The following is a 57671-nucleotide window of genomic DNA, read 5'->3' on the forward strand; positions in this document are numbered from 1 at the left end:
GCCCGCTCCACATGGCGGATGTCGGACTTGGCGACCACGCAGACGACCGGGGTCTCGGCGTCGAGCAGCGCCTGCACCTGCGCGTCCTCGGCGACGTCGACGCCGGCCTTGCGGGTGGCGCCGAAGGCGACCAGGACGGCGTGCTTGAGGTCCAGCTCGGTCTTCGCGCGCCGGAAGAACTCCGTGTCCTTGGGCATGGCGCCCGGCCAGCCGCCCTCGATGAAGCCGACCCCGAACTCGTCCAGCAGCCGCGCCACGGCGAGCTTGTCGACGACCGAGTAGCTGATGCCCTCGCGCTGCCCACCGTCGCGCAGCGTCGTGTCGAACACCTGGTAGGTCATGGGGAGTTCCTTTCGGCGAGACCTGACGACCCAACAAAAAGACCCCCCGCGGATGCGGGAGGTCTGCGCGTCGGCGTAGGGAGGGCCGGCGCGCTAGGTGCCAATAATGAGCACGGATCGGGTCACGTAGGAGAGCATGCCACTCACCGTGCGTCCGTGGGACAGAAGTCCAGACTCCGGGACAGGTGTCCCCGTGTCGGGTGGCGCACACGGGGTACTCCCCGCCCATGAGCTATCCGCAGAACGATCCGGACCGGGCCGGTGGCCTCATCTCCGACGCGCAGGGCGAGTTCGTCGAGGAGGAGTCCGGCGGCGCCTTCGACCCCCGGGCGTTCCAGAAGAAGGAACCACCCAGCGACGACGATCACATGGTCGGGCCCGGTGAGGAGATCGAGAAAGCCCACTAGGTTGGAGGCGTGCACCCCCGAAATCTGACCTTCTCGTCCAGCTACAACTTCCGTGACGTCGGCGGGTACGCGGGCCTCGACGGCCGGACGGTCCGCTGGCGGCGCCTGTTCCGGTCGGACTCGCTGCACCGCCTCAAGGGCGACGACCTGGTGACCTTCGGCGAGCTCGGCGTCCGCACCGTCATCGACCTGCGCCGGCTGTTCGAGGTCGAGGAGCACGGCCGGGTCCCGGAGGCGGAGGGGCTGGCCTACCACAACATCGTGTTGCAGCACGTCGACTGGGAGACGGTGCCGGAGCCGGAGGGCACGTCGCACGAGCGCTGGCTGGCCGACCGCTACGTGAACTTCATCGAGGACGGCCAGGAGGGGCTCGCCGCGGCGCTCAGCCTCATCGCCGACCCCGACGCGGCGCCGGTGGTCGTGCACTGCATGGCCGGCAAGGACCGTACGGGTGTGGTCTGCGCCCTCACCCTGTCGCTGCTGGGCGTCTCGGAGGCCGACATCGCCGAGGACTACGCGCTGACCGAGGCCGCCATGGCGTCGCTGACGGAGTATCTGACGCGGACGAAGCCCGAAATGGTCCAGGACAAGTACCACATGTTCGACTGCCCCCGTGAGGCCATGCTGATGTTCCTGCACGACCTGCGGGACAGGTACGGCTCGGTGGAGAAGTACGTGCGCGAGATCGGCATCAGCGCCGAGCAGGTGGCCGCGCTGCGCGGTCACCTGCTCGAACCCGCCCCCTAGAGAACCCGGTGGACCCAGCCGAACGGGTCCTCGGCACGGCCCCGCTGGATGTCCGACAGCTCCTGCCGCAGCCCCATGGTGACCTCACCCGGGCCGCCGTCGGCGACCGTGAACTCACCCTCCGGCGACCGGATCGTGCCGATCGGCGTGATCACCGCCGCGGTGCCACAGGCGAAGGCCTCGCGGATCCGCCCGGACGCCGCGCCCTCACGCCACTCCTGCAGGCTCACCGGGCGTTCCTCCACCCGGCGCCCGGCCCGCTGTGCCAGCTTCAGGATCGAGTCGCGGGTGATGCCCGGCAGGATCGTGCCGCTCAGCGGCGGCGTCACCAGTGAACCGTCGTCCATCACGAAGATGACGTTCATGCCGCCGAGCTCGTCGACGTACTTACGCTCCACGGCGTCCAGGTACACGACCTGGTCGCAGCCGTGCTCGATGGCCTCGGCCTGCGCGGACAGCCCGGCCGCGTAGTTACCGCCGCACTTCGCCGCGCCGGTGCCACCGGGAGCCGCCCGGGTGTAGTCGGGAGTCACCCACACCGTCACGGGCTTGACGCCGCCGCTGAAGTAGGCGCCGACCGGCGAGGCGATCACCAGGTACAGATATTCCATCGCCGGGCGCACACCCAGGAAGACCTCACTGGCGTAGGCGAACGGGCGCAGATACAGGCTGCCCTCGTCGCTCTGCGGGATCCACTGCCGGTCGATCGCAATGATCTGCCGCAAGGACTCGAGGAACGTCGCCTGCGGCAGCACCGGCATCGCCATCCGCTGCGCCGACTGGGCGAACCGCGCCGCGTTGGCGTCCGGGCGGAACATCGCCACCCCGCCGTCGGGCGTGGTGTACGCCTTCAGCCCCTCGAAGATCTCCTGCGCGTAGTGCAGCACAGCCGCCGCGGGATCCATCGGGATCGGCGCGCGGGCCTCGACGCGGGGCTCGTACCAGCCTTTGCCCTCCGCGTACCGCACGGTGACCATGTGGTCGGTGAAGATGCGCCCGAAGCCCGGATTGGCCAGCAACGTCGCACGGTCCGCGTCGCTTACCGGCGCCGGGTTCGGACGGATCTCGAAGTCGAGGTTGTCACCACCACTCATGGGAGCTGACCTGCTTTCTCTCGCGAGGAAAAAGGATGTGAGCATGAGGGAGCACCCGCAGCGCTCCATGAACTTACCCCGAACGGTCGTTAAAAGCCGACCACCAGGTGGGGGACCGGCACGCGGGCACGGTCCGTGTTTTCACCGGTACGCCGAGAGCCGGGCACGCGGGTTCGCGGGCTGGTGTGCGGCGCCGCGTGCGCAGCCGGGATCAGAGCCGGCGGCTGGTTCCCGAGCGCTTCGTCGCCCGGCTGCTTCGGCCCCGCCGGCGGCGTGGTCCGGCTCCTTGGTTGCGCCGGTGGCGTCGTGGTCCGGCTTCTTCGTTCCGCCGGCGGCGTCGTGGTCCGGCTGGAACGGTGGTGCTGGCGCTGGGCGCTCAGGAGACCGCGGCGGCGACCCGGTCCCCGACCTCGGCGGTGCGCAGCGAGGCCCCCGGCGTGCGGGAGGCGACCTCGGCCGCGACCGCCTCGGATACTCGCCGGGCCTCGTCCGGGTGCCCGAGGTGCTCGAGCAGGAGGGCGGCGGACAGGATGGCGGCAGCCGGGTCGGCGATGCCCTGGCCGGCGATGTCCGGCGCGGATCCGTGCACCGGCTCGAACGTCGACGGGTACGTGCGCTCCGGGTTGACGGAGCCGCTGGCGGCCATGCCGATGCCACCGGTCACGGCAGCGGCGATGTCGGTGAGGATGTCACCGAACAGGTTGTCGGTCACGATGACGTCGTACCGCTGCGGGTTGCTGACCATGAACATGCTCGCGGCGTCGACGTGCTGATATTCGGTGGTGACGTCGGGGAACTCCGCCGCCACAGCCTTGAAGGTGCGCGCCCACAGCCCACCGGCGTGGGTGAGCACGTTGGTCTTGTGCACCAGGGTCAGGTGACGGCGCTCCCGGCGCTGCGCCCGCGCGAAGGCGTCCCGCACGACCCGCTCGACACCGTGGCGCGTGTTGAGGCTCTCCTCGGTGGCGATCTCGGCGGGGGTGTCCCTGTGCAGGACCCCGCCGGCGCCGACGTACAGGCCCTCGGTGCCCTCCCGGACGACGACCATGTCGATCTCGCCGGGCTTGAGGCCGGCCAGCGGGCTGGTGGTGCCCGGCCACAGCCGTGAGGGGCGGAGGTTGACGTACTGGTCGAAGTCGAAGCGGAGCTTGAGCAGCAGACCCCGCTCGAGAACGCCGGGCGGGACGCTGGGGTCGCCGATGGCGCCGAGCAGGATGGCGTCGTGGCCGGCGAGCTCGTCCTCGACCGACTGCGGCAGCACTTCGCCGGTGCGGTTGTAGAGGCGGGCGCCCAGGTCGTACTCCTGGTACTCGGCGCCGGGGAGGACGGCCTCGATCACCTTGCGGGCCTGCGCGGTCACCTCGGTCCCGATGCCGTCGCCGGCCACCACCGCGATCCGCGCCACCGTCACGTCCACTCCCTCGATCGGTCCGACCTGGACGAGCCTAACGGGGCGTCCCGGTGTCCGGTACGCCGGTCCCAGAGTGTGGGTGAGTAATCGTTCAGGAAGGGCGGAACGCGAACAACCCCCGGATCGCGGCAACGATCGCGGGGGTTGTCACGACGAAAACGCGTGGCTCGCGCCGCCGGGGTGCACAACCGCGCGGAACGGCCGCGAGAGATGTCACCCGAAGACACGCCCGCAGCGCCCGCGCGGCAGGGACCAACGCTAGCGATGCGGACTAATGTCGCGCAAGACGCATCCCCCGCGTGTCGGCGCGAGATCGGGATCGAACGCCCGCCGGTATGGCACCATGCGCCGGTGAGTTTCGACCTCGTGGTGTGGGCCATGGACAACGCGGACATGCCGGACGACGTGCGTGCCGCCAACGAGCGGTGTGCGCGCGGCGAGCACCCGCACCGCCCCGCCGACCCCCGCGTCGTCGCCTTCTATGACGCCCTGACCAGCACGTACCCCGACCGCGGCCCGCGCGCCACGCTGGACGGATCCCCCTGGGCGAGCGCCCCGCTGCACGCCGCCGCGGACCACATCCAGATGCGCCTCGACGAGGGCTGCCCCGACGAGGTCCTCGAGACCATCGAACGCCTCGCCGGCGAGCTGAACCTCGACCTGCTCGACCTGCAGGACGGCACGGTCTACCCGCCGCCGGTGAAGGCCCGCTGACCCGCACCCGGCCGCCGGCCCGCCACGCCCGATAGCCCGGCCCGCCGCCTCAGTCCTCGTCGCGCAGGTCGGCGATGCTGCCCCGGGTCGAGCCGATCGCCTCGGCCACCGTGGACAGCAGCTCGGCGTCCACCGACGAGTCCACGGTCAGCGCCATCAGCGCCTCGCCGCCGGCCTCCCGGCGGGCCACCTGCATGGCCGCGATGTTGACGCCGGCCTCGCCGAGGATCGACCCGATGGCGCCGACGATGCCCGGCCGGTCGGCGTAGCGGAAGAACAACAGCACCCCGCCGGCGTCCAGTTCCAGGTCGAACTCGTCGATCTGGGTCAGCTTCCGCGACTCCCGGCCACCGGTCGTGTGCACCGTACCCGTGACGGTCACGCGGCGGCCGTCGGGCAGCGCGCCGCGTACGGTGACGAGGTTGTGATGGTCCGACGCCTCGTCGAAGACCGCCAGCTCGACCTCGACCCCGCGATCGGCCGCGAGCTGCGGGGCGTTGACGTAGGTGACCTGCTCCTCGACGACCGACGTGAACAGCCCCTTGGTCGCGGCGAGCTTGAGCACCGTGACGTCGTGGGAGGCGATCTCGCCGCGCACCTCGACCGTCACGCTCGCCGCGATGCCGCCGGCCACCGCCGTGAAGACCTTGCCGAGCCGCTCCGCGAGCGCCAGCAGGGGCCGCACCTCCTCGTCCACGACGCCGCCGGCCTGCACGTTGACCGCGTCGGGCACGAACTCGCCCTGCAGCGCGAGCTTGACGCTGCGCGCCACCGACAGACCTGCCTTGTCCTGGGCCTCCACCGTGGACGCGCCCAGATGCGGCGTCACCACGACGTTGTCGAACGCGAACAGCGGTGACGAGGTGATCGGCTCGGTGGCGTACACGTCCAGCCCGGCGCCCGCCACGCGGCCTTCGGCCAGCGCGTCCGCCAGCGCGCGTTCGTCGACCAGACCGCCGCGGGCGGCATTGATGATGCGGACGCCCGGCTTGACGGTGGCCAGCTCCTTCTCACCGATCAGGCCCAGGGTCTCAGGGGTACGCGGTAGGTGCACCGAGATGAAGTCGCTGTCCCGCAGAAGCTCCTCGAGGCCGACCAGCCGCACGCCCAGCTGCGCGGCCCGGGCCGGCTGCACGTACGGGTCGTAGGCGATCAGCCGGGTGCCGAAGGCGGCCATGCGCTGCGCGAACAGCACGCCGATGCGCCCGAGCCCGACCACGCCGACCGTCTTGCCCTGCAGCTCGACGCCGGTGTACGCAGCGCGCTTCCACTCCCCGCGCTTCAGCGCCGTGCTGGCACTGGCGGTGTTGCGCGCCACGGCCAGCAGGAGCGCGATGGCCTGCTCCGCCGCCGAGACGATGTTGGAGGTCGGCGCGTTGACCACCATGACCCCACGGGCGGTGGCGGCCGGCACGTCGACGTTGTCCAGCCCCACCCCGGCCCGCGCGACGACCTTGAGCCGGGGCGCGGCGGCGACGGCCTCGGCGTCGACCTGGGTGGCACTGCGCACGATGACGGCGTCGGCATCGGCCAGCTCGGCGAGCAGCGCGGCGCGGTCGGTGCCGTCGACGTGGCGGACGTCGAAGTCGTGGGCCAGCACGTCGAGAGCGGCGGGGGCGAGTTCCTCAGCGATCAGTACGACGGGAGTCATGCGTCTCCATCTCGCAGGCTGCCGCGATCGTAGGCAGAGGTAAGGCCCACCCGTCCATGTCAAATCAGCGTGACCGGTCTCACATATCGAAGGCCTTGAAATCCGCCGTCCCCAGGGGTTCCCCAAGTGGCGGACCCGTCCGCCGCACGCGGCCGCCCAGCATGCCCCCACCGAACAGATCCGCACCGCCGCTCCCCCGCCCGCACCGCCCTCGGCACCAGCACCCCCACCAGGACCGGCCCCGACCGCTCTCGAAAGCGCGCCGCCACCCCCATCCTGACCCCACCCGAGCCGACCTCCACCGCCCCGAACGCGAGCCGCCGCCGCGCATCCTGACCCACCCGGCCCGGCCCCGACCGCCTCCGGAAGCACGCCGCCGCCCACACCCCGCACGCATCCCGACGTCGCCGACGTCGACCGCCCCGCCGCAGCGCGGCTCACGGGATACTTCCCGGATGATCGACTTCCGTTTCCGGCTGTGCCCGTTGGACGAGGTGTCGCCGTGGGGCGGCGACCAACCGAGCCTGTCCTGGTTCGGGCTCACCGAGGGCTGGTACTGGATCGAGGTCGGCGGCCACGAGCTGCTGCGCCGCACGCGCCTCGACGATCCGTTCCCCTACGTCGACTACTACCTGGCCCGGTTCTCAGAAGACGTCAATCTCCTCGCCCCCGACGTCCTCGAGCCGGTGCCCGCCGAGCTGCAGCCGTTCATCGCTTCGGATCCCGACGAGTGGGCGTGCAACTGGCTCGAGTTCATCGGTGACGGAGACAAGGACCCGAACGCGCCCGACCATCCGGTGGTCACGGCCGTGCTCTGGCACGACGCGCACGCCATGGACTTCGGTTACCTGCGCAATCCTCCGCACCTGCGCCTCTGGCGGACCGTCCGCGGCGACCGCGACGAGATCACGCTGGACTGGCGGCACGAGGACGACGGCGAGATCGGGTTCACGGCCGGCCCCGTCGTCCGGGTCGGTGTCCCGACCGCCGACTATCTCGAGGCCGTTCACACGCTCGATCGGAAGCTGATGACGGCGATGCGGCAGCGGGTCGAGGAGCTGGAACGCCGCGGCGGGCGGCCCGGCGTGGAGATCGACCTCCCCGGGCTGCGGCGCGAACACGAGGACCGGACGCAGTGGCTCGCCCGGAACCTCGCACGCTCACCGAAGACGGACTGGGACGTCATCGCCGAGGGCGCGCGCCCGCTGCTCGGTGACGCTCACCGGGCCGGCCCTCCGACGACCTGACCGGGCGCCGATCAGATCCGGGCGCGCGTGATCGTCTCGCGGTCGATCGGCGGGGACGGCGGCAGCCCCACGGACGCGCCTCCGTCGAACTGGCGGAACGTCTGCGCCTCAGCGTCCAGCCCGTCGTACAGCAGCTCGAAGTCCAGGCTGCCCACCGGCGGGTAGACCCGCTCGCGGGGCGGCTCCTGACCCACCTCCAGCGCACCCTGCGACACCATGAAGTCGACGATCGCCTGGCGGACCGACGGGAGCGTCACCGGGGAGTGGTAGACCACGTTCAGGGCCTGCATGCGCATGCCCTGCACATGGTCCTCGCCCTTGTTGTCGTGGAAGTGCGGGTTCCGCGTCTCGATCTGCAGCACCGGCACCGAGCCGGCCATCACGTCCGGGTCGTTGCTCTCGAGGACGCCGCCGAACTGTTCGAACAGGTCCATGTACTCGTACGGTTCGACGGCGAAGCCTCCCGCGAGGCGCAGCTTCAGGCCGAGGTCGAGGCTCATGGCGTGCTCGCCCGCATTGCCGGTGGCGATGACCTCGGTGCCGAAGCCGGAGTACTCGGCGAGGAAGCGGTTGAGCCATTCGTTGGTGATCTGCGAGCTGCGGCCCTTGCGGCTGAAGAAGAGCCGCCCGTCGCGGAGCTTCGGCTTGGAGTGCCAGGAGATGCGGACCATCGAGTACGGGCTGTCGGCGAGGTGCAGGCCCGCCGCGTACGCCTTGCAGTATTCGTGGACCGCACCGGGGACGTAGTTGTCGGCGTCGACGTAGCCGAGGTAGCGGCGGCCGGTCATCGCCGCGAGGGCCATGCCGATGAGCATCGCCTCACCCTTGCCGTTGCGCACGAGGCCGTCGTCGCCGATGAGGTCGGCCATGCCCGCCGCTTTGAAGGCCGCGGCGACACCCGGGTCCTTCTGGTGCACGGCGATCGCGGGGCGGCCGGCGAGGCGGCAGAACTGTTCGAGGGTCTGCGCCTCGATCTCGTACCGGTCGACCGGAAGCTTGTCGCTGTTGGAGACCAGGACAATGAGAGCGTCGTGCGGAATTCCGGAGAGCACGCCCTCGATGACGCTTCGTGTCTCATTCATGCAGGGGATGACGATTACCATTTGCGACTCGACAGCGCGCAATGCCTCCGGCGGCACGACGCGGCTGCCCGCCGAAAGCGCCGGCCGGCCGGTGTCGTGCACGGCGCCGGAGTCGAGCTCGATCACCCTCTGCAGCTCATGAATCCGGACCGCGCCGAAGCGCTCACTCCGGAAAGAATCAGCCAGTCGCATGCGGCGAGGCTACCTGTTGTACACCAGCCCCAAGCACCTGAACCGTGCACAATTCGATGAAGACGCCGAGTAGGTAAGCGGGACGTAACACGCACGTTTCCAGTAGTCGAATGATCACACAGAACGGTGAATTCGCAGGTCCCTCAGCATGCCGAAAAGCCGCTGCCGGCCGGTGGTCACCGGCCGGCAGCAGACGAGGAAAACCCGTGGGTGCCACAAAGGGCAGAAATATCAGGCAGTTTCCGTGATCGGCCGGTCCACCCAGCTCATCATGTCGCGCAGCTTCTTGCCGGTGACCTCGATCGGGTGCTCGGCGCCCTCCTTGCGCAGCTGCTGGAGGCGCTGGCCACCCGCCTCGTCGTCGGCGATCAGGGCCTTCGTGAACTCGCCCGACTGGATCTCGGAGAGGATCTTCTTCATCTCCTCCTTGACCGAGGCGTTGATCACGCGCGGCCCGCTGACGTAGTCACCGAACTCCGCGGTGTCCGACACGCTGTACCGCATCCGCGAGATGCCGCCCTCGTACATGAGGTCGACGATCAGCTTGAGCTCGTGCAGGCACTCGAAGTACGCGATCTCCGGCGCGTACCCGGCCTCGGTGAGCACCTCGAAGCCGGCCTGGACCAGCGCGGCCGTGCCACCGCAGAGCACCGCCTGCTCGCCGAAGAGGTCGGTCTCGGTCTCCTCCTTGAACGTCGTCTTGATGACGCCGGCGCGGGTGCCGCCGATCGCCTTCGCGTACGACAGGGCGAGCGCCTGGGCGCCACCGGTGGCGTCCTGCTCCACGGCGATCAGGGCGGGCACGCCCTTGCCGTCCACGTACTGACGGCGGACCAGGTGGCCCGGGCCCTTCGGCGCGACCATGGCCACGTCCACGTTCGCCGGGGGCTTGATGAGCTCGAAGCGGATGTTGAGGCCGTGACCGAAGAAGAGCGCCTTGCCCTCGGTGAGGTGCGGCTCGATCGACTCGGCGTAGATCTTGCGCTGGGCGGTGTCCGGGGCGAGCAGCATGATCACGTCGGCCCACTCGGACGCCTCGGCCGGGGTGAGCACCCGCAGCCCCTGCTCCTCGGCCTTGGCGCGGCTCTTGGAGCCCTCCTTGAGGCCGACCACCACGTCGACCCCCGAGTCGCGCAGCGACAGCGAGTGCGCGTGGCCCTGGCTGCCGTACCCGATGACGGCGACCTTGCGCCCCTGGATGATGGACAGATCAGCGTCGTCGTCGTAGAAGGTTTCGACGGTCATGACTTGGCATTCCCTTTCATGGTGGAGCCTTTAGACAGCTTGTGGGCGGCGGCGGGGAGGTTGGACGGGGTCAGGCCGCGCGCAGCGCGGGGCCGGTGGTGATGGAACGGGAGCCGCGGCCGATGGCCACGAGGCCGGACTGCACCATCTCCTTGATGCCGAACGGCTCGAGGTCGCGCAGCAGCGCGTCCAGCTTGTCGGGGTTACCGGTCGCCTCGATCGTGAGGGTGTCCGGTGCGACGTCGATCACCTTCGCCCTGAACAGCTCGACCGTCTCGAGCACCTGCCCGCGCACCGCACGGTCGGCGCGCACCTTGACCAGCAGGAGCTCGCGCTGGACCGACTGCTGCGGGTCCAGCTCGACGATCTTCAGGACATTCACCAGCTTGTTGAGCTGCTTGGTCACCTGCTCCAGGGGTGAGGAGTCGGCGTTGACCACGATCGTGATGCGGGAGACGTCCGGGTTCTCCGTCTCGCCCACCGCCAGCGAGTCGATGTTGAAGCTCCGCCGCGAGAAGAGGCCACTGACCCGGGCGAGCACGCCGGGCTTGTTCTCGACCAGCACGGAGAGGGTGTGCTTGTTGGTAGTCACAGGTCGTCCTCGTCGAAGTTCGGGCGCACGTCCCGGGCGAACATGATCTCGTCGTTGCTCGTGCCGGCCGCCACCATGGGCCAGACCATGGCGTCCTTGCCGACCGTGAAGTCGATGACCACCGGGCGATCGTTGATCTCCATGGCGGCCTTGATGGTGGCGTCCACGTCGGCCTTCGACTCGCACCGCAGGCCGATGCAGCCCAGCGCCTCGGCCAGCTTCACGAAGTCGGGGATGCGGTGCTTGTGGGTGCCCAGCTCGGTGTTGGAGTAGCGGCCCTCGTAGAACAGGGTCTGCCACTGCCGGACCATGCCGAGGTTGCCGTTGTTGATGACCGCGATCTTCACCGGGATGCCCTCGAGGGCGCAGGTCGCCAGCTCCTGGTTGGTCATCTGGAAGCAGCCGTCGCCGTCGATCGCCCAGACCGGGGTGTCCGGCTTGCCGACCTTCGCGCCCATCGCCGCGGGCACCGCGTAGCCCATGGTTCCGGCGCCGCCGGAGTTGAGCCAGGTGCCGGGCTTCTCGTACTTGATGAACTGCGACGCCCACATCTGGTGCTGGCCGACGCCCGCCACGTAGATCGCCTCCGGGCCGACCAGCTCGCCGATCCGCTCGATGACGTACTGCGGGGCCAGGGTGCCGTCGGTGGGCTCGTCGTAGCCGAGCGGGTAACGCTGGCGCAGGTCGTTGAGCTGCGCCCACCACGGCTCGTACGCGGACGCGCCGGTGGCCGTGCCGGAGACCGCCGCGATCAGCTCGTCGATGACGTGCCGCGCGTCGCCGACGATCGGGACGTCGGCGTGCCGGTTCTTGCCGATCTCGGCGGGGTCGATGTCGGCGTGCACGACCTTGGCGTCCGGGGCGAACGAGTCGAGCTTGCCGGTGACCCGGTCGTCGAAGCGGGCGCCCAGGGTGACCAGCAGGTCCGCCTTCTGCAGCGCGTACACGGCGGGAACCGTGCCGTGCATGCCGGGCATGCCGAGGTGCTGCGGGTGCGAGTCGGGGAACGCGCCGATGGCCATCAGCGTGGTGACCACGGGGATGCCGGTCAGCTCGGCGAGCTTGCGCAGCCCGTCCGTGGCGCCGGCCTTGAGCACGCCGCCCCCGACGTACAGGACGGGGCGCTTGGCCGCGGCGATCAGGCGTGCCGCCTCGCGGATCTGCTTGCCGTGCGGGTGCAGGGTGGGCCGGTATCCGGGCAGGTCCAGCGTCGGCGGCCAGGAGAACGTCGTCTGCGCCTGCAGCACGTCCTTCGGGATGTCGACGAGCACCGGGCCGGGGCGGCCGGTGGCGGCCAGGTGGAAGGCCTCCGCCAGGATCTGCGGGATCTCCTCGGCCGTCTGGATGAGGAAGTTGTGCTTGGTGATCGGCAGGGTGATGCCCTGGATGTCCGCCTCCTGGAAGGCGTCCGTGCCGATCGCCGGGCGCGGGACCTGACCGGTGATGGCCACGATCGGCACCGAGTCCATGTAGGCGTCGGCGATCGGGGTGACCAGGTTGGTGGCGCCCGGGCCGGAGGTGGCGATGCAGACGCCGACCTTGCCGGTGGCCTGCGCGTACCCGGTGGCGGCGTGGCCCGCGCCCTGCTCGTGGCGGACCAGGATGTGCCGCACCTTGGAGTCGTAGAGCGGGTCGTACGCCGGCAGGATCGCCCCGCCGGGGATGCCGAAGGCCACCTCGACGCCGAGGGCCTCGAGCGACCGCACGAGCGAGCCGGCCCCGCTGACCGGGGTCGGCGAGACCGCGGCTACGGCGCCGGCGGCGGCGGCCGCGACGGTGGCCGGGGTGGCACGGTGGGCGAGGGTCTCGGGCGTGGGTCTCGTCATGGCGATTCAGACCTTCGTTCGGGTTCGACAAGTCGATCCTGCGCAACAAAAAAGGCCCTCGTGCATGAGCACGGGACCTAGCGCACTGCCCAGAGGATCAGGGGCAGCGCGCTCAACTAAGTACGAGGAACGACGAACACATGCGGCTAAGACTGCCCCATCTCACGAGGTGCGTCAACTGATCTCACATCTTGGTCACCCGAAAAGGCCGGGTCCGTCGGCAGCACCGCCCGGACCTGCCGCATTCCGGGGCCCAGCATGATGATCTGGCTGCGGGCCGGGGCACCCGGAGCGATCTTGGCCGGGCGGCTCCGGGGCGCCGGCACCGGCCGCGTCGCGGACGAGCGCGCGGTCCGCAGCTGCGCCTCCAGATGCTCGGCCGGCACTCCCCAGCCGAACAGCGAGCCCTGGCCCAGCCGGCACCCGGCCTCCTCGACGACCTCCCGCTGCGCGGGCGTGCCGATGCCCTCGGCGAGCACTTCGAGGCCCAGCCGATGCCCGAGCCGGACCACCACGTCCACCAGCGGAGCCGCCATCCCGGTCCGCGACTCCGGCTCGGCCACCAGCGCATGGTCGATCTTCAGGATGTCGACCGGCAGGCTGCGCAGTTGTCCGAGCGAGGAGTAGCCGGCGCCGAAGTCGTCCAGCGCGATCCGTACACCGGTCGACCGGAGCTCGACGAGCCGCCGGATCAGCTCGTCCATGTCCGTGGCGACCGCGTGCTCGGTCACCTCCAGCACCAGCCGCTGCGGCGGTACGCCGTACTTGTCCAGCACCGCCGCCACCTGACCGGCGTAGTCGGCGGCGTGCAGCTCCTTGGGCGACAGGTTCACCGACACCCACACGTCGTGCCCGGCGGCCAGCCACTGGGCCAGCTGGGCGCACGCCTGGTCCAGAACCCAGGCGCCGAGCATGCCGATCAGCCCGGACTCCTCGGCGACCGGGATGAACTCGTCGGGGCGTACGGCGCCGAGGTCCGGGTGGTGCCAGCGCAGGAGCGCCTCCGCGCCGACCGGGCGTACCGAGGGCAGCGCGACCACCGGCTGGAAGACGAGCCGCAGCTGCCGGCGCTCGATGGCGTGCCGCAGCTCGTTCTCCAGCACGCTGTGGCGACGCAGCAGCTCGTCGTAGCGCTTCTGGTAGCGCTCGACGCGGTTCTTGCCGCGCTGCTTGGCGTACCGCAGGGCCAGGTCGGCGTCGCGCATCAGCTCGCCGGTGTCCCCCGGTGCCGGGGAGCCGGCCACGCCGACGCTCGCGGAGAGGAAGACCGAGCCGTCCTCGGTCTCGTACGGCTCGCAGAGCACCTCCAGCAGCCGCTTGCCCGCCGCCATCGCGTCCTCGGGCGTGGCCCACATGAGCACCGCGAACTCGTCGCCGCCCAGCCGCGCCGCGACCTCGCCCTCACGCAGGTGGACGCGCAGCCGCTCACCCACCTCGGCGAGGACCGCGTCCCCGACGTCGTGCCCGCGCATGTCGTTGACGTTCTTGAAGCCGTCGAGGTCGAGCCCGACCAGGGTGCGGGGACGGTTCCGGACGGCCGGCTCGCGCAGCGCCCGGACCAGGCCCCGGCGGTTGGCCAGGCCGGTGAGCGGGTCGGTGTGCGCCAGCTCCCGGAAATGCGCCTCCCGCTGGCGCAGCTGCAGCGTGTAGCTCTTCACGTCGCCCAGCGCCAGGTACTGCCGGCCGACCAGCGCGAAACCCTCGACGCTGGCGCCCAGGAAGCCCAGCGCGGCGAAGTCGCCACCCGCCAGGATGTGGTAGCTGCCGGCGATGACCATGGCCGCCATCGGGACGAACGCGTAGCCCGTACCCCGCTGGATGATGTCGCCGTCGACGGTGACCGGGCGGTCCGCGGCTTTCACGGCACGGGCGACCACGAACAGGCCCGCGGGCAGCAGGAGCGTGCCCAGGAACACGACCACCGGCATGTCCTGACAGATGCCGCCCGGCAGGGCGGTGGCCGTCACCGAGACCAGGCTGACCCCTGCGGCGACCTTGACGGTGACGTGCCGCGGCCGGTGCGCGTGCATGGCGAGGACGGTGGTGAGCCCGAAGGCCACGGTGGCCACGCCCGCGCCCAGCAGCAGCGACACGCAGCCCATCGGGGTGTGGTCGCCCAGGATCCGGGTGGGCTCGGAGACGAGGATCCAGCCGACGAACCACAGCGCGGCGGCGATGATGAGCCCGTCGAGCAGGTGCCGCAGGCCCGCGCGGCGGTTCTCCGCGGCCCCGGGAAGCATGAGGGTGCCCACCAGCAGCGTGAGCGTGCCGAGCGCCATCGCGACGGCGACGGCCTGGCCGAGGGCGCGGCGGTGGTCGTCCATCACGTCGGGCGCCAGGTAGAGCGCGCTCACCAGGCCGGCCAGGGCGGCGCCGGTCACCGTGGCGCCCCCGGCGGCCAGGATGAGATGAGCGCGGCGGGCGGCGCCCGTGTGCCTGCGGCCGGAGTTACCCAGCAACGCCACGGCCGGGACCGCGACCACGAGGCTCGCCAGCCCGGCCAGCTCCACGCCGGACGGTGAGTGCACGGGAACACTCTGCCGTACCCGGAACATTTTCGGTATCCCGAGGGATGGACATCCTCGATGCCGGTTCGCCCCCGGTCCTTACCGGCGGTGGCACTATGTAGTAATGCCTGAGCTGCGCTCCCGGACCTCGACCCACGGTCGGACGATGGCCGGCGCGCGCGCCCTGTGGCGCGCCACCGGCATGACCGACGACGACTTCGGCAAGCCCATCGTGGCGATCGCCAACAGCTTCACCCAGTTCGTACCCGGGCACGTGCACCTCAAGGACCTCGGCGGCCTCGTGGCCGACGCGGTCGCCGAGGCGGGCGGCGTGGGCCGGGAGTTCAACACCATCGCGGTCGACGACGGCATCGCGATGGGCCACGGCGGCATGCTCTACTCGCTGCCCAGCCGCGAGCTGATCGCCGACGCGGTCGAGTACATGGTCAACGCCCACTGCGCGGACGCCCTGGTCTGCATCTCGAACTGCGACAAGATCACCCCGGGCATGCTGATCGCCGCCCTGCGGCTCAACATCCCGACGGTGTTCGTCTCCGGCGGCCCGATGGAGGCCGGCAAGACGGTCGCCATCGAGGGCATCGTGCACGAGAAGCTCGACCTGATCGACGCCATGTCGGCCAGCGCCAACGAGAACGTCACCGACGAGCAGCTCAGCACGATCGAGCGCTCGGCCTGCCCGACCTGCGGCTCCTGCTCCGGCATGTTCACCGCCAACTCGATGAACTGCCTGACCGAGGCGATCGGCCTGGCCCTGCCCGGCAACGGCTCGACGCTGGCCACGCACGCCTCCCGCAAGGCGCTCTTCGAGAAGGCCGGCGCCCTGATCGTCGACATCGCGAAGCAGTACTACGAGAACGACGACACCAGCGTGCTGCCCCGCAGCATCGCCAACCGGGACGCCTTCGAGAACGCCGTCGCCCTGGACGTGGCGATGGGCGGCTCCACCAACACCGTCCTGCACCTGCTGGCCGCGGCCCGCGAGGCGGAGCTGGACTTCAGCGTGGCGGACATCGACGCGATCTCGCGCCGGGTGCCCTGCCTCAGCAAGGTCGCGCCGAACAGCGTGAAGTACCACATGGAGGACGTGCACCGGGCCGGTGGCATCCCCGCCCTGCTCGGGGAGCTCAACCGGGGCGGCGCCCTGAAGCAGGACGTGCGGGCCGTGCACTCCCCCGACCTCACCAGCTGGCTGGACGCCTGGGACATCCGCGGCGGCTCGCCCAGCCCCGAGGCCGTCGAGCTGTTCCACGCGGCTCCCGGCGGGGTGCGCACCACCCAGCCGTTCTCCACGACCAACCGCTGGGCGACCCTCGACACCGACGCGGCCGAGGGCTGCATCCGCTCGGTCGAGCACGCGTACACGGCCGACGGCGGCCTCGCGATCCTCTTCGGCAACCTCGCCCCGGACGGCTGCGTGGTGAAGACCGCCGGCGTCGACGAGTCGCTGTGGAAGTTCACCGGCCCGGCCCGGGTCTTCGAGAGCCAGGACGCGGCGGTCGAGGGCATCCTCGGCAAGCAGGTCGTCGAGGGCGACGTGGTGGTGATCCGCTACGAGGGCCCCAAGGGCGGCCCGGGCATGCAGGAGATGCTCTACCCGACGTCGTTCCTCAAGGGCCGCGGCCTGGGCAAGGCCTGCGCGCTGATCACCGACGGCCGCTTCTCCGGCGGCACGTCCGGGCTGTCGATCGGGCACGTCTCCCCGGAGGCGGCGTCCGGCGGCCTCATCTCGCTGGTCCAGACCGGCGACGAGATCACCATCGACATCCCGGGCCGGTCGATCACGCTCAACGTCTCCGACGAGGAGCTGGCCCAGCGCCGCCACGAGGAGGAGCGCCGGGATCGGCCGTACACGCCGGTGGATCGGCAGCGTCCGGTCTCGGCCGCCCTCCGGGCGTATGCCTCGATGGCCACGAGCGCCAGCGACGGGGCATACCGACGCGTTCCGGAATAGAAAACTACGGGCACACAGGCAGACAGAAGCAACACCGACCGGCCCGGGCACACGCGGATCTCCGTGCATGCCCGGGCCGTTCGCGCGTTCCGGGCGAAGAAGGGGGAAGGCCGGCGAGCCGGCCGGGTCACCACGGTCAGCTTGGGCCGGCGATTCGAGGCTTGGGGCGGCATGGTCCTGACGGTCTTCGACGGACTCCTGACCTCAGGTCTCGAGGTGTTGATGACGTGGGAACACTCTGCTCAGGCGGGGCAGGCGGCGTCCGATCTCGCAAGACTGTCGGAGTTCCACGGCCGGCCTGCGAGTACCGGATCGGTGGGACGGTGGTGCCCCCGAGCGCTCAACGCGTCGTCGATGCCCTCCTGCCCGCCTGTGACGCGGTCATAGGCAGCGGGCGCCACGGCTGCCAACTCCTCCCAACCAGGCCACTCCGTGTGGCCCACTCCCGCGGGAGGCGTCGAAGGTGTCGATTGGCCCGCGAGCCGCATCGAGGTGGATCTGAGCCGCTCGTGAATTGGGTCGCCGGGGCGGGCGCGGGGCGGCATGCTGGGCGCATGCAGCCGAGCAGCGTCGTCATGATGGGCCCCTTCGCGGGCTCTGTCGGCGTGCTCTAGACCGATCAGTCCCCGCTTCGGCGGGGTGACCGGTCGCGGCGGGGCGGAAGAGGGGTCATGACCTTCTACGTCACCACCGCCATTCCCTACGTCAACGCGGCACCGCATCTGGGTCACGCGCTTGAGCTCGTGCAGGCCGACGTGCTCGCCCGGCACCGGCGCGCGCGAGGCGCGGACGTCCGCTTTCTCACCGGCACCGACGACAACGCGCTCAAGAATGTGGCCGCTGCCCGGAAGGCCGGTGTGCCCGTACAGGAGTTCGTGAGGGCGAACGGTGACCGGTTCGCCGCCCTGCGCGAGCCGCTCGAGCTCTCGTTCGACGACTTCATCCGCACGTCCGAGGCTCGCCACCGGCAAGGCGTCGAAGAGTTGTGGGAGCGCTCGCGCGGGGATTTCTACCGCCGTCGCTACACGGGTCTCTACTGCGGCGGTTGCGAGCAGTTCCTGGACGCGGACAGCTGCCCGGAACACGACACGCCGCCCGAGCGGGTCAGTGAGGAGAACTGGTTCTTCCGCCTGTCCCGCTACGAGGCGGAGATTCGGAGAATTCTCGAGGACAGCGTCGTCCGCATCGAACCGGCCGCGCGGCGCAACGAGGTGCTGGCTTTCGTCCGGGCCGGTCTGCGCGACATCAGCGTCTCCCGGTCCGCGTCCCGGGCCGGCGGCTGGGGCATCCCGGTGCCGGGCGATCCGGACCAGGTCGTCTACGTGTGGTGGGACGCCCTCGCGAACTACGTGACGGCGCTGGACCGGGACGCGTACCAGCGGTGGTGGGCCGGCTCGGGTGAGCGCGTCCACGTCATCGGCAAGGGCATCGTTCGTTTCCACGCCGTCTACTGGCTCGCGTTGCTGCTGTCCGCCGGGGAGCCCCTGCCGACCCGGATCCTCGTCCACGACTACCTGACCGTCGGCGGCGCCAAGCTGTCGAAGAGCGCCGGCAACGCCGTGGACCCGGTCGGGCTTGCCGGCCGGTACGGCACCGACGCGCTGCGGTGGTGGCTGCTGCGCGACGTGGCACCGCTGGGCGACACGGATTTCACCGTCGACCGGTTGGTCCACCGCCACGACGTCGACCTGGCCAACGGGGTCGGCAACTTCCTCAACCGGACGCTCAACCTCGCCTACCCGGACGGGATCCGGCCCGCGCCGTGCCCCAGCGACCTGCCGCAGCGCATCGACGAGGCATTGGACGGCGGCGACTTCCGGGCGGCCACCGAGGCGATCACCGACGAGGTCGCCCTCGGCAACCGTGTGGTGGAGACCGAACGGCCCTGGCGACTCGGCGGCCCGCGCCGCGCCGACGTCGTGGGTGAGCTGCTCGGCCGCTGTCAGGTCATCGCGACCGAGCTCGAACCGTTCCTGCCGTCGGCGGCCCGGCGGCTACGAGCCGAACTCGCCCTGGCCGGCCCGCCGCGCCCAGCCTTCGCCAGGCTGGGCGCGGCGGCCTCGGTCAGACCAGGTCGTTGACGCAGCGCAGGACCGGCCGGGACGTCAGCGCGGCCGGGTCGAGGCCCCGCGCGCCGCGTACCCGGAAGGTCGCCGACTCGCCCGGCAGCAGCGTCACGCCGGCCTCGTCGGCCTCCGCCGCCGGGTCGAGCCGGTCGGGGTGCAGGGTCAGGTCACGGAGGATGGTCTGCGCCGTCACGGTCACGTGGGTCTCGTCGTCCATCTCCGTGACGGTCGCGCTGAACTTCGCGGGCGGCCAGGCGATGTCCTTGTCCTCGGCGGAGAACCACCAGGCCCGCTGCCCGTCCGCCTCGGCCAGCAGCACCTCGCCGGCCTGTGCCGGGAGGGGCAGCGTCGTGGCCGAGCCGGGTGCGACCGTCGCCCCGATCGTCTCCTCCGCTTCGACGACCCCGGCCAGGGTACGGCGGGAGACCGTGGCGGACAGCGCCCACGGCTCGGCCGAGTCGTTGACCGCCACCAGCACCGGGACGCGGTCGCGGGGTTGCACGGTCAGCAGGCGCGGGGCGAACGAGCGGCGCAGGGCGTACCAGAGCGGCTTCTTGCGGCCGTCGCCGTCGACGGCGGCCCAGGAGGTGACCGGCCAGCAGTCGTTGAGCTGCCACATGATCGCGCCCATGCAGTGAGGGCGGAGGGCGCGGAAGTGCTCGATGCCCAGCGAGAGGGCGCGGGCCTGGTTGAGCTGCGTCAGGTAGTGCCAGTCGTCGAAGTCGCGAGGCGGCGGCAGGTGGGCGTCCAGGCCCCGTTGCAGCTTCGCGTCGCCGTCGGCGGCCTTCTGATGCGCCTGCATGCCCGGCGAGTCGGGGGCCAGCGGCTCGTCGGACAGCGCCCGGCGCAGGGTCGCGTACGCCGGCGGCGCCTGATAGCCGAACTCCGCCACGAACCGCGGCCGGTACGCGCGGTACCTGGTGTAGTCGTCGGTGTTCCACACGTCCCAGATGTGCGTGGTGCCGTACGCGGGATCGTTGGGATGCTTGTCCTCGCGCCCGGACCACGGGCTGCCGGGCCAGTAGAACCGGCTCGGATCGGCCTCGGCGACGATGCGCGGCAGCAGGTCGAAGTAGAAGCCGGCGCCCCACGTGCGGCCGTCGAGCTGCTCCTTCCACCCCCAGTCCTCGTGACCCCAGATGTTCTCGTTGTTGCCGGTCCACATCACGAGGCTGGGGTGCGGGGACAGCCGGACGACGTTCTCGCGCGCCTCCGCCGCCAGCTCGGTGGCGAACGGCTCCTCCTCCGGGTACGCGGCGCAGGCGAACAGGAAGTCCTGCCCGACGAGCAGGCCGAGGGAGTCGGCGAGGTCGTAGAACTCCTCGGACTCGTACCGGCCGCCGCCCCAGACCCGCAGATAGTTGACGTTCGCGTCGACCGCCTGCCGGAACCGGGCGGCGAGCCGCTGCGGCGTGACGCGGTCGGCGAAGACGTCGTCGGGGATCCAGTTGACACCGCGGACGAACACCGGCACGTCGTTGACGACGAGCGTGAAGGCGCCGTCGGTGGTGTCGACGCGTACCGAACGGAAGCCCACCTGCCGGTGCCACGCGTCGAGCCGCTGCCCGTCCGCGCCGGTGAGGGTCACGTCGAGGGCGTAACGCGTCGGTTGTCCGTACCCGATCGGCCACCAGAGCTGGGGATCCGCGACCGTGACCGTTACGACGGCCTCGTCCCCCTCGGTGGTGGTCTCCGCGCGCTCGCCGGCGATCTCCGCGGCGACGGTGACCGGCCCGGGGGTGTCGCGGTCGAGCCGGACCCGGACCTCGACGGTGCCCGCGCTGCCGTCCACAGTGACCCGGGGACGCACCTCGGCGAGCCGGGCGACGGCCCAGCTGTGCAGCCCGATCGGCTGCCAGATGCCGGCGGTGACCAGCGTCGGACCCCAGTCCCAGCCGAAGTTGCAGGCCGTCTTGCGGATGAACTGGAAGGGCTCGGGATAGGCGTTGGGCCGGTCGCCGAGCCGCTCCCGCTGCGCCTCGGCATAGCGGTACGCCGACTCGAACCGCACCCGCAGCTCGTTCTCGCCGTCGCGCAACGCCGCACGGGCGTCGAACCGGTAGCTGCGGTGCATGTTCGCCGTGCGGCCCAGCTCCACCCCGTTGAGCGTGACCGTGGCGACGGTGTCGAGGCCGTCGCACACGAGATCCACCCGGCCCGGAGCCGGCTCATGGTGGAAGGTCGTCGCATACTCCCAGTCGGTGCGGCCGATCCAGGCGAGCTTCTTCTCGTTGTCGTCGAGGTACGGGTCGTCGATGACGCCGGCGGCGAGCAGGTCGGTGTGCACACAGCCCGGCACGGTGGCGGCGACGCCCTCGACGTCGCCGCCCCTCACGACCCAGCCCTCGTGCAACGATCGGTACGAGGTCACAAGACTCCCTAATTCCCCGCGGCGGAAAACCGAATGAAGATCGATCAGGACTTGACGGCACCTTCCATGATTCCCCGTACGATCTGCCGTCCGCCAAGGAGAAGGAGAACCAGCAACGGAACGGTGGCCATGAAAGCGCCCGCGAGCACCCGCCGGTAGATCACGTAGTTGCCGCTCGCCAGGTCGGAGAGGGCGACCATCGACGTCGGGAACTCCGTGCCGTTGAGGGTGATCAGCGGCCACTGGAACTCGTTCCAGGTCGCCACGAAGGTGAGCAGGCCGAGCACCGCGAGTGCCGGGCGGATCGCCGGCAGCACGATGCTCCAGTAGATGCGCATCGTCAGCGCACCGTCCATCCGGGCCGACTCCACCAGTTCATCGGGTACGGCGTGCAGGATGAACTGTCGCATGTAGAACACGCCGAACGCGCTGACCAGGAACGGTGCGATGACGGCCAGCAGGGTGCCGTTCCAGCCGAGCTTGCCCATGAGGATGTACAGCGCGACCACGCCGAGCTGGTTCGGCACGGTGAGGGTGAGGATCACCACGACCATCAGCGGGTCACGGCCCCGGAAGCGCAGCTTGGCGAAGGCGAACCCGGCCAGCGAGCAGAAGAACAGCGTCGACACGGTCACCACGCCGGCGACGATGAAGCTGTTGATCAGGGACGCGGTGAAGTAGACGTCCTGCATGGTGAAGACTTCCCGCAGGTTCGTCAGCAGCTGGTCACCGGGCACGACGGACGGCGGGGTCCGCGAGACCGCCTCGTCGGTGCTGGTGGCGATGACGAACATCCAGTACAGCGGGAACGCCGACACCGCGAGGAACGCCGAGAGGGCGAGGTAGGTGCGCCAGCTCCCCCTGGTGTCCTGAGGTGCGCTCACGGTGGTCATCGCCGGCCTCCCCCGAGACGGTTGGTGAGAAACGCGTTGAGGCCGGCGATGACGAGGATGATCAGGAACAGCGCCCAGGACATCGCGGCCGCGTACCCGAGGTTGAGGTCCTTCCAGCCGACCTTGTAGATGAGCTGCGCGATGGTCTGCCACTGGCTGTCGGACCCGCCGGTCGCCGCGGCCGGGTTCTCCTCGAAGAGCATGGGCTCGTTGAAGAGCTGCAGCCCACCGATCGTCGAGAGGACCACGGTGAAGATCAGGACCGGTTGGATCATCGGTACGGTGATGCGCCACAGCTGCCGCCACGGGCCGGCCCCGTCGACCGCCGCCGCCTCGTAGACGTCCTTCGGGATCGACTGCATCGCCGACAGGTAGAGCAGCGCGTTGTAACCGATCCACTTCCAGTTCACCATGGTGGCGATGGCGATCCACGCGCTCCACTTGTGCGCCCGCCAGTCCAGCGGCTCGCCGATGAGCCAGTTCGCCAGGCCGTTGTCACGGGCGAAGAACACCGCGAAGACCAGCGTCGAGGCGGCGACCGGCGTCACGTACGGCACCAGCACCCCGACCCGCCACCACGTCGTGGCGCGCAGCTTGCGGTTGAGCAGGTTCGCCACCATCAGCGCGATCAGCAGCTGCGGCACGGTGGACAGGATGAAGATGCCGAACGTATTTCCCAGCGCGTTCCAGAAGTCCTCGTCGTGCAGCAGCCGCTCGAAGTTGGCGGCTCCCGCCCACCCGTTGCGGTCCGGGTCGTCGAGACGCCAGGTGCGCAGGGCGACGACCCCGTTGAAGGCGATCGGGAACATCCCGAAGACGGCGAAGAGCAGAAAGAACGGCGAGACCAGCACGTACGGCGTGAGCCACAGCCTGCGCTTCGGCGGCGTCGCCGGCGGGCGTGGTCGCTCAGGGTCCAGCCGGACGACCGGCGGGGCGTTGTGGGTGAGGGACACAACCCCTCCTTCCTCCTGGCGAGGGGACGGCCCGGCCGGACCGTCCCCTGGATGAGCGGATCGGATCAGGAGGTGGCGACCTTCTGCGCCTGCTTGACGGCCTCGTCCCACGCCTTGTCCGGCGCCAGCGAACCCTGCTGCACCCGCGTGATCACGTTCTCGACCGCGACCCGGGTCGGCCCGTTCTTCTTGCCGAGGTACTGCGGCTTCAGGTTCTCGGCGGTCGAGGCGAAGATCTGCCCGGTCGGCGCGTTGCTCATGAACTCCTTCTTGTAGTCCAGCACCGCCGGATCCTTGTAGAGCGCCGGCTGCGAGGGCAGGTTCCCGACCGTCTTGAAGACCTCGATCTGCTGCTGAGGCTGGACCATCCACTCGACGAACTTGTACGCCTCGTCGACGTTCTTCCCCTGCTTGGGAACGGTCCACCACGAGCCACCCCAGTTACCGCCGCCGCCGGGAATCGTCGCGATGTCCCACTTGCCCTTCTGCTCGGGCGCGGTGTCCTGGATGTGGCCGAGCATCCATGCCGGGCAGGCCAGCACGGCGAACTGGTCCTTCTTGAACCCCTGGTCCCAGTTGGGCTGGAAGCTGGCGAGGTTGGCGGAGAGCCCGGCCTGGATCGCCTTCATGCTGACGTCGAACGCGACCTTGGGGCCGCCGTCCATCTGCAGCTGCTCCTGCTCGTTGTAGAAGCCCTGCGGCTGCTGAGCGAGCACCGGGTTGAACATGTTGGTGCCGGAGTCGACGAACTTCTTGCCGGTCTTCGACACGTACGTCTTGCCGACGTCGATGAAGTCGTCCCAGGTGGCCCAGAGCTTGGAGACCTCGGCCCGGTCGGTCGGCAGACCGGCCTTCTTGAACAGGTCGGTGCGGTAGCACATGGCCAGGCCGCCGACGTCGGTGCCGAGGCCGATCTGCTTCCCGTCGGAGGACAACGACTGCTGCCACTTCCACGGCAGGTACTTCGACTCGTAGGAGCCGGCGCCCTTGTCGAGCAGGTTCACGAACTTGTCGGCCTGCCCGCGGAACTGCACGATGAAGCCTTCGTCGATCGCGGAGATGTCGGGGGCGCCGCTGCCGGCCACCAGCTTCTTCTGCAGGTCCTCGTGCTGCGCGTTGTACTCGCCGGAGTTCAGCACGATCTTGACGTTGGGGTGGTCCTTCTCGTACGCGGCCTTGAGCTTGTCCAGGCCCATGTCACCCCAGAAGTTGACCTTCAGCGTGACCTGGCCGGCGGCGGCCTTGTCGCCGCCACCCTCGAGGCTCTGACCACTGCACCCCGAGACCACCAGCATGCCGGCGAGGCCGGCGGCGACGAGCGCCGGACCCCGCGTACCGAACCGCGACATGTACTCCTCCTCAAGATCAACTCGGCAGGGCGCTACGCCTCCACCCGAGGGGAAAGTGCGAGAGAATTCACTGAACCGGATAAGTGACGTGACCGTATGCCGCGTCACATCCAGTGTCAATACCAGGTTTCTCATCGATGTCCCGCTGCTCACTTAGCTACCTGCAGCCCATAAATCCGGGATATTTCGGGCGCAGGACTGCTGCGCAGCGTCTGTGTGCTGTAACACTTAACCGATCAAGTGGTTGGTAGTCGCGGCGAAACTTTCGGAACCGGGTAGCGTGAGAGCGCTCCACCGGGGCTTTCTGCGCGGGGTGGACCCGGGTGCGGTTCACTTCCCCTGAAGCGGTTGACTTTGAAGCTGCGGGTGCGGCCGCGTCGGCGACTCGGTGCTGGGGCTGGGACCTCTGGGGCCGGCTGCGTCGCTGGGACCGGTGCCGGCATGGCCGGGCAGTTGTGGGCCTGGCTGCACCGCTGGGCCTTCACCGGCCTGGCGGCGTCGCTGGGCCCTTTGCGGGCGCAGTATTGAGGTTGGTCAGAGGGGTGCAGCTCCATCGCTGCAAGGAAGGCGAGGCAAGTGAAACGGCCCACGATCGCCGACATCGCTCGGCGGGCCGGTGTGTCCAAAGGGGCGGTCTCGTATGCCCTCAACGGCCAGCCCGGCGTCTCCGAGGCGACCCGGCAGCGCATCGTCGCGATCGCGCAGGAGATCGGGTTCAACCCCAACAGCGCAGCCCGCGCCCTCTCCGGCGCGAGCGCTCGCGCGGTGGGCCTCACCCTGTGCCGCCCCGCGCGCATTCTCAGCATCGAGCCGTTCTTCATGGGCCTGATCAGCGGCTTCGAGCAGGAGCTCGCCGCCCGGTCGTACGCCCTCACCCTCCAGGTCGTGGCCACCCCGGAGAACGAGACCCAGGTCTACCGCCGCTGGTGGGGCGAGCGCCGCGTCGACGGCGTCTTCGTCACCGACCTGCGCGAGAACGACATCCGCATCCCGGTCCTCGACGAGCTCCAGCTCCCGGCGGTGGTGATCGGCGGCCCCGGCGACACCGGCCGCGTCACCCAGCTCTGGTCCGACGACGCCGGCGCGATCACGGAAGCCGTCCGCTACCTGATGGCGCTCGGGCACCGTCGTATCGCCCGGGTCGGTGGGCTGCCGGACCTGCTGCACACGCGTACGCGTACCCGCGCCTTCACCGAGATCTGCGCCTCCCTCGGCCTCAGCGAGGCGGTCACGGTCCCGTCCGACTACACGGGCGAGGAGGGCGGCCGGGCGACCCGCCGCCTGCTGATCAACGCGGAGCGGCCCACGGCGATCATCTACGACAACGACGTGATGGCGGTGGCGGGCCTGTCGGTGGCCCAGGAGATGGGCCTGTCCGTGCCGGGTGACCTGTCGATCGTGGCCTGGGACGACTCCCCGTTGTGCTCGCTGGTCCACCCGCCACTGACGGCGCTCACCCGGGACATCGCGGCGTACGGCGCCCACGCGGCCCGCCAGCTCCTGGCAGCCATCGCCGGCGAACCGGTCCAGGACGTCGAGGAAGGCACAGCCCACCTCACCCCACGAGGCAGCACAGCCCCACCCCGCGAACCCTGACCGAGCACCCAGCATCCGCGCAAGCTTCCACAGACGCACCCGCTACCAGGCCCCGGCGGCCACTTCACGCGCGCGGACGCCACCGGCCGCCGAGCCCCGGCGGACAAGCCCGGCGGCCGCTGCCCCAGCCTGCACCTCTCGCACATCCGTGTGTGGTGGCGAGCGCCCGGTGTTGCGTTTGGTCGCCGCTGCGGCCGTACCGTAAAAAATCTACGACCGATGACTCTCGAGGTAGGCCTCCATGCGCTCGGCCGGGGCGGGCCGGGCGAGGGCGAACCCTTGGCCGAAGTGGCAGCCCGCCTGGCGCGCCCGGTCGATCTGGTCCTGGCTTTCGAGGCCCTTGGCGACGATTTCGAGGCCGAGACGGCGGCCGAGGCTGACCACCACGTCGATGACCGCCGGTGTCGTGCCCTGTTCGGTGGGCTGGTTGACCAGCGACTGGTCCAGCTTGAGCATGTCGACCGGGAGGCGGCGCAGGTGGGCGAGGGACGCCTGGCCGGCGCCGAAGTCGTCGAGGGCGGCGCGGACGCCGAGCTTGCGCAGGCCGGCCAGCGACGCCACGATCACCGGCACGTCCTCGGCGATCCACGTCTCCTGGACCTCGACGACCAGGCGTTCCGGCTCGATGCCGTGGCGGCGCAGGATCTCGGCGACGCGTTCGGGGAAGCGGGCGGTGAGGAGCTCGCGGGGGGCGACGTTCACCGACAGCCAGAAGTCGCTGCCGCCTGCCGTCCACCCGGCGAGGTGGCGGCAGGCCTGGTCCAGCACCCATTCGTCCAGCTCGGCCGCGCAGCCGACGGCGCGGGCGATCGGCAGCAGTTCCGCCGGCAGGACCGTGCCGAGCTTGGGGTGGCGCCAGCGCAGCAGGGCTTCCACGCCGACCGGTTGGGTGTCGCGGAGCGAGACCACCGGCTGGAAGACCACGTCGAGCTCGCCGCGGTCGATGGCGCCGAGCAGCTCGCGTTCCAGGTCCATGCGCCGGTGCAGCTGGATCTCGACGTCGGTGTCGTACCACTCGACGCGGTCCTTGCCGAGCTGGCGGGCACGGCTGCGGGCCAGGTCGGCGTGGCGCAGGACCTCCTCGGAGTCCTTGCCGCCGGCGAGCTCGGCGAGGCCGACGCTGGTGTGCAGCTCGACGATCATGCCGGGCAGCTCGTACGGCTCCATCACCGCCGTCACGATGCGGGTGGCCAGCGCGTACGCCAGCACCGCCCCGTCCGGGGTGAGGACCGCGAACTCGTCGCCGCCGAGCCGGGCCGCGACGTCGTCCTCGCCGAGCAGGCTGCGGATGCGCCGGCTGACCTCGATGAGCACCGCGTCGCCCGTCTCCCGGCCGCGGCTGTCGTTGATCTCGGCGAGCCCGTGCAGGTCGATGACGAGCAGGGTGCCCTGCTGGCCGGCGCGGCGCCGGAACTCCAGCAGGTCCCGCATCAGGGCGCGGCGGTTGGCCAGGCCGGTGAGCTGGTCGGTGTACGACAGGCGGTGCAGCGTGCGTTCCAGGTGCCGCCGTTCACCGACGTCGCGCACGTGCACGACCAGCGCGGCGACCTCGGGCACGGAACGCTGGTCGGCCACCGTGGACTCGGTGTCGCGCCAGATGCCGTGGCCGTCGCGGAGCCGGGCGTTGAGCAGGGCCGGAGGACCGTCGGCATGCTCGCCGGCGATGAGCGCCTCGATACCGGCCTGCGCGCCCGCCACGTCGTCGGGGTGGATCAGCTCGAGGAACGTCCGCCCGACCACCTCGGACTCGGCGAGCCCGAAGAGACGCGCGGCGGCCGGCGACTGCCACCGGATGGTCAGCCGGTCATCGAGGACGAGAGTGAGATCGGTGGCACCGGCGACCAGCGACCGGAAGTGCGCCTCCTTCACCCGCAGCTGGGCGGTGTACCGCCGGATGTCGCTCACCACGAGCAGCTCACGCATCGTCAGCACGGCGACCATGGAAACACCCAGCGCGATGGCCGTCGTGTTGAACGAGCCGACCACGATGAGGTGGATCAAGGCGGCTACCACGCCCACCCCGGCCGGCACGGCGAGCAGGGGGTAGCTGGACAGGTAGTGGTCGGGCTCCTTGGGCTCCAGCCGCTCCGGCAGGTTCCGCCGGGATCCACCGTCGGCGGCCAGCGTCAGCCCGACCGCGATGACGACGCCGAACAACGGCACCAGGCGGCCGTCGAGGTGCGAGAGCTCCAGGTTCACCACGGTGCAGAGCGCCATGAGGACAGCCATGACGCCGAACCCGCACCGCAGGGCGGCCGGCCGGTGCAGCCGCGCGCGCAGCACGATGACCGTGACGATCGAGACCCCGGCGGCGGCGAGAAGCGTGCTCGCCAGCGCCGCCCAGGGCGTGAGGTGCATGGGCGTCATCAGGTACGCCGCGAAGCCGAGGCTCACACCGAGACCCAGCCCGTCGAACGCCCGCCGCAACCGCACCGCGACGGTGGCGGCGGCCCCGGGCAGCATCATGGTGCCGAGCACGGCGAAAGCACCGGTGGCACCGATTCCCGTGGCCCCGTAGACACCGACGCCCGGCGGATCGAGCAGCAGCACGCCGCAGGTCAGAGCGGTGCAGACCGCGGCCATCCCGATGAACCCCGCACCGCGGCAGGCGGCGAAGACGCCCTCGTCGTGGTGGATGATCGAGGCGGTGTGCCACAGGACGACGGTGGCGAACAGGGCGACGATCCCGACGCCGGAGGTCAGCGCGGGAAGGGGCGGGATGAGCCCGGCCACGCCGGCGGCCAGCACGATGACACCGGCCGTCGGAGCGAGCAGGAAAGTCACCCGGGTGCCGGGCCGGGTGACGAGGCGTGCGGGGGGCGGCGCTGCCACGTCGGTGTGATCCTCTACGGACGTTGTGGGGTGGAGCTCGGAGCGGCGCAGGGGACGCCGGTTCCACAGCGGATAACGATCGTCCCTCGGACAGGTTACGTGCGGCCTGTCGGGCTTCGCATCCGCGGAATGTCGGGTATGGACGTGGCGGTACGGGTCGGCCCGCAATGATCAGCCTTGCCGACGGGCGCAGGATCGCCCGTCGCGCCGGCCCCCGGCCGGCCGCGCTCCCCAGCGCTCAGCCTCCGGCGACCGACGGCAGCACCTGGATCTCGGCCCCGGCCTCGACCGGCGTCTCCAGCCCGCCGGACCGCCGGCAGTCCTCCCCGTCCACGTACACGTTCACATAGCGCCGCAGCACCCCCTGCTCATCGCGTATCCGCCGCTCGAGCCGAGGCCACCGCTGCGCGACCTCCTCGAACACCGCCCGCAGCGTCCCGTCGGCCGCCACGTCCAGCCGCGACTCCCCGCCCGACTCGGCGCGCAGCACCCCGGGCACCAGCAGCGTCGGCATCAGACCTGCACCGCTCGGACACAGAGCACGTCCGGCAGGTGGGAGGCCACCGTCGACCAGCTCTCCCCCTCGTCGCGGCTGGCGAAGACGTCGCCGGCCCGCGTACCGAAATAAACCCCGGCAGGGTCCGCATTGTCGGCGCACATGGCGTCGCGCAGCACGACCGGGTAGTAGGGGCCGTCGGGCAGCCCGTCGTGGAGCGGTTGCCAGGTGCCGCCCGCGTCGGTGGTACGGAAGACCTGGCAGGTGAGATCCACCGGGTGGCGCTCGCCGTCGCTGGTCAGCGGGAAGTTCCAGGCCGTGCCGCCGCGGGAGGGGTGCGCCACCATCGCGAAGCCGAAGTCGGTGGGCAGCGTGTCCGCGATCGACTGCCAGGATTCGCCGCCGTCGGTGGACCGGTAGACCCCGTGGTGGTTCTGGGCGTAGTAGTGGTCCGGGTTCTCCGCATCGCGCGCGACCTTGTGCACGCACTGGCCGAACTCGGGCCACGGGTCGGGCAGGAAGTAAGCCTTGATGCCCTGGTTGGCGGGCGCCCAGGTCTTGCCGCCGTCGGAGGTGCGGTAGACCCCGCCGGTCGACATGGCCACCAGGATCCGCTGGGGGTCTGCGGGGTGCGGCAGGATGGTGTGCACCGCCTGCCCGCCGAAGCCGGCACCCCATTGGGGCCGGTGGGGATGGTCCCAGAGGCCTTGGACCAGGTCGTAGGTGCGGCCGCCGTCCTCCGAGCGCCACAGCGCGGACGGCTGGGTGCCCGCGTAGACGACGTCCGGTTCGGCGGGGCCGGCGGGAACGATCTGCCACACCCTTTCGACCGCCGCACCGGCGTCGGAGGGGAAGGCGAGCGGGGCCCTGTCGGGCTCCTGCCAGGTCGTGCCGAGATCGTCGCTGACGACCACGCTGGGGCCGAAGTGGGAGCTGTCGACGCCGGCCAGCACCCGCGGGGCCGGCCCGCGTGTGTCGAACGCGACGGCGTAGACGGCTTGCCCGAAGAAGTGCGCAGAGCTGACCTGCCAGCTCTGCCTGTCGTCGTCACTGGTGGCCAGGAACAGGCCTTTCTGGGTGCCGATGGCGAGCAGTTCGGTCATGGGGAGCAGTATGGGCTCCGGGTCCGACAAAAATCCTCCATCGGCCGGGTGCGAGGATGACGATCGTGAGTCGAAAGCCCGTCCTGCGCGTCCGCAAGCCCGGCGCCCTCGTCGTCGCCGCCGTGATCGCGTTCGTCGGCACGGTGCCCTTCGCCGGTGCGCGGTGGCAGCTCGCGCCGATCCTGCTGATCCCGCTGGCCGTCCTGGTGTGGGCCTTGCGCGCCGGCACCGACGTCGATGCCGAAGGGCTGAGGGTGCGGGCGCTCTTCGGGTCGACGTCCGTAGCGTGGTCGCGCGTGGCCGAGTTGGCGCCGGACGAACGGGGGCGGATCTCCGCGCTGCTCACCGACGGAAAAGCGCTGCGCCTCACCGGCGTGACGACGAGCAATCTGGCGGCCGTGCTCCAGGCCGGGGGCCAGGAGATCAGTAACCCTCCGACACCTGATTGATCAGCGGTTCGCCGGCGGCGAAGCGCCGGATCTGGTCTCCGGCCAGCCCGTACGCCCGCGGCAGCAGACCCGCGACGGACCCGGCGGTGTGCGGGGTGATGAACGCGCCGGGCAGGTGCCACAGCGGGTGACCGGCCGGCAGCGGCTCGGGGTCGGTGACGTCGAGCGCGGCCTCGATCCGTCCCGCCTCCAGCTCGGCGACCAGCGCATCGGTGTCCACGACCGGTCCACGGGCGGCGTTGACCAGCAACGCCCCGTCCGGCATGGCGGCCAGGAAGGCCGCGTCGACCATGCCGCGGGTCTCGTCGGTGAGGGGCACGACGACGACCACGACTTCCGCGTACGGGAGCAGCCGACTCAGCTCCTCCACCCCGTGCACGTCCTCCGCCGGACGGGCCGTACGCGCGACCCGGGTGACCGTCACGCCGAACGGCGCCATGTGCTCCTCGATGGCCCGCCCGATCGACCCGGCCCCGACGATGAGCACCCGCTTGCCGGTCAGCTCGGGTGTGGGCGTGTGCTCCTTGATCGCCCAGTCCTCGCGCTCCTGGGCGCGGACGAAGGCGGGAAACCGGCGCAGTACGCCGATGGCTGCCCCGAGCACCCACTCCGCCACGGGCTTGTCGTGCACACCTCGCGCATCGCACAGCTGGACGCCGGCGGGCACGCGGCCGACCCAGGCGTCCGCTCCGGCGGAGAGCAGCTGCACCACCCGTACGCTGGTGAATTGCGGAAGTTGATCGGCCGCGCGGACGGTCGCCAGGAACGGCGGTACCCAGAAATCGACCTTGGAGGGGTCCGACGGCCAGCCGGCGGCGTCCTCGCAGACCTCCACCTCGACCCCGGCCGGAAGCTCCCCGAGCAGCTCACGGCCCGCCTCGTGAGCAATCCATACCATCACGTCACCAAACTAGTCGCGAGCCCGGCCCGCCGCCCCGCCACGGCTACCCTGGGTCTGGTGAACGAGGAGGTCGTGTGATCGTGCGCAGTCGCCGCACCCGGGCGTGGGCCGTGCTGGTCGGCGCCGTGCTGGCCCTGACCAGCGCGTGCAGCTTCGGCCCGCCGGATCCCGACGTGGCCGGTGAGCCGCCCAACCTGCCGGCGCCGTCGGCCTCGGCGAGTGCCCAGGGCGGCGAGCGCGAGGTGGCGGTGACGGTGCTGGCCAAGGGGCTCGAGGTGCCCTGGGGGGTGGCCTTCCTGCCGGACGGCTCAGCCCTGGTCACCGAGCGCGACACCGCCCGCATCGTGAAGGTGGGGCCGGAGTCGGACGCCGACGGTCTCAAGGTCACCGAGGTGCAGAGGCTCTCCGAGGTCACCGCGGGTGGCGACGGCGGCCTGCTCGGCATCGCGGTCTCCCCGAAATACCAGACCGACCAGACCGTGTACGTCTACTACTCGACGCAGAAGGACAACCGCGTCGCGAAGCTGAAGCTCAAGGGCAAGCTCCAGCCGATCCTGACCGGTATCCCGCACTCGCGTGACGCCAACGGCGGCCAGCTGGCGTTCGGCCCCGACGGTCAGCTCTATGTGACCACCGGCGACGGCACCACCGGCACCCAGGCGCCGGACCCGAAGAGCCTCGGCGGCAAGATTCTGCGGGTCACCCCGGCCGGCAAGCCGTCGCCGGGCAACCCGGTCAAGAACTCACCCGTCTGGTCGTCCGGCCACCGCAATGTGCAGGGCATCGCGTGGGATTCCGGCAAACGCATGTATGCGAGCGAGTCCGGGCAGAAGACGTCCGGCGAGCTCAACGTGATCCAGAAGGGCAAGAACTACGGCTGGCCGGCCGTCGAGGGCGACGGCACCAACCCGAAGTTCACGAACCCCCTGGTGAGCTGGCCCGCCGCGGAGTCGTCGTGCTCGGGCGTGGCGGTGCTGGAACGCATGATCGCCACCGCCTGCCTTCAGGGGCAGCGCCTGTGGATGCTGCAGGTGACCGGCAACGGGACGCTGATCGGCCAGCCGCAGGAGCTGCTCAAAGGCGAGTATGGCCGGCTACGCGCCGTCGTCGCGGCGCCGGACGGCTCGTTCTGGGTGACCACCTCCAACCAGGAGGAGGGTGGCGAACCGGCGCCGGAGGACGACCGCATCATCCGGCTGGTCTTCTCGGACGGAGGAGCAGGCCGCAGCTGACCGACGGGGCCGTTTGACGACCGGCGCACGGGGGCAGGTGAGCCGTTGACCATGACGAACAAGATCTCGCAGCTGACCGCTGCGGCCGGCCGGGCGTGGCGTCACGCCTGGGCCCGCCGTCTCCGCGTCTGGGCCGCCGTGCTGCTGGTGAGCCTCACCGGCGTCGTCATCGGCACCATGCTGCTCGCCCAGTCCCAGATCCCCGTCGGACCGTTCCGCGCGGACATGTCGATCAGCCCGTCGATCCAGGGCGGCACCGAGGTGGACATCCCACCGCTCGGCTCGCTGCACCTCGACAGCCATGACGGCCCCATCCATCTGAAGGTCGATCTGGGCTCCCTCGACCAGCAGCGGACCGAGGCCCTGATCGACGATCCGACGGCCATCAGCGCGGCCGGCCAGTCCGCGGTCGACGACGTGACCAGGGGCGTCCTCCAGCTCGGCCTGCGTGCGCTCGGCGCGGCGATCGGCTGCGCGCTGATCCTCTCCGCCCTGATCTTCCGCAACATCCGCCGGGTGGCGTCGGCGGGCGCCCTGGCGCTGGTCGTCACCGGTGGCAGCCTGGGCCTGGCCGCGGGCACGATCCGCCCCGACTCCATCAGCGAGCCCCGCTACGAAGGCCTGCTGGTCAACGCCCCGGCCGTGGTCGGTGACGCCCGCCGCATCGCCGACAACTACGGCCGCTACGCCGACCAGCTCGCGCAGCTGGTCAGCAACGTGAGCCGCATCTACACCACGGTCTCGAGCCTGCCGGTCGAGCCCTCCGGCAACACCACCCGCATCCTGCACGTCTCCGACCTGCACCTGAACCCGGCCTCCTGGAACGTCATCAAGACGGTCGTGAAGGCCTGGGACATCGACGCGGTGGTGGACACCGGCGACATCGTCGACTGGGGCAGCAGCGCTGAGACCACCTACGTCAACTCCATCGGCCAGCTCGACGTGCCGTACATCTACGTCCGCGGCAACCACGACTCGTCGGCCATCCAGGCGGCGGTGGCCCGGCAGAAGAACGCCCGCGTACTGGACAACGCGACCACCACCATCAACAACCTCACCATCGCAGGCATCAGCGACCCCCAGTTCACGCCGGACAAGAGCGAAACCCCCGCCGCCAACGACGACACCGCCGCCGGCTCCCCCCTCCTGAACAGCGGCCGTCAACTGGCCACCACGATTGCCCAGTCCAAGACCAAGGTGGGCGTCGCCCTCGTCCACGACCCGGCCATGGCCCCACCCCTCGCCGGCGTCGTCCCGGTCGTCCTGGCCGGCCACACCCACAAGCGCGAGGTCAGCCTGCTGTCCCCGCAGACCACCACCACGGACGAAGCCTCCTCATCGCCCGCCCCGGCCCCGTCCGCCCCCACGGCCCAGGCCCCCCAGCCGACCCGCCTCCTGGTCGAGGGCTCCACCGGCGGCGCCGGCCTCCGCGGCCTGGAAAAGGAGGAACCCACCCCCCTGCAGCTCTCCGTCCTCTACTTCGACGAGAACCAGACCCTCAAGGCCTACGACGACATCCAGCTGGGCGGCACAGGCGAGTCCAACGTCGAAATGCAGCGCAAAGTCATCGGCCTGGAGCCGGAACCCACCACGGACCCCTCGGTCTTCAACGGCGTCACCCCGGGCATCAGGCCGAGCCGCTGAAACCTTCAAAGGTACGGCCACAGCAAGCCCCCACCCCACCCGGCGACGAACTGCCGTGCCCGACCGCGTGCCGCCCGCATCCGGGCTGACCTGCCCCGCAAGCCAGCCCGATCCCTGCGCACCACCCGGCCGAGACGAAGACGCGCCCACAGAACCGCAGAAGGCGAGCTGACCAATACCCGCCCAGCCCCCACGCAACAACCGGCCGAGATCAGGGCGGGTTCGCAGGGGCTGCGGGAGGCGCAGCTGACCCGACACCAGCCCAGGCGACGCTCACCAGCGCTGCCGGCGGCGGGTGTCCTGGAGTCTGACCGGAGCCGGCGTCGAGTCGGTCACCGTCGGCCCCCGGCGGAGAGGTCGACTGGCAGCTTCCACGAGCGCCGGCCCCCCATCTCCGAAACCGTGCCCGACGAACCTCCGGAGCCGGCACGGATGATCTGTCCGGTTGGTGCGTTTCGGATCGGGGTTGGCTCACCCGCGCGGATGCGGCTCAGGCCAGGCGTAGTGCCGGAGGGTGACCCGCTCGCCGCCCGGGCCCGCCCAATCGGCGGCAGCGCTGCGGATGTGCCGCCAGCCCTTCGCCTCGTAGAAGGCGACTGCGGCCGACCGGTTCTCGTCGGTCACGGTCAGCGTGAGCCGACCCGTCCGACCGGGCCACTTCACAGCCCGGCTCATCAACGCGCCGGCAATGGAACGGCGGCGCGCGGCCGGAGCGACGAAGAGCCGCGACATCTCGACCTCGCCCTCGTCCCCGACCCGTTGGAGTGCGATGTGGCCTGCGATCACGCCGACAGGGTGCTCGGCCACCCAGGCCTGCAGCAGTCGTGGTGGGGTCAGCCATCGATGCGGGTCGTCGGGCCAGTTCAGCGGATACCCGTCGACCTCGTGCGTCTGCCGCAGCACCGCCGTGCAGCCTTCCAGATCCGCCGGCCGGCGGACACGAATGATCACGGCACCATCTTCCCTCTGCCCCGAGATTCGAGGCAGTCTGCAGAGGCCTGGTCGTCGGATGGCGGGTTCGGACTTTCTAGGCGGCACTGACCCGTTGGCCATTCGCCGGATGTGGTCAGCCGATGCGGCGAGCGAACCTCAACTCGGTCATGTAGCGCTTCACGATGTGCCCTCCGTGGTCGCCGTCGATGAGTCCGGCGATGCAGTTCAGCAGTCCGCTCCGCGGTGCGTCCGGCAGGGCGCGGTGACCCGAGTAGGTCATCAGCACGTCGAGGTACTCCGCTGTGGAGTAGGGCTGGTCCCACTCGTACCGATGGAATTCAGCCGGTCCGAACCGTTGGGACGCCACCAGTTCCGCGGCGTCCTCTCCGATGGCGTCCGCATTTTCGAGGCGCAGTCCTGGCGGCGTCGCCGGGTCCCAGGTCTCGTAGCAGCGCTGCGCCGCGGCGAAGAAGGCGTCTGTCCCGCCGGCGATGTGGTGAGTGCTCACTGTGGCCAGGAGACCGCCGGGCCTGAGGGCGTCGGCCGACTTGCCGACCCGGATCGCCGGATCGATCCAGTGGAACGCGGTGGCCGACAGAACCAGGTCGAACGGTACGGCGGGCAGCGGCCAATCCTCGAACGCCGCCGTGACCACCGTGACGGAGTCGAACCCGGCCAGGTTGCGTCGCGCCACCGCGGCCATGTCGGCGCCCAGCTCGACCGCCACCACCCGGTAGCCGCGTTCGGCCAGCGGAAGCGTCGCCTGCCCGGTGCCACACCCGATCTCCAGCACCCGGGCGCCGGGTCCGACCCCGGCGGCGGCCAGGTCGTCGAACATCCGCGTGGGATACCGCGGCCGGGCGCGGTCGTAGCGTTCGGCGTCCTCGTTGAAGGTCTGCCGCAGTTTCACGTAGTCCGCGCTGTCGGTCACCGGGCGAGACTAGGGGGCCGCCGCCCTTGAACGTAGCCAATTACCGGCGGCCGAAGCGACGGGGCGAAGTCCGCGAACCACGCCCGGGCCTGTGGATCCGGCCCGACGAACGGCGAGGACCGGTCAACCCGAACGTCAAGAACAAAGCCCGAACCGGCCGGCCACCTGAAGCAACGGCCGGTCAAACGAGGCGCGAGGGCACGGCCCGCACCAGGTCGTCAGCTCAGGCGGGCGAGGATCAGGTCGCGGACGGTTTTGGCGTCTGCCTGGCCTCGGGTCGTCTTCATGACCGCGCCGACCAGGGCGCCCGCTGCTGCCAGCTTGCCGTCGCGGATCTTGGCGGCGATGTCGGGGTTGGCGGCGATGGCTTCGTCGACGGCGGTCTGAAGGGCGCCGGTGTCGGAGACGACTTCGAGGCCGCGGGCGGTCATGACGGCGGCCGGGTCGCCCTCGCCGGCAACGACGCCTTCGAGGACCGTGCGGGCGAGTTTGTCGTTGAGCTTGCCCTCGTCGACCAGGGCTTGGAGCTGGGCGACCTGGGCCGGGGTGGCACCGACCTCGGCGAGGTCGACGCCGGTCTCGTTGGCGCGGCGGGCGAGCTCGCCCATCCACCACTTGCGGGCGCCGGCCGGGCTGGCGCCCGCGGCGATGGTCTCCTCGATGAGCTCGACCGCGCCGGCGTTGGCGACCGACTGCATGTCGAGCTCGCTGATGCCCCAGTCCTCGCGGAGCCGGGCGCGCTTGGCGCTCGGGCGTTCCGGGAGGGCGGCCCGGAGCTCGGCGACCCAGGCGGGGTCGGGGGCGATCGGGACGAGGTCGGGCTCGGGGAAGTAGCGGTAGTCCGTGGCCTCCTCCTTGGAGCGGCCCGGGCGGGTGTCGCCGGTGACCTCCTGGAAGTGACGGGTCTCCTGGAGGATCTTGCCACCGTCGTCCAGGATGCCGGCCTGGCGGATGATCTCGGAGCGGACCGCGCGCTCGACGGAACGCAGCGAGTTGACGTTCTTGGTCTCGGTGCGGGTTCCCCACTCCTCGCCGGGCTTGTTGAGCGAGGTGTTGACGTCGCACCGCAGCGAACCCTGCTCCATGCGCACGTCGGAGACGCCGAGCGAGCGGATGATGTCGCGCAGTTCCGTCACGTAGGCACGGGCGACCTCGGGGGCCTTCGCGCCGATGCCCGGGACCGGCTTGGTGACGATCTCGACGAGGGGGATGCCGGCACGGTTGTAGTCCACGAGCGATTCGGTGGCGCCGTGGATGCGGCCGGTGGCGCCGCCGACGTGCAGCGTCTTGCCGGTGTCCTCCTCGAGGTGGACCCGCTCGATGCCGATGCGCACGGTCTCGCCGTCGACCTCGACGTCGACGTAGCCGTCGGTGCACAGGGGCTCGTCGTACTGGGAGGTCTGGAAGTTCTTGGGCATGTCCGGGTAGAAGTAGTTCTTCCGGGCCATGCGGCACCACGTGGCGATGTCGCAGTTGAGCGCGAGGCCGATCCGGATGGTGGCCTCGATGCCGGCGCGGTTGGCGACCGGCAGCGCGCCGGGCAGGCCGAGGCACACCGGGCACACCTGGGTGTTGGGTTCCGCGCCGAACTCCGTCGGGCAGCCGCAGAACATCTTCGTGTTCGTGCCGAGCTCGACGTGCGTCTCGAGGCCGATCACCGGCTCGTAGCGGGCGGTCGCGTCCTCGTACGAGGGCAGCGCAGTCGTACTCATGCGGTGAACTCCAGGTGGCAGAGACATCCTGACGGGACAAGCGTAGTGCGGGACGGGGTCCGGCCGGGCGCACGGCCCGGCCGGAACGCCGGTCAGAGCTCGGGCGGGGTGAGCGTGCCGACCGCCGACTCCAGCGCGGCGGCCACCCGGTACATCCGGTCGTCCGCCATCGTCGGAGCCATGATCTGGAAGCCGACCGGCAGGCCCTCGGACAGCCCGCACGGCACCGAGATGGCCGGGCCGCCGTACAGGTTGGTCGGGATCGTGAAGAGGTCGGCGAGGTACATCTGGTAGGGGTCCGAGGTACGCGACCCGAACGGGAACGCCACGAACGGCGTGGTCGGCGAGATGAGCACGTCCACCCGCTCGAACGCCGAGGTGAAGTCGCGCGTGATGAGCGTGCGCACCTTCTGCGCCTGCCCGTAGTACGCGTCGTAGTAGCCGCTGGAGAGGGCGTACGTGCCGAGGATGATGCGCCGCTTGACCTCGGGGCCGAAGCCCTCGTCACGGGTCAGCGACATGACCTCCTCCAGCGAGCGCCTGCCGTCGTCGCCGGAGCGCAGGCCGTAGCGGACGCCGTCGAAGCGGGCCAGGTTGGAGGAAGCCTCGCTGGGCGCGATCAGGTAGTACGCCGGGAGCGCGTACTCGAAGTGGGGGCAGGAGACCTCGACCACCTCGGCGCCGAGCTTGACCAGCGCCTCGACCGACTCGCGGAACGCGGCGGTGACGCCGGGCTCGGCGCCTTCCCCCGCGAACTCCTTGACGAGGCCGAGCTTCACACCGGTCAGGTCGCCGGTCGCGCCCAGGCGGGCCGCGGCGACGACGTCCGGTGCCGGCTGCGGGATCGAGGTGGAGTCGCGCGGGTCGTGGCCGCCGATCACCGCGTGCAGCAGGGCGGCGTCCTCGACCGTACGGGCGCAGGGACCCGGCGTGTCCAGCGAGGACGAGAAGGCGATGAGCCCGTAGCGGGACGTGCCGCCGTACGTGGGCTTGGCGCCGACCGTGCCGGTGACCGCGCCGGGCTGGCGGATGGAGCCGCCGGTGTCGGTGCCGATGGCCAGCGGTGCTTCGTACGCCGCGAGCGACGCCGCACTGCCGCCGCCGGAACCGCCCGGGATGCGCCCGAGGTCCCACGGGTTGTTGGTCGGCCCGTACGCGGAGTACTCGGTGGAGGAGCCCATCGCGAACTCGTCCATGTTGGTCTTGCCGAGCATGACCGTGCCGGCCGCGCGGAGCCGCTCGACGATCGTCGCGTCGTACGGCGGCTTCCAGCCCTCGAGGATCTTCGAGGCGGCGGTCGTCGGCACGCCCCGGGTCGCGATGACGTCCTTGACCGCGACGGGCACACCGGCCAGCGGCCCGAGCTCCTCGCCCCGGCCCCGGCGGGCGTCCACGTCGGCCGCGGCGGCGAGCGCGCCCTCCCGGTCGACGTGCAGGAACGCGTGCACGCGGTCGTCCACGGCGGCGATCCGGTCGAGGTGCGCGGTCGCCACCTCGACGGCGGAGGTCTCGCCGGCGGCGATCAGGCCGGCGATCTGGGCCGCCGTCATCCTGGTGACGTCACTCACGGCGCTCACTCCTCCTCGTCCAGGATGCGCGGCACGCGGAACCGGCCCTCGGCGGCGTCGGGCGCGCCGGACAGAGCCTCGTCCTGCGTCAGGCTGGGCTGCACGACATCGTCGCGGTAGACGTTGGTCAGCGGCACCGAGTGCGAGGTGGGCGGGATGTCCTCGGCGGCGACGTCACCGATCCGGGCGACCGACTGGAGAATGACGTCGAGCTGGCCGGCGAACCTGTCCAGCTCCTCCTCGGTCACGGCGAGCCGCGACAGGCGCGCGAGATGCGCGACCTCTTCGCGGGAGATGGCGGCCATCGTGCCCCCTGGTTTCCGTCGGTGATGCTGACCGGGGAAGTCTATTTGCCTCGGCGGGCGCTTTGACGGGCGGCACCCCGGTCTGTGGACAACGGGTCAGGTGGTCGCGAGGGGCTCTCGCCCGGGCCGCAGGGGACGATACCGAGCGAGCCACTCCTCGAAGGCCTCCGCCGGCATCGGGCGGGCGTGGAACCAGCCCTGGGCGGCGTGGCAGCCGTCGGCCGCGAGCAGGCGCCACGTGCGCTCGTCCTCGACGCCCTCGGCGACCACCCGCAGCCCGAGCGAGCCGGCGAGCGCGATGACCGATCGCACGATCGCGGCGTCGCCGGGGTGGGCGGCCATGCCGAGCACGAACGACCGGTCGATCTTCACTTCGGACAGCGGCAGCCGGCGCAGGTGCTGCAGCGAGGAGTAGCCGGTGCCGAAGTCGTCCAGCGAGATGGCCACGCCCATGCGGTCCAGCCGGGTGATGGTGTCGAGGACGCGGTGCGGGTCCGCCATCAGCGCGCTCTCGGTGATCTCGAGCTGGAGGAGGTCGGCCGGCACGGCGTACCGGAGAAGCAGGGTTTGAATCTCCTCGGCGATGTCGGTGGCATGCAGGTCGCGGACGCTCACGTTGACGGACGCCCGGACGGGGCGGCCGCCGTCCCGCCAGGCGGCGAGGCGGCCGATCACCTCGTGCAGCACCCGGCTGGTGAGCAGGCGCATGACCGGCGTCGGCTCGACCACGCGCAGCAGTTCCTCGGGTCCGACGACGCCGCGCTCGGGATGCCGCCAGCGCAGCAGGGCTTCGACGCCCACCACCTCACCGGTGGCGATGGCGATCTGCGGCTGGTAGTAGAGCATCAGACCCTCGGCCGGCTCCTGGCGCAGCGCATGCCGCAGGTCGGCCAGCAGGGTGAGGTCGGGCGTGTGATGTCCCGCATCGCGGGCGTAGACCGCCACCTGGGCACCGCGCTGCTTCGCGTCGTACATCGCGGCCTCGGCCTGCCGGAGCAGGGAAGCGCCGTCGCCGCCGCGTTCGGACTGCACGGCGATGCCGATGGACGCGCTCACGTCGATGGTCAGGCCGTCGAGCGCGAACGGCGAGTCGAGCACCTCGGCCAGGTGGGTGGCGATCCGGCGGGCCGATCCCGGCCCGTCGACCCGGGTCGCCAGCACCGCGAACTCGTCACCGCCGAGCCGGGCCACAAGATCATGCGGGGGTACGGCCGCAGCCAGGCGTTGTGCCACCTGCACCAGCAGCCGGTCACCGTGGGCGTGCCCGAGCGCGTCATTGACCGTACGGAAGCGGTCGAGGTCGAGGAGGAGAAGCGCGAGCCGCCGCTCGGGCCGGTGCGCACCGGGGCCGGCGTCACGTTCGGCGACCGAGGCCTGGAGCGCGCGCCGGTTGGGCAGCCCCGTGAGCGCGTCGACCCGGGCGGCCCGCTCATATTCGCCCGCCGACCGGACCATGCGGTGCACGGCGTGCAGTGCCAGCAGGACCAGCGGTACGAGAGCCAGCCCCACCTGCGCGGCCGCCAGCACGACGGGCCCGAGCAGCAGCAGCGCAGCCGTGGCGAACAGCTCCTGGCCCCACCGCTGCACCTGGCGCCGCTTGTGGTCGCCGCCCAGGACTCGGGCGGCGAGCGCGTCGAGGCCGTACCGGGCGGCGATCCAGGCGGCCGCGGCGGCCACGGTGATCAGGGCGTCGTCCCAGTTCGGCTCGGCGTCGAGGCGCAGCCCGGCCAGTCCGGCGACGAGCGCGGCGGCGGCGAGCGCTCCCCCGTGCTGGACGGCGAGGTGCAGGGCCCGCCGCGGCGACTGCCGCATCCGTACGCCGGCGACCGCCATGGCCGCCAGCTGCACCGCGAGGGCGGGGACGAACCCCCAGGCCAGCGCGACGCCGAAAGCGAAGCAGATCGACGGCAGGATGATCGAGCTGGCCCGCCGGTTCGCGACCACGTACGGCCGCGCGTCGACCGCGAGCGCCAGAGCAGCCATGACCCAGAAGGCGGTCGGCAGCTCCGCGAACATGCCGGGGAAAAGGAGCCACAGGGCCGCGTCGACCATCAGGGCACCACCGACGGCGGCGACGACACCCTGCCGGGCCACTACCGCCCGGCGGACGCCCGGCATGGCGCTGCGCTGCTGTGCGGCACCCATGCGACCTCCACGATGGCGTCGACCGACCGAGTCCTCCTCACCCTAGATCCATATCGACGAAACTACGCGAAACAGACTCGCCGTTATCAAATTGGCATAAGTCGCAGAAGCGGCATCTACCCTGGATTCACTCGTTGGTGGCTCCCGTGCCCTCACCGGCCTCCCCGGCTACTCCTCACTGGGCTCCCGGGCCTTCTCCGCACCGGGTTCGCCGGCCATCTCCGCCACCGCCCGGGCGGCGTCGGGACCGTCGGCGAGCAGGACCCCGAAGCCGTCCTCGTCCAGCACCGGCACCTTGAGCTGCAACGCCTTGTCGTACTTGCTGCCCGGGTTGTCCCCCACGACCACGAACGCGGTTTTCTTGGACACGGAACCGCTGACCTTGCCGCCCCGCGACGTCACCGCCTCGGTCGCGGCGTCCCGCGAATACGAGGCGAGGGTGCCCGTCACCACGACGGTCAGCCCCTCCAACGGCCGCGGGCCCTCGTCCGTGCGTTCGTCCTCCATCTGCACCCCGTCCGCACGCCACTTCGTGACGATGTCGCGGTGCCAGTCGACGGCGAACCACTCCCGCAGGCTCTCGGCGATCGTCGGGCCGACGCCCTCCACGGCGGACAGCTCCTCGACGCGCCCCTCGGTCACCGCCGCCTCGATGGCGTCCATGGAACCGAAATGCCGCGCCAGCGCCTGAGCCGCGGTCGGGCCGACGTGCCGGATCGACAGGGCGACGAGCACCCGCCACAGCGGCCGGTGCTTCGCCTCCTCCAGGTTCTCCAGCAGCTTGACCGCATTGCTGCCCAGGCTGCCGTCCTTGTTGACGAAGAACGGCGAGCGCTGCAGGTCCTCGGAGGTGATGCGGAACAGGTCGCCCTCGTCGGTGATGATCTGCGACTCGAGCAGCGCCTGCCCGGCCTTGTAGCCCAGCACCTCGATGTCGAACGCACCCCGCCCGGCCAGATGGAACACCCGCTCCCGCAGCTGCGCCGGGCACGAGCGCGTGTTCGGGCACCGGATGTCGATGTCGCTCTCCTTGGCGGGAGCGAGCGTGGTGCCGCACGCGGGGCACTCCGTCGGCATCACGAACGGCCGCGCATCCTCGGGCCGCAGGTCCATCACCGGCCCGAGGACCTCGGGAATGACGTCGCCGGCCTTGCGCAGCACGACGGTGTCCCCGATCCACACGCCCTTGCGCTCCACCTCGCGCGCGTTGTGCAGCGTCGCCAGCGCCACCGTCGAACCGGCCACGCGCACGGGCTCGAGCACCGCGAAGGGCGTGACCCGCCCGGTCCGGCCGACATTGACGTCGATGTCGAGCAGCTTGGTGGTGACCTCCTCGGGCGGATATTTGTACGCGATGGCCCAGCGCGGCGCCCGGCTCGTGGACCCGAGCCGCCCCTGGATCGCCACCGAGTCCACCTTGATGACGACGCCGTCGATCTCGTGCTCGACGTCGTGGCGGTGCTCGGCGTAATAGGCGATGTACTCCCTTACGCCGGCCATATCGTCGACCAGCTTCCACCGCTCGCTGGTCGGCAGCCCCCACGACTTCAACGCCTCGTAGGCGTGAGACTGCGACTGAGGCGTGAAACCCTTGCGCGCGCCGATCCCGTGCACGACCATCCGCAGCCCCCGGGTCGCGGTGATCCGAGGGTCCTTCTGCCGCAGACTGCCGGCCGCGGCATTGCGCGGATTGGCGAAGGGCGCCTTGCCCTGCTCCACCAGCGACGCGTTGAGGTCGGCGAACGCGGACGCCGGGAAGTAGATCTCGCCACGGACCTCGAGCAGCTCGGGCGGATCCTCACCGGCGAGCCGCTCCGGGATCTCGCGGATCGTGCGGACGTTCGGCGTGACATCCTCCCCGGTGCGCCCGTCACCCCGCGTCGCACCGCGGACCAGCCGACCCTTCTCGTACGTCAGATTGATGGCGAGCCCGTCCACCTTGAGCTCGCAGATGAACTCGACCGGCCCACCCGCGTCGCGCACCGTCCGCTCGGCCCACGCACCGAGCTCGGCATCGTCGAAGACGTTGTCGAGCGACATCATCCGCTCGGCGTGCTCGACCGGCGTGAACTGGGTGGAGAAGCTGCCACCGACGTTCTGCGTCGGCGAGTCCGGCGTTCGCAGCGCCGGGAACTGCTCCTCCAGCGCCTCCAGCTCGCGCAGCAGCTTGTCGAACTCGGCGTCGGAGACCGTCGGCGCGTCGAGGACGTAGTAGCGATACTGGTGACCGCGAATCTCGTCGCTCAGCTCGGCATGCCGCGAACTGGCCTCCGGCGTCGGCTCGGCCCCGGCGGCAGCGACCTGCTCGGCGGTGGGTTGCCCGGCGGCGAGCTCCTCGGCCGCCGCGGCGTCGGCGGGCGACAGAACGTCTGGACTCTGCTTGTCGGGCACCGGTGACCTCCGTTTTCGACTTTCAGGAGGCACGTTAGTCGGCCCCTCCGACAAAATCGCCGACCCGCGGCGCCCCGAGTGCGGGCCGGTCGCGAAACCGGCGCCGCGGTCGCGGACGAAGACCGTCACGGGTACGGTCTGCCGATGGCTGACTGGCGGTTGTGGCTGGTCGCGGCGCTGCTCGCCGGACTCACTGCCATGCTCGTGCGCCGGCGGGTCCGCAGAACCCGGCCGTCCCGGGGCGACATCTGGTGGGCCGACGTGCCCTTCGCCCGCGGCCAGGGCGCCAAGCTCCGGCCGTGCCTGGTGCTGCTGAACCACCGCGACGGCATCGTCGTGCTGAAGATCACGAGTCAGGACAAGAGCCACCGCCGCGACCACGTACGGATACCGACACGCTCGTGGGACGCCCGCGCGCGGCACGATTCGTATGTGAATCTGGGCGAACCGATCCTCGTCCGCCCCACGGCCTTCCACCGCCGGGCGGGCACGGCGGCGCTCTCGACCCGGCGTCACGTGGCAGGTTGGCGGGGCTTGTCACGGGCGGATCTCGTGCGGGTCGCCACGAGGCAGTCCCGGCCGCGGCGCGCACGTGGAGACGCGCCGCGTCAGTCCGGGCCACGCTGAGGAAGGAGCCGGCGGAGGCGCAGGCTCGGCAGGGAATGCCCGGGGTGGGCCGGGAGACGCGCAAGGTGCGCCGGCGCGCGAACGGTCGGCCCGGTCAGGCCAGTTGAGCCGGCCGGACGGGTCGGAGCCCGGTCGATTCGGTGAGGATCGGTCGACGCCGGTCGGCATCGAGTGCACCCCACGCTGCGGCTGCGGTCGCCGGCCGTCGGTGGCCGGTCACCAGCCGCCCGATCACCAGACCAGGCAGAACGGGTGCCCGACCGGATCCGCGTACACCCGGAAGTCGTCGCCGCCGCCGTCCAGTCGCTTGGCTCCCGCCGCGAGCACCCGCTGCTCCGCCATCTCGATGTCGTCGACCCGGACGTCGAGGTGGAACTGCTGGGGACGGTCGTGGTCGGGCCACTGGGGAGGGAGGAGGTCCGGGGCCTTCTGGAAGGCGAGGCTGGGCGCGTCGGAGTCGGTGCGGATGGTCACCCAGTCGTCGTCTTCGCGGACGACGTGCATCCCGAGCAGCTGGGTGTAGAAGCGGGCCAGGGCGCGCGGATCGGGGCAGTCGATGACGACGGTGTCGAGACGTCCAATCATGTCTGCATGATGCCTGCCGGGTCCGACAGAAAAGTCCCGAACGAGCAGACTTCCGCCCGCCGGAGCGCCGATGCCTCACGGAAGCGCGGCGAACGCCGGACGATGCGGCCCCCGTACCGAACCCCGCGGCTCAGACCTCCGCGAGCCGCCGCCCCGCGTCACGGCACGCCTTGAGCACCGCGCGGACGTATGCCGGCGCCGCGCCCGCGAGACCGCAGGCCGGGGTCACCACCACCTGTTCCGGCAGCCGTGCGGCGGGGAACCCGAGCTCGCTCCACAAGCCTCGTACCCGGTCTGCGACCTGAGCCGACGTCAGAGCGCGGCCCGCGGACGGCGGCCGGGTCGGCACGGCGCCCGCGAAGAGGCCGAGACCGGCCTCGATGGCCTCACCCAGCGGGTCGAGATCTTTCAGCAGGGCCAGGTCCAGCGAGACGGCTGCGGCCTGTGCATCCCGCAGGACCTGCAACGGTACGCCCGGAGCACAGCTGTGCACGATCACCGGAACCCCGACCGCCTCGGCCACGGTCCGCAGCGCGCTCGCCGCATCGGGGCCGTCCACGGCCTTGTACGCACTCAGCCCGCTCTCGGTCGGCACCTGCCCGGCGAGCACCGCCGGCAGCGAGGGCTCGTCGAGCTGCAGCAGCACACCGGCGCCCGGGAGTCGCTTCTGGACGTCGGCGACGTGGCGGCGCAGCCCTTCGGCGAGCGAGTCGGTGATGTCGCGCACGGCGCCGCGGTCGCGCAGCATCCGTCCGCCGATGGGCAGGTCGAGGCTGGCGGCCAGTGTCCACGGTCCGGCGGCCTGCACCTTGATGGGCCCGGTGTAGCGGTCGCCTTGCTCGGTGAGCTGGTCGAGGTCGCGCTCGAGGAGGTCCGCCGTGCGCCGCATGTCCTTGCCGGGCCGGGGCGCGATCTGCCACCGGCCGGCGTAGAGCTGCACGGGGAGCTCGACGAGGAACCCCGCACTCCGCCCGATCATGTCGGCGCCGGGGCCGCGCTCCGGCAGCTCGAGGAGGTGCGGCAGCCCGGGCAGCTCGCCGAACACGAGCCGCTGGGCCTCGGCGATGTCGGTGCCGGGCAGCGATCCGATGCCGGTCGCCGCCCCGGCGCCCCACGGAAACGCCGCCCCGCCGCGTGAGGAGGCAATCTCCCCGCCCGGCGAGGACGAGGCCACCCCACCCTGCGCGGGAGAGTGAGGCGACGCGAAGCCCGCCCCGGCGGCGAGGGGAGGCTCAGGCGGCCGCGAGAACTCAGCCACCGGCGACCGCGCCGGACGTGGTCGCCTGCCCGGAACCCGCCGGCGCGCTCAGCCCGGCGCTGATCGTGGCCGAACCGAGCACGATGTCACCGTCCGCGTCCCGCCGGTAGGCGACGATCGCCTGTCCCGCCGCGACCCCCCGAGCCGGCGTCCGCAGCCGGGCGGTCAGTCCGTCGCCGTCGACGGTGACCACCGCCTGGACCACCTCCCCGTGCGCGCGCAGCTGCACGTCGCACTCGACCGTGGTCTGCTCGGCGTGCCAGATGGGGCGGTCGGCCGTCACCGTGTCGACGGCCAGGTCCTCTCGGGGGCCGACCGTGACCGTGTTCGTCTTCGGGGTGATGGACAGGACGTAGCGGGGGCGGCCGTCCGGGGCGGGGACGCGCAGGTCGAGGCCCTTGCGCTGGCCGACCGTGTACGCGTAGGCGCCCGCGTGCTGCCCCAGCACCGCGCCCGTGCGGCCGTCGACGATGTCTCCCGGGGTCTCGCCGAGGCGGTCGGCGAGGAAGCCGCGGGTGTCGCCGTCGGCGATGAAGCAGATGTCGTGCGAGTCGGGCTTGTCCGCGACGGCGAGCCCTCGGGCGGCGGCCTCCTCGCGGACCTGGGTCTTGGTGGAGTCGCCGAGCGGGAAGATCGCGCGGTCGAGCTGGGTGCGGGTGAGCACAGCCAGCACGTACGACTGGTCCTTGGCGAGGTCGACGCTGCGCCGCAGGTGGCCGTCGGGGCCGAGGCGGGCGTGGTGGCCGGTGACCACGGCGTCGAAGCCGAGGGCGACCGCCCGGTCCAGGACCGCCGCGAACTTGATCTTCTCATTGCAGCGGAGGCAGGGGTTCGGCGTGCGGCCGGCGGCATACTCGGCGACGAAGTCGTCCACGACGTCCTCGTGGAACTGCTCGGCCATGTCCCACACGTAGAACGGGATGCCGATGACGTCGGCGGCGCGACGCGCGTCGCGGGAGTCCTCGAGGGTGCAGCAGCCCCGCGCCCCGGTCCGGTAGGTTTGGGGATTCCGCGCCAGCGCCAGGTGCACGCCGGTCACGTCATGGCCGGCATCCCGGGCGCGCGCGGCAGCGACGGCGGAGTCGACACCGCCGGACATTGCTGCAAGCACTCGCACGCGGCAAGCCTATCCGCCGGCACCGACAGTTCCCCACCGGCCGCCGAGTTCCCCCGGTGTGAGCCAGGGCATGTCCTATGCCGGACGCGGGGTCTTCCACGCGGTCGCCCGGCGGGCCCGTTCCACGGCACCCGGCAGCGACGCCAGCAGCTCGTCGACGTCCTTCTCCGTCGACGTGTGCCCCAGCGTGAAGCGCAGCGACGACCGCGCCCGCCCGTCGTCCGCCCCCATGGCCAGCAGGACGTGCGACGGCTGAGCGACCCCCGCGGAGCACGCCGATCCCGTCGAGCACGAGATGCCCTGGGCGTCCAGCAGCAGCAACAGCGCGTCTCCCTCGCACCCGGGGAAGGAGAAATGCGCGTTGCCCGGCAGCCGGTCGGTCGGGTCACCGTTGAAGACCGCATCCGGTACGGCCGCACGCACGCGCGCCACCAGGTCGTCGCGCAGGGCCGAGACGCGAGCCGCGTACTCCTGCTGGTTCTTGACCGCGGCCTCGACCGCGACGGCGAACGCGACCACCCCGGGGGTGTCGAGGGTGCCGGAGCGTACGTCGCGTTCCTGCCCGCCGCCGTGCAGCAGTGGGGTGGCCGCGACGTCGCGGCCCAGCAGCAGGGCGCCCACGCCGACCGGGCCGCCGAGCTTGTGGCCGCTGACGGTCATCGCGGCCGCCCCGCTCGCGGCGAAGTCGACGGGGATCTGGCCGACGGCCTGGACCGCGTCGGTGTGGAAGGGGATGCCGGCGGCGGCTGCGAGGGCGGCGAGCTCGGCGACCGGCTGCACCGTGCCGACCTCGTTGTTCGCCCACTGGACGCTGATCATGGTGATCTCGTCGCCGTGCTGGTCGATGGCCGTGGCGAGCGTCCCGGGGTGGACCCGGCCGGCCTCGTCGACGGGCAGCCAGCCGACGGTTGCCTGCTCGTGGGCGCCGAGCCAGTCGACCGCGTCCATGACCGCGTGGTGCTCGACCGCCGAGGCCACGACCCGGGTACGCCGGGGGTCGGCGCTCCGGCGGGCCCAGTAGATGCCCTTGGTCGCCAGGTTGTCGCTCTCGGTTCCGCCGCTGGTGAAGATCACCTCGGACGGGCGGGCACCGAGCACCGCGGCTATGCGCTCGCGGGACTCCTCGACCATCCGGCGGGAACTGCGGCCGGCAGCGTGCAGGGACGACGGGTTGCCGAGCTGCCGGGCCGCAGCGACGTACGCGTCGAGCGCCTCGGCGAGCATCGGCGTGGTCGCCGCGTGATCCAGGTAGGCCATCGTCATGAAGCTTATGCCTTGAGCCGTCAACCGATACGGCGTGCCCGTCAACCCGATACCGGCAAGACCGGTCCGCAAGCCCGGCACCGGCGGCGGGAGCAGGGGCCGGTGAGCAAGGGCACACGAAAAAACGGCCCAGCGATACCGCCGGGCCGCTCATCGTGACCGCGTCACTTGCGCTTGCGGATCTCCTCGTCGGCCTGCGGCACGATCTTGAACAGGTCGCCGACCACGCCGAAGTCGGCGAGCTCGAAGATCGGGGCCTCAGGGTCCTTGTTGACCGCGACGATCGTCTTTGAGGTCTGCATGCCGGCCCGGTGCTGGATGGCGCCGGAGATGCCCAGGGCCACGTACAGCTGCGGGGAGACCGTCTTGCCGGTCTGGCCCACCTGGAACTGGTGCGGGTAGTAGCCGGAGTCGACGGCCGCGCGGGAGGCGCCGACGGCGCCGCCGAGCAGGTCGGCCATCTCCTCGACCAGCTTGAAGTTGTCGGCGTTGCCGACGCCGCGGCCGCCGGAGACGACGATCGACGCCTCGGTCAGCTCGGGGCGGGAGCCCTTCTGCTCGGCGACCCGCTCGACGACCCTGGTGAGCTTGTCGGCGTCGGTCACCGCGACCGTCAGCTGCTCGACCTGCGGGGTGGCCGGGGCCGGCGCCGGGGTCACCGAGTTCGGGCGGATGGTGACGATCGGCAGGCCGCGGGTGACCTTGGACTTGACGATGGTGGAGCCGGCGAAGACCACCTGCGTGGCGGTGCCGTCGGCGGCCACCTCGACCGCGTCGGTGAGCAGGCCGTTGTCCAGCTTGACCGCGAGGCGGCCGGCGATCTCCTTGCCCTCCTGGGTGGAGGCGAGCAGGACCGACGCCGGCTGGACGCGCTTGACCAGCTCGGCGACCGCGGTGGCCTTCGGTGCCACCAGGTAGTTCTCGACGTCCTCGCCGGAGGCGACGTAGATCTTCTGCGCGCCGTACTCGGAGAGCTTGGCGGTGAGCTCGCCCGCGTCGCCGAACACGACCGCCGAGACGTCGCCCAGGGTGCGGGCGATCGTCAGCATCTCAAGCGTGACCTTCTTGACGCCGGCAGCCTGCGAGGCCTCGACGACGACCAGTACTTCAGCCATGGTGGGGCCCCTTCTCAGACGAACTTCTCGGTGGCGAGGAACTCGACGAGCTGTACGCCGCCGTTGCCCTCGTCGGTGACCTTGGTGCCGGCGCTGCGCGGCGGGCGCTTGGCGAACTCGACGACCGCCGAGGTGGCGCCGGCGGTGCCGACCTCGCCGGCGGGCACGCCCAGGTCGGCGAGCGACAGGTTCTGCACCGGCTTCTTCTTGGCCGCCATGATGCCCTTGAAGGACGGGTAGCGCGGCTCGTTGATGGTGTCCCAGACGCTGACCACGGCCGGGGTGGCCGCGGTGACGACCTCGTAGCCCTCGTCCGTCTGACGCTCGGCGGTGAGCTGCGAGCCGTCGACGGTGAGCTTGCGGGCGCCGGTCAGGGCGGCGATGCCGAGACGCTCGGCCAGCATGTGCGGCATGACCTGGACGCGGCCGTCGGTGGACTCGGCGCCGCAGATGATGAGGTCGGCGTTCAGCGTGCCGAGGGCGGCGGCGAGAACCTTGGAGGTGGCGACGGCGCAGGAGCCGTGCAGGGCGTCGTCCTGCACGTGGACCGCCTTGTCCGGGCCCATCGACAGGGCCTTGCGGATCGACTCGGTGGCGCGCTCGGGGCCCATCGTCAGGACGGTCACCTCGCCACCGTGCGCCTCCTTGATCTTCAGCGCCTCCTCGATGGCGTACTCGTCCATCTCGTTGATGACGTTGTTCGCCGAGCCGCGCTCGACGGTGTTGTCGCTCGCGCTCAGGGTGCGCTCGGCACCGGAGTCGGGCACCTGCTTGACCAGTACGACGATGTTCATCGCGCTTCGACGACCCTCCTGTGTATGGACGCACGCCTGCAGCCGGTTCGCGTTTACCTCCGAATGTTACCCATCAGTAGCTTACGCGTCTCCGCCACTGAGAGTGACTCACCTCACCCATAGGTTTCACGATATGTCCGGCCAAACCGCTCTTCGCTGAGCGGATCATGTCCGCCCGACCCCCATCCTCCCCCACTGCGGGGCGTCACCGGGGCCGAGGGAGCCGTCCTTGTTCACCGCCGAGGTCGATAATCGGTCCGTGCTCACCCAGTGGTTCAACCCGCAGAAGACCCCGATGGTGGGCGAGAAGCCCGACTACCGGTTCTCGCTGGCCAATGAGCGCACGTTCCTGGCCTGGATCAGGACCGCGCTGGCCCTGCTGGCGGGCGGCCTGGCCTGCGCACAGTTCCTGCCTCCGCTGCTGATCGACCATCTCCGGGAGATCATCTCGGTGAGCCTGCTGCTGCTCGGCGGCGTGGTCGCCGTACGCGCGGTGGACCACTGGGCGCGTACCGAAAAGGCCATGCGCCTCGGCACCGACCTTCCGCGGTCCCGCTTCCCCGCCGTCCTGGCGCTGATCGTCGCCGTCGGTGCGCTCCTGCTCGTCGTCGCGGTGCTGATCAAGGCGTGGCAATGAGCGACCCCGGCGCCTCCGCGGAACGCACCCGGCTGGCCTGGCGGCGTACCGGACTCTCCGCGACCGCCGTCGCCCTGCTCGCCGCCCGCCCCGCCTTCGTTCCCGGCGCCCGCCTCGCGGTGATTCTCGGGGCCGGCCTCGCAATGGCCGGCTGGGCCGCCCTGATCGGCCTGGCCTACCGGCGCGCGCACGGGCTGCTCGCCTGGCCACCGCACCCCGGTCGGCGCACCGTCACGGCATACGCCGTGATCACCGCCGGGTTCGCCGTCCTCGGCACGGTGCTTGTCATGCTCTGATCGTCGCCGTTCGGGATCCGGCGCGTCATCATTGCCACATGGTCCGGTTGTTCGTCTTCCTGGCTGCGGTGCAGCTCGTACTTCTGGTACTCGCGCTCATCGGCTCGCTGTCGGCCGATCGGGTACGCAACATGCCGCGCGCGCTGTGGGTCCTGGTGATCCTCCTCGTTCCCCTGCTGGGCCCGCTCGCCTACTTCGTCTGGGGCCGTCCCCTGCCGCCGCCCCGCGAGGGCAGCCCGGTGCGCCGGACCGGCCCGCGACCGGCCTCTCCGGACGACGACCCCGAGTTCCTCCGCTCGATGAACACCGAGCAGTCACGCCGCGACCGCGAACTGCTCGCCCAATGGGAACGCGAGCTCGACAAGAACGACGACGCCTAAGCCAAGTTCGAGGAGCGCGGGTACGCGTCCGCCGGATCGGTGAGCACGTTGACCAGATAGGGCACTCCCGACTCGAAGGCCCGCGTCAGGGCGGGCCCGAGGTCGGCGGCCTTCTCCACTGTCTCGCCCGCACCGCCGAGCGCCTTGACCACGTCGTCGTAGCGCAGGCCGGGCTGCAGGTCGGCGGCGACGTCGTAGCCGTACATGGCCTGCATCGGGTGCTTCTCCAGGCCCCAGATGCCGTTGTTGCCGACGACGATCACGACGGGCAGGTTCTGCCGGGCCAGCGACTCGGCGTCCATGAGGGAGAACCCGGCGGCGCCGTCGCCCATGAGGACGCAGATCTGCCGGTCCGGGTAGGTGACCCTGGCGCCCATCGCGTATCCCATGCCGGTGCCGAGGCAGCCGTACGGGCCGGGGTCGAGCCACGTGCCCGGCTGCGCCGGCTCGAGGTAGCGGCCCGCGTACGAGACGAAGTCGCCGCCGTCGCCGATCGTGACCGCGTCCGGGGCGAGGACCTTGCGCAGCTCGCCGTAGACCCGGGCGGGCCGGATCGGGTCGCTGTCGGCGGCCATCGCCTCGGCGTCGCGGGCCTTGCCGACGTCCTCGGCGGACCGCAGGCCGTTGATCCATTCCGCGTGGTCGGTGCGCTTGCCCGGGTGGTTCGCGATGGCGGCGAGGATCTGCCGGAGGTCGCCGGCGGGCGAGACGGCCGCCTGCACGTGCGTGGCACGCTGGCTGGGCGCGTCGACGATGTGGACGACCTGCGCCGGGTCGAACTCGCCGAAGTTGAGCCGGAAGTCCAGCGGCGTGCCGATCACCGCGACGACGTCGGCCTCGCCGAGGGCGGGGCGGCGCGCCTTGGCGAAGGCGAGGGGGTGGCCGGGCGGCAGGGCGCCGCGGCCCATGCCGTTGGTGAAGACCGGGACCTGCAGCGCCTCGGCGGCGGCGAGCAGCTCGTCGATCGCGGCGCCGCCCCAGACGTCGGAGCCGGCGATGATCACGGGCCGCTCGGCCTCGGCGAGCAGGGTGGCGGCGCGGGCGACCTCGTCCGGGTCCGCTTCGATCACGGGTACGGCCGCAGCGGCGGGCGCCTCCACGTCCTCACTGGAGAACAGCACCTCGAGCGGCAGGTCGAGGAAGGCGGGGCCACGGTGGGCGGTGAGCGCTGCGGTCAGGGCCCGGCCGACCTCGGCCGGGATCGCGCCGGTGCCGGCGACCGTGGCGGCGTACTTCGTCACGGGCGCGACGAGCGGCACGTGGTCGATCTCCTGCAGGCTGCCGGAGCCCCAGCGGAAGGCCGGCGCCCTGCCGCCCAGCACCAGCACCGGGGAGGCGTTGAAGAACGCGCTGGTCAGCCCCGAGATGCCGTTGGTCACGCCGGGTCCGGCGGTCAGGACCGCGAGGCCGGGGCGGCGCTGGAGCTTGGCGACGGCCTCCGCGGCGAAGACGGCGGACTGCTCGTGGCGCACGTCGTAGATCGGGAAGTCCGCCTTGTGCGCGGCGTCGTAGAGCGGGAAGACGTGACCGCCGGAGAGCGTGAACATCTCCGTGATCCCGTACGCCCGCAGCGCCGCCAGCGCCAGCTCCCCGCCGTGCCCCTCAATGGTGTCCGCCATGCCGAGCACGCTACCGGCCGCCGCCGCGGAACGTGAGCAGGACTCACCCCAGGAGGCGGTGGAGGTCGTCGATCATCTCGCGCGGACACGACTCGAGCGGTACGCGAGCGCTGATGCTGTAGGCCACCACCAGGGCGGCGACCGGGGCAGCGACCAGCAGGAGGATGCTCAGGAGCACCTGCACGGCCCGCAGGAACCGGCCGGTGCGCCGCCGAGGCCGCGCGGGCGTCGGCGCGGCGGGCGGGAGCGTCTGCCACTCCGCGGTAGGAGCGGTTCGCTTCTTCTTGGCCGGAGCGGCGGTCCGCACCGGCTGGGTGGCCGCCGGCGACACGGGCCGCGACGACACCCGGGCCGGGGAGACCGGGTGCACGGGCGACACGGGGTGGACCGGGGGCGTCACCTGCACGGCGGGAACCGTCGCGTCCGGGTCGGGCACCCAGTGATGTTCCGCGTCGGGCCACGGGTCCACGGCCGGCAGAAAGGCGCCGGTCAGCTCCCGCCGGTCCCGCGGCACGGTGTCCATGTCGTCGATGGAGACGGGCCGCGGCGGCACCGGTGACACCGGAACGGCGGGCGCCTCGCCGGCGTCCCCGGTCCGCGAGACCAGCCGCAGCTCGGCCGTCGGGCCGGGCGCCGCCGGCTCGGAGGCCAGCAGGGCGGCGTCGGCCAGGATGCTGCCCTCGGCGACCACCAGCTCGGGCTGCTCGATGACGACCGGCGCCTCGCCCAGCGCCCGGTGCAGCAGCGTCGCGACGAGCGGGATCCTGCTCGCCCCGCCCACCAGGAACACCCCGGCCAGCCGCCCCTCGGGCAGCTTCGCCCACCGCAGCAGGTCGCGGGTCACCTGCACGGTCTGGTCCAGGATCGGCCGGGCCAGCTCCTCCAGCTCCTCGCGGGTGACGTGCAGCTCCAGGTCGAGCAGCGGCACCATCACGTCCGCCGACTGGCTGCGCGACAGCCGCTCCTTGGCGATCCGGGCGTCGTCCCACAGCTGCCGCTGGGCGCGGCGCTCCTCGAGCGTCGCCGGCTCGGTGAGCCGCTTCCAGGCTGCCGGGTCCTGTTCCGCGCAGATGGTGCCGAGGTGCGCCACCAGGGCGGCGTCGACGTCCAGCCCGCCGATGTCGTCGCGGCCGTCGACGGCCATGACCTCGAACCCCTCGGCCGTACGGGCGACCACGCTGGCGTCGAACGTGCCGGCGCCGAAGTCGTGCACCACCACGACCGAGCCGATGGGGACGTCCCGGCCGAGCACCTCGGCGAAGTACGTGGCCGCGGCGACGGGCTCGGCGACCAGGCGCGCCCCCTCCAGCCCGGCCCGGGCGGCCGCCTCGGCGAGCAGGCCACGACGGGTGGCGCCCCAGGTGGCGGGGCAGGTGAGGGTGACCTCGGGGCGTACCGGGCCGACCGCGCGGTGCCATTCCTCGGCGACGCGGACCAGGACGGCGGCGACCAGGTCGACCACCGGCAGCTCGCGCTCGCCGAGCAGGACGAGGCCGTCGTCGATGCGGCGCTTCGGGTTGGGTTCGAAGCGGGCCGGGTCGCGGCGGGCGCTGTGCACGGCGTCGCGCCCGACCACGAGCAGGCCGCTGGGTTCGGCGTACACGGCGGAGGGCAGCAGCGGGGAGCCGTCGACGAGGATGGGCCGGGCCCGGCCGTCGGGCCACCGGGCGACCGCGACGGTGTTCGAGGTGCCGAAGTCGACGCCGAGCGAGTGCCGACCCTGGTCGATGGACATGGCGATGAGTGTAGGCGCAGCGGCGCAGGAGTTGATCAGCGCGGACGGGGATCAGACAGGGCGCCACCGCAGGTCGCCGTCGCGGCCGCGCTCACAGCGAACGGCCCGGCCGTCTTCGGTACGGCCCGTCTCGCCCTTCTCGTCGCACGGCTCACCGACCACCGGCGTGGGGTCGCTCTCGGGCGGGAGCAACGCGATGGGGGCCGGCGATCCGCTCGTGGGCCCGGTGGTCGGTGCCGCCGATGATGTGACAGGAGTCTCGCGCGTGGTCGCAGGGGTCGAGGGCCGCGGCGCGGCCGGAGCCGAGGTCGTCCGCGCCGGCCGGGCGCTGCTGGAGGCATGCGCCCTGGACCGCTTGCGCGGCGCCCGGGACGACTCGCTCGGCGCCGGCATGACCGGGGCCGGCACGACGATCGGCGGCCCGGCGATGGGCTCGGCGGCGCCCGGCCGGGGCGGAGCCGCGCGGCCGTGATCGCCGAAGGTGACGAACCCGATGACCGCGCAGAGCAGGGCCTGCCCGGTGACCAGGGCCACCGCGACGATCACGGTGCGGCGCACCGACGTCCCCCGTAGCCCCGGCATGGTCACAGAGGGGAACTTTATGGCAACAGATCGATATCCGCGAGATCCCGTGCTCAGCGTCCGGTGAAGCCGGGCTTGCGCTTCTCCACGAACGCCTTGGTGCCCTCGAGCCGGTCGTCGGTGGCGAACAGGCCGGCGAACAGGTGGCTCTCCAGCGCCAGACCGGAGGCGAGGTCCATGCTCAGGCCGCCGTCGATGGCCTGCTTGGCGGCGCGCAGGGCCAGCGCCGGGCCGTTCACGTACGGCTGGACCAGCTCGCGGGCGGCGGCGTACACGTCGGCTGCGGGCACGACCCGGTCGGCGAGGCCGATGCGCAGCGCCTCCTCGGCGTTCACCATGCGACCGGAGAACACCAGGTCCTTGGCCCTCGCGGGGCCGATCAGGCGGGCCAGCCGCTGGGTGCCGCCGGCACCGGGGATGATGCCCAGCTTGATCTCCGGCTGGCCCAGCTTGGCGTCGTCGGCCACCACCCGCCAGTCGCAGGCCAGCGCCAGCTCGCAGCCACCGCCCAGGGCGTATCCGGTGATCGCCGCCACCACGGGCTTCGGGATCCGTGCGACCGCGTCGAACGCACTGGACAGCGCCTCCGCGCGTACCGTCATCTCCTGGTACGTGGTGGTCGTGAACTCGGTGATGTCGGCGCCGGCGGCGAACACCTTCTCCCCGCCGTACACGATCACGGCCCGCACCTCGGACGCCGCCGCGGCCTCGTGCGCGGCCGCCCGCAGCTCCTCCTGCACCTGGGTGTTGAGGGCGTTCATGGGG

At 71.3% G+C, this 57671-nt stretch carries 48 protein-coding genes (2 of these 48 running past the window's edge); 15 read left to right on the forward strand and 33 right to left on the reverse strand.

From position 1 onward, the window contains the following. On the reverse strand, positions 1–341 hold the start of the coding sequence (gene cimA, locus AB0J80_RS14970) for a citramalate synthase (protein ID WP_364704818.1). Its footprint begins 1246 nt before the window's first position; only the first 341 of its 1587 coding nucleotides appear in the window; it begins with the start codon at positions 339–341; the stop codon falls past the left edge of the window. 227 nt (positions 342–568) lie between these two features. Between cimA and AB0J80_RS14975 the strand changes: the two genes are divergently transcribed. Then, the gene (locus AB0J80_RS14975; protein WP_364704820.1) at positions 569–748 is read left to right on the forward strand and encodes a hypothetical protein; all 180 of its coding nucleotides are present in this window, start codon (positions 569–571) and stop codon (positions 746–748) included. 9 nt (positions 749–757) lie between these two features. Next, entirely contained in the window at positions 758–1495 is a 738-nt protein-coding gene (locus tag AB0J80_RS14980) for a tyrosine-protein phosphatase (protein WP_364704822.1), read from the forward strand. Here the strand turns inward: AB0J80_RS14980 and AB0J80_RS14985 are convergent. Continuing rightward, positions 1492–2589: a branched-chain amino acid aminotransferase gene (locus AB0J80_RS14985; protein ID WP_364704823.1), complete on the reverse strand. Its 1098-nt coding sequence runs from the start codon at positions 2587–2589 to the stop codon at positions 1492–1494. The genes AB0J80_RS14980 and AB0J80_RS14985 overlap by 4 nt on opposite strands. A 376-nt stretch (positions 2590–2965) precedes the next feature. Further along, positions 2966–3994: a 3-isopropylmalate dehydrogenase gene (locus AB0J80_RS14990; RefSeq protein WP_364705073.1), complete on the reverse strand. Its 1029-nt coding sequence runs from the start codon at positions 3992–3994 to the stop codon at positions 2966–2968. Between the two features lie 357 nt (positions 3995–4351). On the opposite strand from AB0J80_RS14990, the gene AB0J80_RS14995 reads away from it, so the two are divergent. Then, positions 4352–4714 (forward strand): hypothetical protein, encoded by a 363-nt coding sequence (locus AB0J80_RS14995; protein ID WP_364704825.1) that lies wholly within the window; start codon positions 4352–4354, stop codon positions 4712–4714. A 49-nt stretch (positions 4715–4763) separates the two neighbouring features. On the opposite strand, the gene serA is transcribed toward AB0J80_RS14995, so the two are convergent. Continuing rightward, on the reverse strand, positions 4764–6365 hold the full coding sequence (serA, locus tag AB0J80_RS15000; protein WP_364704826.1) for a phosphoglycerate dehydrogenase: 1602 nt from the start codon (positions 6363–6365) through the stop codon (positions 4764–4766). A 455-nt stretch (positions 6366–6820) separates the two neighbouring features. On the opposite strand from serA, the gene AB0J80_RS15005 reads away from it, so the two are divergent. After that, positions 6821–7612: a DUF5984 family protein gene (locus AB0J80_RS15005; protein WP_364704827.1), complete on the forward strand. Its 792-nt coding sequence runs from the start codon at positions 6821–6823 to the stop codon at positions 7610–7612. Between the two features lie 11 nt (positions 7613–7623). Here AB0J80_RS15005 and mpgS read toward each other — a convergent pair whose 3' ends face one another. The 5 genes from mpgS to AB0J80_RS15030 form a co-directional block, all read right to left on the reverse strand. After that, positions 7624–8886, reverse strand: coding sequence for a mannosyl-3-phosphoglycerate synthase (gene mpgS / locus AB0J80_RS15010; protein WP_364704829.1), 1263 nt, complete (start codon positions 8884–8886; stop codon positions 7624–7626). Between the two features lie 231 nt (positions 8887–9117). Beyond that, entirely contained in the window at positions 9118–10131 is a 1014-nt protein-coding gene (gene ilvC / locus AB0J80_RS15015; RefSeq protein WP_364704830.1) for a ketol-acid reductoisomerase, read from the reverse strand. A 70-nt stretch (positions 10132–10201) separates the two neighbouring features. After that, entirely contained in the window at positions 10202–10723 is a 522-nt protein-coding gene (gene ilvN, locus AB0J80_RS15020; protein ID WP_364704832.1) for an acetolactate synthase small subunit, read from the reverse strand. Then, positions 10720–12549, reverse strand: a complete 1830-nt coding sequence (locus AB0J80_RS15025; protein WP_364704834.1) for an acetolactate synthase large subunit — start codon at positions 12547–12549, stop codon at positions 10720–10722. The genes ilvN and AB0J80_RS15025 overlap by 4 nt, the downstream gene beginning before the upstream one ends. Positions 12550–12695: 146 nt before the next feature. Continuing rightward, positions 12696–15104 (reverse strand): bifunctional diguanylate cyclase/phosphodiesterase, encoded by a 2409-nt coding sequence (locus AB0J80_RS15030; protein ID WP_364704836.1) that lies wholly within the window; start codon positions 15102–15104, stop codon positions 12696–12698. A 76-nt stretch (positions 15105–15180) separates the two neighbouring features. Between AB0J80_RS15030 and ilvD the strand changes: the two genes are divergently transcribed. Beyond that, the gene (gene ilvD, locus AB0J80_RS15035) at positions 15181–17028 is read left to right on the forward strand and encodes a dihydroxy-acid dehydratase (protein WP_364704838.1); all 1848 of its coding nucleotides are present in this window, start codon (positions 15181–15183) and stop codon (positions 17026–17028) included. 671 nt (positions 17029–17699) lie between these two features. Beyond that, positions 17700–19109: a methionine--tRNA ligase gene (locus tag AB0J80_RS15040; RefSeq protein WP_364704840.1), complete on the forward strand. Its 1410-nt coding sequence runs from the start codon at positions 17700–17702 to the stop codon at positions 19107–19109. On the opposite strand, the gene AB0J80_RS15045 is transcribed toward AB0J80_RS15040, so the two are convergent. From AB0J80_RS15045 to AB0J80_RS15060, 4 genes are all read right to left on the reverse strand, one after another. Further along, on the reverse strand, positions 19093–21465 hold the full coding sequence (locus AB0J80_RS15045; protein ID WP_364704842.1) for a glycoside hydrolase family 2 protein: 2373 nt from the start codon (positions 21463–21465) through the stop codon (positions 19093–19095). The genes AB0J80_RS15040 and AB0J80_RS15045 overlap by 17 nt on opposite strands. A 44-nt stretch (positions 21466–21509) precedes the next feature. Continuing rightward, entirely contained in the window at positions 21510–22358 is an 849-nt protein-coding gene (locus AB0J80_RS15050; RefSeq protein ID WP_364704844.1) for a carbohydrate ABC transporter permease, read from the reverse strand. Beyond that, positions 22355–23275, reverse strand: a complete 921-nt coding sequence (locus tag AB0J80_RS15055) for a sugar ABC transporter permease (protein ID WP_364705074.1) — start codon at positions 23273–23275, stop codon at positions 22355–22357. The genes AB0J80_RS15050 and AB0J80_RS15055 overlap by 4 nt, the downstream gene beginning before the upstream one ends. Positions 23276–23376: 101 nt before the next feature. Continuing rightward, positions 23377–24660 (reverse strand): ABC transporter substrate-binding protein, encoded by a 1284-nt coding sequence (locus tag AB0J80_RS15060; protein WP_364704846.1) that lies wholly within the window; start codon positions 24658–24660, stop codon positions 23377–23379. Between the two features lie 576 nt (positions 24661–25236). Here AB0J80_RS15060 and AB0J80_RS15065 point away from each other — a divergent pair. Then, positions 25237–26256: a LacI family DNA-binding transcriptional regulator gene (locus AB0J80_RS15065; protein WP_364704848.1), complete on the forward strand. Its 1020-nt coding sequence runs from the start codon at positions 25237–25239 to the stop codon at positions 26254–26256. 210 nt (positions 26257–26466) lie between these two features. Here AB0J80_RS15065 and AB0J80_RS15070 read toward each other — a convergent pair whose 3' ends face one another. The 3 genes from AB0J80_RS15070 to AB0J80_RS15080 form a co-directional block, all read right to left on the reverse strand. Then, positions 26467–29088 (reverse strand): bifunctional diguanylate cyclase/phosphodiesterase, encoded by a 2622-nt coding sequence (locus AB0J80_RS15070; protein WP_364704850.1) that lies wholly within the window; start codon positions 29086–29088, stop codon positions 26467–26469. Between the two features lie 238 nt (positions 29089–29326). Beyond that, positions 29327–29602, reverse strand: a complete 276-nt coding sequence (locus tag AB0J80_RS15075; RefSeq protein WP_364704852.1) for a ubiquitin-like small modifier protein 1 — start codon at positions 29600–29602, stop codon at positions 29327–29329. Further along, positions 29602–30687: an exo-alpha-sialidase gene (locus tag AB0J80_RS15080; RefSeq protein ID WP_364704854.1), complete on the reverse strand. Its 1086-nt coding sequence runs from the start codon at positions 30685–30687 to the stop codon at positions 29602–29604. Before AB0J80_RS15080 ends, AB0J80_RS15075 begins: the two co-directional genes overlap by 1 nt. Before the next feature lie 65 nt (positions 30688–30752). Here AB0J80_RS15080 and AB0J80_RS15085 point away from each other — a divergent pair, with 65 nt between their 5' ends. Beyond that, the gene (locus AB0J80_RS15085; protein ID WP_364704856.1) at positions 30753–31136 is read left to right on the forward strand and encodes a PH domain-containing protein; all 384 of its coding nucleotides are present in this window, start codon (positions 30753–30755) and stop codon (positions 31134–31136) included. Here AB0J80_RS15085 and AB0J80_RS15090 read toward each other — a convergent pair. Continuing rightward, positions 31111–32037 carry a 2-hydroxyacid dehydrogenase gene (locus AB0J80_RS15090; RefSeq protein ID WP_364704858.1) on the reverse strand — a complete coding sequence of 309 codons (927 nt, stop codon included), beginning with the start codon at positions 32035–32037 and terminating at the stop codon, positions 31111–31113. The genes AB0J80_RS15085 and AB0J80_RS15090 overlap by 26 nt on opposite strands. A gap of 74 nt (positions 32038–32111) precedes the next feature. Here AB0J80_RS15090 and AB0J80_RS15095 point away from each other — a divergent pair, with 74 nt between their 5' ends. Together AB0J80_RS15095 and AB0J80_RS15100 are read left to right on the forward strand one after the other, a co-directional pair. After that, a complete protein-coding gene (locus AB0J80_RS15095; RefSeq protein WP_364704860.1) occupies positions 32112–33269 on the forward strand; it encodes a PQQ-dependent sugar dehydrogenase in 1158 nt (385 codons plus the stop codon). Positions 33270–33320: 51 nt separating this feature from the next. After that, positions 33321–34913, forward strand: coding sequence for a metallophosphoesterase (locus tag AB0J80_RS15100; protein ID WP_364704862.1), 1593 nt, complete (start codon positions 33321–33323; stop codon positions 34911–34913). A gap of 471 nt (positions 34914–35384) precedes the next feature. Here the strand turns inward: AB0J80_RS15100 and AB0J80_RS15105 are convergent, their stop codons facing one another. The 7 genes from AB0J80_RS15105 to ligA form a co-directional block, all read right to left on the reverse strand. Then, positions 35385–35864, reverse strand: a complete 480-nt coding sequence (locus AB0J80_RS15105; protein ID WP_364704864.1) for a GNAT family N-acetyltransferase — start codon at positions 35862–35864, stop codon at positions 35385–35387. A 115-nt stretch (positions 35865–35979) separates the two neighbouring features. After that, on the reverse strand, positions 35980–36777 hold the full coding sequence (locus AB0J80_RS15110; RefSeq protein WP_364704866.1) for a class I SAM-dependent methyltransferase: 798 nt from the start codon (positions 36775–36777) through the stop codon (positions 35980–35982). Positions 36778–36995: 218 nt separating this feature from the next. Beyond that, on the reverse strand, positions 36996–38489 hold the full coding sequence (gatB, locus tag AB0J80_RS15115; protein ID WP_364704868.1) for an Asp-tRNA(Asn)/Glu-tRNA(Gln) amidotransferase subunit GatB: 1494 nt from the start codon (positions 38487–38489) through the stop codon (positions 36996–36998). 92 nt (positions 38490–38581) lie between these two features. Then, positions 38582–40057: an Asp-tRNA(Asn)/Glu-tRNA(Gln) amidotransferase subunit GatA gene (gatA, locus tag AB0J80_RS15120; RefSeq protein WP_364704870.1), complete on the reverse strand. Its 1476-nt coding sequence runs from the start codon at positions 40055–40057 to the stop codon at positions 38582–38584. A gap of 5 nt (positions 40058–40062) precedes the next feature. Further along, positions 40063–40362 (reverse strand): Asp-tRNA(Asn)/Glu-tRNA(Gln) amidotransferase subunit GatC, encoded by a 300-nt coding sequence (gatC, locus tag AB0J80_RS15125; RefSeq protein WP_364704872.1) that lies wholly within the window; start codon positions 40360–40362, stop codon positions 40063–40065. A 96-nt stretch (positions 40363–40458) separates the two neighbouring features. Beyond that, positions 40459–42507: an EAL domain-containing protein gene (locus AB0J80_RS15130; protein ID WP_364704874.1), complete on the reverse strand. Its 2049-nt coding sequence runs from the start codon at positions 42505–42507 to the stop codon at positions 40459–40461. Positions 42508–42675: 168 nt separating this feature from the next. Continuing rightward, entirely contained in the window at positions 42676–44871 is a 2196-nt protein-coding gene (ligA, locus tag AB0J80_RS15135; RefSeq protein WP_364705076.1) for an NAD-dependent DNA ligase LigA, read from the reverse strand. 171 nt (positions 44872–45042) lie between these two features. On the opposite strand from ligA, the gene AB0J80_RS15140 reads away from it, so the two are divergent. Continuing rightward, positions 45043–45525, forward strand: coding sequence for a type II toxin-antitoxin system PemK/MazF family toxin (locus AB0J80_RS15140; RefSeq protein WP_364704876.1), 483 nt, complete (start codon positions 45043–45045; stop codon positions 45523–45525). A gap of 231 nt (positions 45526–45756) precedes the next feature. Here AB0J80_RS15140 and AB0J80_RS15145 read toward each other — a convergent pair whose 3' ends face one another. The 6 genes from AB0J80_RS15145 to AB0J80_RS15170 form a co-directional block, all read right to left on the reverse strand. Further along, positions 45757–46110 carry a VOC family protein gene (locus AB0J80_RS15145; RefSeq protein WP_364704878.1) on the reverse strand — a complete coding sequence of 118 codons (354 nt, stop codon included), beginning with the start codon at positions 46108–46110 and terminating at the stop codon, positions 45757–45759. Positions 46111–46240: 130 nt separating this feature from the next. Further along, entirely contained in the window at positions 46241–47257 is a 1017-nt protein-coding gene (locus tag AB0J80_RS15150) for a methionine synthase (protein ID WP_364705077.1), read from the reverse strand. A 103-nt stretch (positions 47258–47360) separates the two neighbouring features. After that, the gene (gene mnmA / locus AB0J80_RS15155) at positions 47361–48485 is read right to left on the reverse strand and encodes a tRNA 2-thiouridine(34) synthase MnmA (protein WP_364704880.1); all 1125 of its coding nucleotides are present in this window, start codon (positions 48483–48485) and stop codon (positions 47361–47363) included. 75 nt (positions 48486–48560) lie between these two features. Beyond that, complete coding sequence (locus AB0J80_RS15160) at positions 48561–49742, reverse strand: cysteine desulfurase family protein (RefSeq protein WP_364704882.1); 1182 nt, start codon at positions 49740–49742, stop codon at positions 48561–48563. 170 nt (positions 49743–49912) lie between these two features. Further along, positions 49913–50863, reverse strand: a complete 951-nt coding sequence (locus AB0J80_RS15165; RefSeq protein ID WP_364704884.1) for an electron transfer flavoprotein subunit alpha/FixB family protein — start codon at positions 50861–50863, stop codon at positions 49913–49915. 14 nt (positions 50864–50877) lie between these two features. After that, the gene (locus AB0J80_RS15170; RefSeq protein WP_364704886.1) at positions 50878–51657 is read right to left on the reverse strand and encodes an electron transfer flavoprotein subunit beta/FixA family protein; all 780 of its coding nucleotides are present in this window, start codon (positions 51655–51657) and stop codon (positions 50878–50880) included. A 295-nt stretch (positions 51658–51952) separates the two neighbouring features. On the opposite strand from AB0J80_RS15170, the gene AB0J80_RS15175 reads away from it, so the two are divergent. Genes AB0J80_RS15175 through AB0J80_RS15185 form a run of 3 tightly spaced genes read left to right on the forward strand, consistent with a single transcriptional unit; the run spans position 51953 to position 52970 of the window. Next, the gene (locus AB0J80_RS15175) at positions 51953–52294 is read left to right on the forward strand and encodes a DUF202 domain-containing protein (protein ID WP_364705078.1); all 342 of its coding nucleotides are present in this window, start codon (positions 51953–51955) and stop codon (positions 52292–52294) included. Next, complete coding sequence (locus AB0J80_RS15180) at positions 52291–52590, forward strand: DUF202 domain-containing protein (RefSeq protein ID WP_364704888.1); 300 nt, start codon at positions 52291–52293, stop codon at positions 52588–52590. The genes AB0J80_RS15175 and AB0J80_RS15180 overlap by 4 nt, the downstream gene beginning before the upstream one ends. 38 nt (positions 52591–52628) lie before the next feature. Beyond that, entirely contained in the window at positions 52629–52970 is a 342-nt protein-coding gene (locus tag AB0J80_RS15185; protein WP_364704890.1) for a PLDc N-terminal domain-containing protein, read from the forward strand. Here the strand turns inward: AB0J80_RS15185 and AB0J80_RS15190 are convergent. Beyond that, positions 52967–54589, reverse strand: a complete 1623-nt coding sequence (locus tag AB0J80_RS15190; RefSeq protein ID WP_364704892.1) for an acetolactate synthase — start codon at positions 54587–54589, stop codon at positions 52967–52969. The two genes, AB0J80_RS15185 and AB0J80_RS15190, sit on opposite strands and share 4 nt — an antisense overlap. A gap of 43 nt (positions 54590–54632) precedes the next feature. Continuing rightward, entirely contained in the window at positions 54633–56324 is a 1692-nt protein-coding gene (locus tag AB0J80_RS15195; protein WP_364704894.1) for an Hsp70 family protein, read from the reverse strand. A gap of 265 nt (positions 56325–56589) precedes the next feature. On the opposite strand from AB0J80_RS15195, the gene AB0J80_RS15200 reads away from it, so the two are divergent. Beyond that, positions 56590–56796: a hypothetical protein gene (locus AB0J80_RS15200; protein WP_364704896.1), complete on the forward strand. Its 207-nt coding sequence runs from the start codon at positions 56590–56592 to the stop codon at positions 56794–56796. A 163-nt stretch (positions 56797–56959) separates the two neighbouring features. Here the strand turns inward: AB0J80_RS15200 and AB0J80_RS15205 are convergent, their stop codons facing one another. Continuing rightward, on the reverse strand, positions 56960–57671 hold the 3' portion of the coding sequence (locus tag AB0J80_RS15205; protein ID WP_364704898.1) for an enoyl-CoA hydratase-related protein. The gene runs 62 nt beyond the window's last position; the window shows 712 of its 774 coding nt (coding positions 63–774); its start codon lies off the right edge, out of view; its stop codon occupies positions 56960–56962.

This window comes from Actinoplanes sp. NPDC049548, from assembly GCF_040676695.1.
Taxonomy (GTDB): Bacteria; Actinomycetota; Actinomycetes; order Mycobacteriales; family Micromonosporaceae; genus Actinoplanes.

What these genes read in the sequence shown, in the direction of transcription:
- AB0J80_RS14975 (WP_364704820.1), top strand. Translation starts at nt 569, where the DNA reads ATGAGCTATCCGCAGAACGATCCGGACCGGGCCGGTGGCCTCATCTCC.
- AB0J80_RS14985 (WP_364704823.1), bottom strand. Translation starts at nt 2,589, where the DNA reads ATGAGTGGTGGTGACAACCTCGACTTCGAGATCCGTCCGAACCCGGCG.
- serA (WP_364704826.1), bottom strand. Translation starts at nt 6,365, where the DNA reads ATGACTCCCGTCGTACTGATCGCTGAGGAACTCGCCCCCGCCGCTCTC.
- AB0J80_RS15005 (WP_364704827.1), top strand. Translation starts at nt 6,821, where the DNA reads ATGATCGACTTCCGTTTCCGGCTGTGCCCGTTGGACGAGGTGTCGCCG.
- mpgS (WP_364704829.1), bottom strand. Translation starts at nt 8,886, where the DNA reads ATGCGACTGGCTGATTCTTTCCGGAGTGAGCGCTTCGGCGCGGTCCGG.
- ilvC (WP_364704830.1), bottom strand. Translation starts at nt 10,131, where the DNA reads ATGACCGTCGAAACCTTCTACGACGACGACGCTGATCTGTCCATCATC.
- AB0J80_RS15025 (WP_364704834.1), bottom strand. Translation starts at nt 12,549, where the DNA reads ATGACGAGACCCACGCCCGAGACCCTCGCCCACCGTGCCACCCCGGCC.
- AB0J80_RS15030 (WP_364704836.1), bottom strand. Translation starts at nt 15,104, where the DNA reads ATGTTCCGGGTACGGCAGAGTGTTCCCGTGCACTCACCGTCCGGCGTG.
- ilvD (WP_364704838.1), top strand. Translation starts at nt 15,181, where the DNA reads ATGCCTGAGCTGCGCTCCCGGACCTCGACCCACGGTCGGACGATGGCC.
- AB0J80_RS15040 (WP_364704840.1), top strand. Translation starts at nt 17,700, where the DNA reads ATGACCTTCTACGTCACCACCGCCATTCCCTACGTCAACGCGGCACCG.
- AB0J80_RS15050 (WP_364704844.1), bottom strand. Translation starts at nt 22,358, where the DNA reads ATGACCACCGTGAGCGCACCTCAGGACACCAGGGGGAGCTGGCGCACC.
- AB0J80_RS15060 (WP_364704846.1), bottom strand. Translation starts at nt 24,660, where the DNA reads ATGTCGCGGTTCGGTACGCGGGGTCCGGCGCTCGTCGCCGCCGGCCTC.
- AB0J80_RS15075 (WP_364704852.1), bottom strand. Translation starts at nt 29,602, where the DNA reads ATGCCGACGCTGCTGGTGCCCGGGGTGCTGCGCGCCGAGTCGGGCGGG.
- AB0J80_RS15080 (WP_364704854.1), bottom strand. Translation starts at nt 30,687, where the DNA reads ATGACCGAACTGCTCGCCATCGGCACCCAGAAAGGCCTGTTCCTGGCC.
- AB0J80_RS15100 (WP_364704862.1), top strand. Translation starts at nt 33,321, where the DNA reads ATGACGAACAAGATCTCGCAGCTGACCGCTGCGGCCGGCCGGGCGTGG.
- gatB (WP_364704868.1), bottom strand. Translation starts at nt 38,489, where the DNA reads ATGAGTACGACTGCGCTGCCCTCGTACGAGGACGCGACCGCCCGCTAC.
- gatC (WP_364704872.1), bottom strand. Translation starts at nt 40,362, where the DNA reads ATGGCCGCCATCTCCCGCGAAGAGGTCGCGCATCTCGCGCGCCTGTCG.
- AB0J80_RS15130 (WP_364704874.1), bottom strand. Translation starts at nt 42,507, where the DNA reads ATGGGTGCCGCACAGCAGCGCAGCGCCATGCCGGGCGTCCGCCGGGCG.
- AB0J80_RS15140 (WP_364704876.1), top strand. Translation starts at nt 45,043, where the DNA reads ATGGCTGACTGGCGGTTGTGGCTGGTCGCGGCGCTGCTCGCCGGACTC.
- AB0J80_RS15145 (WP_364704878.1), bottom strand. Translation starts at nt 46,110, where the DNA reads ATGATTGGACGTCTCGACACCGTCGTCATCGACTGCCCCGATCCGCGC.
- AB0J80_RS15160 (WP_364704882.1), bottom strand. Translation starts at nt 49,742, where the DNA reads ATGGCCTACCTGGATCACGCGGCGACCACGCCGATGCTCGCCGAGGCG.
- AB0J80_RS15165 (WP_364704884.1), bottom strand. Translation starts at nt 50,863, where the DNA reads ATGGCTGAAGTACTGGTCGTCGTCGAGGCCTCGCAGGCTGCCGGCGTC.
- AB0J80_RS15170 (WP_364704886.1), bottom strand. Translation starts at nt 51,657, where the DNA reads ATGAACATCGTCGTACTGGTCAAGCAGGTGCCCGACTCCGGTGCCGAG.
- AB0J80_RS15175 (WP_364705078.1), top strand. Translation starts at nt 51,953, where the DNA reads ATGGTGGGCGAGAAGCCCGACTACCGGTTCTCGCTGGCCAATGAGCGC.
- AB0J80_RS15180 (WP_364704888.1), top strand. Translation starts at nt 52,291, where the DNA reads ATGAGCGACCCCGGCGCCTCCGCGGAACGCACCCGGCTGGCCTGGCGG.
- AB0J80_RS15185 (WP_364704890.1), top strand. Translation starts at nt 52,629, where the DNA reads ATGGTCCGGTTGTTCGTCTTCCTGGCTGCGGTGCAGCTCGTACTTCTG.
- AB0J80_RS15190 (WP_364704892.1), bottom strand. Translation starts at nt 54,589, where the DNA reads ATGGCGGACACCATTGAGGGGCACGGCGGGGAGCTGGCGCTGGCGGCG.
- AB0J80_RS15195 (WP_364704894.1), bottom strand. Translation starts at nt 56,324, where the DNA reads ATGTCCATCGACCAGGGTCGGCACTCGCTCGGCGTCGACTTCGGCACC.